Source organism: Mesobacillus subterraneus (genome assembly GCF_003937825.1).
In the GTDB taxonomy this organism is placed as follows: Bacteria; Bacillota; Bacilli; order Bacillales; family Cytobacillaceae; genus Mesobacillus; species Mesobacillus subterraneus.
This window is the reverse complement of sequence record NZ_RSFW01000009.1, coordinates 115343-173013: the sequence shown is the minus strand read 5'-3', so window position 1 is coordinate 173013 and position 57671 is coordinate 115343. Positions and strand designations below refer to the sequence as shown.

55 protein-coding genes (2 of these 55 running past the window's edge) are annotated in these 57671 nt (G+C 46.4%); 53 read left to right on the top strand and 2 right to left on the bottom strand.

The features are described from left to right. From EJA10_RS06405 to EJA10_RS06355, 11 genes are all read left to right on the top strand, one after another. On the top strand, positions 1 to 1201 hold the 3' portion of the coding sequence (locus EJA10_RS06405; RefSeq protein WP_125479179.1) for a solute carrier family 23 protein. Its footprint begins 116 nt before the window's first position; only the last 1201 of its 1317 coding nucleotides appear in the window; its start codon lies off the left edge, out of view; its stop codon occupies positions 1199 to 1201. Between the two features lie 177 nt (positions 1202 to 1378). After that, a complete protein-coding gene (locus EJA10_RS06400; RefSeq protein WP_125479178.1) occupies positions 1379 to 2323 on the top strand; it encodes an aspartate carbamoyltransferase catalytic subunit in 945 nt (314 codons plus the stop codon). Continuing rightward, complete coding sequence (locus EJA10_RS06395; protein ID WP_125479177.1) at positions 2286 to 3569, top strand: dihydroorotase; 1284 nt, start codon at positions 2286 to 2288, stop codon at positions 3567 to 3569. The genes EJA10_RS06400 and EJA10_RS06395 overlap by 38 nt, the downstream gene beginning before the upstream one ends. Then, complete coding sequence (locus EJA10_RS06390) at positions 3566 to 4663, top strand: carbamoyl phosphate synthase small subunit (protein WP_125479176.1); 1098 nt, start codon at positions 3566 to 3568, stop codon at positions 4661 to 4663. The genes EJA10_RS06395 and EJA10_RS06390 overlap by 4 nt, the downstream gene beginning before the upstream one ends. Then, positions 4650 to 7862, top strand: coding sequence for a carbamoyl-phosphate synthase large subunit (carB, locus tag EJA10_RS06385; protein WP_125479175.1), 3213 nt, complete (start codon positions 4650 to 4652; stop codon positions 7860 to 7862). Before EJA10_RS06390 ends, carB begins: the two co-directional genes overlap by 14 nt. Continuing rightward, positions 7862 to 8638, top strand: a complete 777-nt coding sequence (locus tag EJA10_RS06380) for a dihydroorotate dehydrogenase electron transfer subunit (protein ID WP_425462078.1) — start codon at positions 7862 to 7864, stop codon at positions 8636 to 8638. Before carB ends, EJA10_RS06380 begins: the two co-directional genes overlap by 1 nt. Next, complete coding sequence (locus tag EJA10_RS06375; RefSeq protein WP_125479173.1) at positions 8635 to 9576, top strand: dihydroorotate dehydrogenase; 942 nt, start codon at positions 8635 to 8637, stop codon at positions 9574 to 9576. The genes EJA10_RS06380 and EJA10_RS06375 overlap by 4 nt, the downstream gene beginning before the upstream one ends. After that, complete coding sequence (gene pyrF, locus EJA10_RS06370; protein WP_125479172.1) at positions 9548 to 10264, top strand: orotidine-5'-phosphate decarboxylase; 717 nt, start codon at positions 9548 to 9550, stop codon at positions 10262 to 10264. The genes EJA10_RS06375 and pyrF overlap by 29 nt, the downstream gene beginning before the upstream one ends. Next, the gene (gene pyrE, locus EJA10_RS06365; protein ID WP_125479171.1) at positions 10261 to 10896 is read left to right on the top strand and encodes an orotate phosphoribosyltransferase; all 636 of its coding nucleotides are present in this window, start codon (positions 10261 to 10263) and stop codon (positions 10894 to 10896) included. Before pyrF ends, pyrE begins: the two co-directional genes overlap by 4 nt. A 110-nt stretch (positions 10897 to 11006) precedes the next feature. Further along, positions 11007 to 11504, top strand: coding sequence for a hypothetical protein (locus EJA10_RS06360; RefSeq protein ID WP_125479170.1), 498 nt, complete (start codon positions 11007 to 11009; stop codon positions 11502 to 11504). Positions 11505 to 11938: 434 nt separating this feature from the next. Beyond that, positions 11939 to 12586, top strand: coding sequence for a VTT domain-containing protein (locus EJA10_RS06355; protein WP_125479169.1), 648 nt, complete (start codon positions 11939 to 11941; stop codon positions 12584 to 12586). 58 nt (positions 12587 to 12644) lie between these two features. Here EJA10_RS06355 and EJA10_RS06350 read toward each other — a convergent pair whose 3' ends face one another. Next, positions 12645 to 14357: an Rqc2 family fibronectin-binding protein gene (locus EJA10_RS06350; RefSeq protein ID WP_125479168.1), complete on the bottom strand. Its 1713-nt coding sequence runs from the start codon at positions 14355 to 14357 to the stop codon at positions 12645 to 12647. A 183-nt stretch (positions 14358 to 14540) separates the two neighbouring features. Between EJA10_RS06350 and EJA10_RS06345 the strand changes: the two genes are divergently transcribed. The 17 genes from EJA10_RS06345 to spoVM all read left to right on the top strand — a co-directional run bounded on the left by EJA10_RS06345 (position 14541) and on the right by spoVM (position 32638). Then, positions 14541 to 17231, top strand: a complete 2691-nt coding sequence (locus EJA10_RS06345) for a calcium-translocating P-type ATPase, SERCA-type (protein WP_125479167.1) — start codon at positions 14541 to 14543, stop codon at positions 17229 to 17231. 104 nt (positions 17232 to 17335) lie between these two features. After that, entirely contained in the window at positions 17336 to 18211 is an 876-nt protein-coding gene (locus EJA10_RS06340) for a YicC/YloC family endoribonuclease (protein WP_125479166.1), read from the top strand. 56 nt (positions 18212 to 18267) lie between these two features. Next, positions 18268 to 18531, top strand: a complete 264-nt coding sequence (gene remA, locus EJA10_RS06335; protein ID WP_023614949.1) for an extracellular matrix/biofilm regulator RemA — start codon at positions 18268 to 18270, stop codon at positions 18529 to 18531. A 9-nt stretch (positions 18532 to 18540) separates the two neighbouring features. Continuing rightward, on the top strand, positions 18541 to 19155 hold the full coding sequence (gene gmk, locus EJA10_RS06330; protein WP_125479165.1) for a guanylate kinase: 615 nt from the start codon (positions 18541 to 18543) through the stop codon (positions 19153 to 19155). Beyond that, on the top strand, positions 19156 to 19380 hold the full coding sequence (gene rpoZ, locus EJA10_RS06325) for a DNA-directed RNA polymerase subunit omega (protein WP_125479164.1): 225 nt from the start codon (positions 19156 to 19158) through the stop codon (positions 19378 to 19380). Between the two features lie 403 nt (positions 19381 to 19783). Beyond that, positions 19784 to 20995 carry a bifunctional phosphopantothenoylcysteine decarboxylase/phosphopantothenate--cysteine ligase CoaBC gene (coaBC, locus tag EJA10_RS06320; RefSeq protein ID WP_125479163.1) on the top strand — a complete coding sequence of 404 codons (1212 nt, stop codon included), beginning with the start codon at positions 19784 to 19786 and terminating at the stop codon, positions 20993 to 20995. Next, positions 20992 to 23406: a primosomal protein N' gene (gene priA, locus EJA10_RS06315; RefSeq protein WP_125479162.1), complete on the top strand. Its 2415-nt coding sequence runs from the start codon at positions 20992 to 20994 to the stop codon at positions 23404 to 23406. The genes coaBC and priA overlap by 4 nt, the downstream gene beginning before the upstream one ends. Before the next feature lie 172 nt (positions 23407 to 23578). Continuing rightward, positions 23579 to 24064, top strand: coding sequence for a peptide deformylase (gene def / locus EJA10_RS06310; protein ID WP_125479161.1), 486 nt, complete (start codon positions 23579 to 23581; stop codon positions 24062 to 24064). Next, complete coding sequence (gene fmt / locus EJA10_RS06305; protein ID WP_125479160.1) at positions 24061 to 25014, top strand: methionyl-tRNA formyltransferase; 954 nt, start codon at positions 24061 to 24063, stop codon at positions 25012 to 25014. The genes def and fmt overlap by 4 nt, the downstream gene beginning before the upstream one ends. Continuing rightward, complete coding sequence (gene rsmB, locus EJA10_RS06300; RefSeq protein WP_125479159.1) at positions 25007 to 26356, top strand: 16S rRNA (cytosine(967)-C(5))-methyltransferase RsmB; 1350 nt, start codon at positions 25007 to 25009, stop codon at positions 26354 to 26356. The genes fmt and rsmB overlap by 8 nt, the downstream gene beginning before the upstream one ends. A 1-nt stretch (position 26357) precedes the next feature. Next, positions 26358 to 27437: a dual-specificity RNA methyltransferase RlmN gene (rlmN, locus tag EJA10_RS06295; protein WP_125479158.1), complete on the top strand. Its 1080-nt coding sequence runs from the start codon at positions 26358 to 26360 to the stop codon at positions 27435 to 27437. A 4-nt stretch (positions 27438 to 27441) separates the two neighbouring features. Then, a complete protein-coding gene (locus EJA10_RS06290; protein ID WP_125479376.1) occupies positions 27442 to 28194 on the top strand; it encodes a Stp1/IreP family PP2C-type Ser/Thr phosphatase in 753 nt (250 codons plus the stop codon). 5 nt (positions 28195 to 28199) lie between these two features. Further along, on the top strand, positions 28200 to 30155 hold the full coding sequence (pknB, locus tag EJA10_RS06285; protein ID WP_125479157.1) for a Stk1 family PASTA domain-containing Ser/Thr kinase: 1956 nt from the start codon (positions 28200 to 28202) through the stop codon (positions 30153 to 30155). A gap of 18 nt (positions 30156 to 30173) precedes the next feature. Continuing rightward, a complete protein-coding gene (rsgA, locus tag EJA10_RS06280) occupies positions 30174 to 31055 on the top strand; it encodes a ribosome small subunit-dependent GTPase A (protein ID WP_125479156.1) in 882 nt (293 codons plus the stop codon). A 2-nt stretch (positions 31056 to 31057) separates the two neighbouring features. Continuing rightward, entirely contained in the window at positions 31058 to 31699 is a 642-nt protein-coding gene (gene rpe, locus EJA10_RS06275) for a ribulose-phosphate 3-epimerase (RefSeq protein ID WP_125479155.1), read from the top strand. A gap of 79 nt (positions 31700 to 31778) precedes the next feature. Then, positions 31779 to 32429: a thiamine diphosphokinase gene (locus EJA10_RS06270; protein WP_211340538.1), complete on the top strand. Its 651-nt coding sequence runs from the start codon at positions 31779 to 31781 to the stop codon at positions 32427 to 32429. Between the two features lie 128 nt (positions 32430 to 32557). Further along, positions 32558 to 32638 (top strand): stage V sporulation protein SpoVM, encoded by an 81-nt coding sequence (spoVM, locus tag EJA10_RS06265; protein WP_023614935.1) that lies wholly within the window; start codon positions 32558 to 32560, stop codon positions 32636 to 32638. 205 nt (positions 32639 to 32843) lie between these two features. Here the strand turns inward: spoVM and rpmB are convergent, their stop codons facing one another. Then, positions 32844 to 33032 (bottom strand): 50S ribosomal protein L28, encoded by a 189-nt coding sequence (gene rpmB / locus EJA10_RS06260; RefSeq protein ID WP_023614934.1) that lies wholly within the window; start codon positions 33030 to 33032, stop codon positions 32844 to 32846. Between the two features lie 295 nt (positions 33033 to 33327). Here rpmB and EJA10_RS06255 point away from each other — a divergent pair, with 295 nt between their 5' ends. The 25 genes from EJA10_RS06255 to EJA10_RS06135 all read left to right on the top strand — a co-directional run. Further along, a complete protein-coding gene (locus EJA10_RS06255) occupies positions 33328 to 33690 on the top strand; it encodes an Asp23/Gls24 family envelope stress response protein (protein WP_023614933.1) in 363 nt (120 codons plus the stop codon). A 15-nt stretch (positions 33691 to 33705) separates the two neighbouring features. Beyond that, positions 33706 to 35376, top strand: coding sequence for a DAK2 domain-containing protein (locus EJA10_RS06250; protein ID WP_125479154.1), 1671 nt, complete (start codon positions 33706 to 33708; stop codon positions 35374 to 35376). A gap of 216 nt (positions 35377 to 35592) precedes the next feature. Next, a complete protein-coding gene (gene sdaAB / locus EJA10_RS06245) occupies positions 35593 to 36255 on the top strand; it encodes an L-serine ammonia-lyase, iron-sulfur-dependent subunit beta (RefSeq protein WP_125479153.1) in 663 nt (220 codons plus the stop codon). A 46-nt stretch (positions 36256 to 36301) separates the two neighbouring features. After that, on the top strand, positions 36302 to 37189 hold the full coding sequence (gene sdaAA, locus EJA10_RS06240) for an L-serine ammonia-lyase, iron-sulfur-dependent, subunit alpha (RefSeq protein ID WP_125479152.1): 888 nt from the start codon (positions 36302 to 36304) through the stop codon (positions 37187 to 37189). Beyond that, entirely contained in the window at positions 37182 to 39230 is a 2049-nt protein-coding gene (recG, locus tag EJA10_RS06235) for an ATP-dependent DNA helicase RecG (RefSeq protein ID WP_125479374.1), read from the top strand. Before sdaAA ends, recG begins: the two co-directional genes overlap by 8 nt. Before the next feature lie 184 nt (positions 39231 to 39414). Continuing rightward, a complete protein-coding gene (gene fapR, locus EJA10_RS06230) occupies positions 39415 to 39984 on the top strand; it encodes a transcription factor FapR (protein ID WP_125479373.1) in 570 nt (189 codons plus the stop codon). Between the two features lie 12 nt (positions 39985 to 39996). Next, the gene (gene plsX, locus EJA10_RS06225) at positions 39997 to 40998 is read left to right on the top strand and encodes a phosphate acyltransferase PlsX (protein WP_125479151.1); all 1002 of its coding nucleotides are present in this window, start codon (positions 39997 to 39999) and stop codon (positions 40996 to 40998) included. 57 nt (positions 40999 to 41055) lie between these two features. Next, positions 41056 to 42003: an ACP S-malonyltransferase gene (fabD, locus tag EJA10_RS06220; protein WP_125479150.1), complete on the top strand. Its 948-nt coding sequence runs from the start codon at positions 41056 to 41058 to the stop codon at positions 42001 to 42003. Continuing rightward, positions 42000 to 42743 (top strand): 3-oxoacyl-[acyl-carrier-protein] reductase, encoded by a 744-nt coding sequence (fabG, locus tag EJA10_RS06215; protein WP_125479149.1) that lies wholly within the window; start codon positions 42000 to 42002, stop codon positions 42741 to 42743. Before fabD ends, fabG begins: the two co-directional genes overlap by 4 nt. 114 nt (positions 42744 to 42857) lie before the next feature. Next, a complete protein-coding gene (locus EJA10_RS06210; protein WP_125479148.1) occupies positions 42858 to 43091 on the top strand; it encodes an acyl carrier protein in 234 nt (77 codons plus the stop codon). A 265-nt stretch (positions 43092 to 43356) separates the two neighbouring features. Then, positions 43357 to 44124: a ribonuclease III gene (gene rnc / locus EJA10_RS06205; protein WP_125479147.1), complete on the top strand. Its 768-nt coding sequence runs from the start codon at positions 43357 to 43359 to the stop codon at positions 44122 to 44124. Between the two features lie 50 nt (positions 44125 to 44174). Continuing rightward, entirely contained in the window at positions 44175 to 47741 is a 3567-nt protein-coding gene (gene smc / locus EJA10_RS06200) for a chromosome segregation protein SMC (protein ID WP_125479146.1), read from the top strand. 66 nt (positions 47742 to 47807) lie between these two features. Beyond that, positions 47808 to 48812, top strand: a complete 1005-nt coding sequence (gene ftsY, locus EJA10_RS06195; protein ID WP_125479145.1) for a signal recognition particle-docking protein FtsY — start codon at positions 47808 to 47810, stop codon at positions 48810 to 48812. A 99-nt stretch (positions 48813 to 48911) separates the two neighbouring features. Further along, positions 48912 to 49241, top strand: coding sequence for a putative DNA-binding protein (locus tag EJA10_RS06190; RefSeq protein WP_125479144.1), 330 nt, complete (start codon positions 48912 to 48914; stop codon positions 49239 to 49241). Between the two features lie 13 nt (positions 49242 to 49254). After that, positions 49255 to 50607 (top strand): signal recognition particle protein, encoded by a 1353-nt coding sequence (ffh, locus tag EJA10_RS06185; protein ID WP_125479143.1) that lies wholly within the window; start codon positions 49255 to 49257, stop codon positions 50605 to 50607. A 109-nt stretch (positions 50608 to 50716) separates the two neighbouring features. Continuing rightward, positions 50717 to 50989 (top strand): 30S ribosomal protein S16, encoded by a 273-nt coding sequence (gene rpsP, locus EJA10_RS06180; RefSeq protein ID WP_125479142.1) that lies wholly within the window; start codon positions 50717 to 50719, stop codon positions 50987 to 50989. A 14-nt stretch (positions 50990 to 51003) separates the two neighbouring features. After that, a complete protein-coding gene (locus tag EJA10_RS06175; RefSeq protein WP_125479141.1) occupies positions 51004 to 51234 on the top strand; it encodes a KH domain-containing protein in 231 nt (76 codons plus the stop codon). Between the two features lie 461 nt (positions 51235 to 51695). Next, positions 51696 to 52088 (top strand): YlqD family protein, encoded by a 393-nt coding sequence (locus EJA10_RS06170; protein WP_125479140.1) that lies wholly within the window; start codon positions 51696 to 51698, stop codon positions 52086 to 52088. A gap of 7 nt (positions 52089 to 52095) precedes the next feature. Further along, on the top strand, positions 52096 to 52614 hold the full coding sequence (gene rimM / locus EJA10_RS06165; protein WP_125479139.1) for a ribosome maturation factor RimM: 519 nt from the start codon (positions 52096 to 52098) through the stop codon (positions 52612 to 52614). Beyond that, complete coding sequence (gene trmD, locus EJA10_RS06160) at positions 52611 to 53354, top strand: tRNA (guanosine(37)-N1)-methyltransferase TrmD (protein ID WP_125479138.1); 744 nt, start codon at positions 52611 to 52613, stop codon at positions 53352 to 53354. The genes rimM and trmD overlap by 4 nt, the downstream gene beginning before the upstream one ends. 130 nt (positions 53355 to 53484) lie before the next feature. Continuing rightward, positions 53485 to 53829: a 50S ribosomal protein L19 gene (rplS, locus tag EJA10_RS06155; protein WP_041964491.1), complete on the top strand. Its 345-nt coding sequence runs from the start codon at positions 53485 to 53487 to the stop codon at positions 53827 to 53829. A gap of 218 nt (positions 53830 to 54047) precedes the next feature. Continuing rightward, positions 54048 to 54602, top strand: a complete 555-nt coding sequence (gene lepB / locus EJA10_RS06150) for a signal peptidase I (RefSeq protein WP_125479137.1) — start codon at positions 54048 to 54050, stop codon at positions 54600 to 54602. Positions 54603 to 54651: 49 nt separating this feature from the next. Continuing rightward, on the top strand, positions 54652 to 55539 hold the full coding sequence (gene ylqF / locus EJA10_RS06145; protein WP_125479136.1) for a ribosome biogenesis GTPase YlqF: 888 nt from the start codon (positions 54652 to 54654) through the stop codon (positions 55537 to 55539). A 127-nt stretch (positions 55540 to 55666) separates the two neighbouring features. Further along, positions 55667 to 56449 (top strand): ribonuclease HII, encoded by a 783-nt coding sequence (locus tag EJA10_RS06140; RefSeq protein WP_125479135.1) that lies wholly within the window; start codon positions 55667 to 55669, stop codon positions 56447 to 56449. Positions 56450 to 56531: 82 nt separating this feature from the next. Continuing rightward, positions 56532 to 57671: the 5' portion of a hypothetical protein gene (locus tag EJA10_RS06135; protein WP_125479134.1), read on the top strand. It continues 702 nt past the right edge of the window; 1140 of the gene's 1842 nt are visible here — the first part of the coding sequence; its start codon is at positions 56532 to 56534; the stop codon falls past the right edge of the window.

Genomic DNA, 57671 nt, shown 5'->3' with positions numbered 1-57671 from the left:
GGGATTAAGCCCGGCAATCGCGCTGATTTCAAGCGGTCTTGGAACAATCGCCTTCCTTTTGATCACAAAATTCCAGGTTCCGGCTTATCTCGGTTCATCCTTTGCATTCATCACTCCGATCATCGCCGCCAAAGCAGGCGGGGGACCTGGCGCAGCAATGGTTGGAACCTTCCTTGCAGGGCTCGTTTATGGTGTGGTTGCGCTCGTGATCAAGAAAGCAGGTTACCGCTGGATCATGCGCCTTCTTCCTCCAGTAGTTGTCGGTCCTGTCATCATCGTCATCGGGCTTTCGCTCGCAGGAGTAGCAATGGGTATGGCGATGAACGTACCGGGCACGAGTGATTTCAGCCTGATACACTTCTCTGCTGCCCTGGTCACTCTTGCAGCAACAATCGTATTCTCGATTTATGGCAAAGGCATGCTTAGCATGGTCCCAATCCTTGGGGGCATCATTGTCGGATACCTCTACTCCATGGCAGTTGGAATCGTTGATTTGAGCGGAGTAAAAACAGCAAAGATTTTTGAAATGCCTGAGTTCATCTTTCCATTCATCCATTACGATGTGAGTATCACATGGAAGCTTGCCATGCTGATGGTGCCGGTCGCAATCGTAACCTTATCAGAACATATCGGCCACCAGCTGGTGCTGAGCAAGGTTGTCGGTCGAGACTATATAAAAGAACCAGGCCTGCACCGCTCCATCCTTGGTGACGGTATGGCAACGATGATTTCCGGCTTGATTGGCGGACCTCCGAAAACGACTTACGGCGAGAATATCGGTGTCCTCGCAATCACTAGCGTCTACAGTGTCTATGTCCTCCTCGGAGCAGCGATCATCGCGACAGTATTCGGATTCATTGGCAAAATCACAGCGCTGATCAGCTCCATCCCGACACCGGTCATGGGCGGAGTGTCCATCCTCCTGTTCGGAATCATCGCATCATCAGGATTGAGAATGCTGGTGGACAGCAAAATCGATTTTGGAAACACTCGCAACCTTGTCGTATCATCTGTCATCCTTGTAATTGGAATCGGCGGAGCCATCGAGGTAAGCGAGAACTTTGAAATCCCTGGTATTGCTTTAGCGACTTTAATAGGTGTCATCCTAAACCTTGTCCTGCCTGGCCGTCCTGAAATTCAGGAAGATATGTTTGAACTTGAAACAGAAAAAAAAACTGAGAAAAAGAGCGACGTAGCATAGTACCACCTTTTAACGAAGTCCTGAGAGGCTTGTAAGGGTGTTATGGGCGAACCGGCTTATTCATCATGCATACCTTCGCGGAAACGCGAAATCATGCCGGCAAGCTCATACTTAAGCACCCTGTTGATCAACTTGAACAGGGTGCTTTTTTTATGAAAATCAGGGGGAGGAACCAATATGAAATGGGACCTGTTGACGACATCGCAGCTTAGTACAGAAGAAATCCAGGACATCCTGAAGTCTGCTGAGGATTTTTCGAAAGGGGCAGTATGGCAGCCGAAGGAAAAAGTTTTTGTAAGCAACTTGTTTTATGAACCGAGTACAAGGACGAAGTCGAGCTTTGAGATGGCGGAACGGAAACTTGGGCTGGAAGTAATCCCGTTCGAAGTCCAGACATCAAGTGTCCTGAAAGGTGAGACACTGTACGACACAGTCAGAACTCTTGAAGCGATCGGAACGCAGGCTCTCGTGATCAGACACAGTGCCGACAGTTATTTTAAAGAATTGGATAAAGGAATCTCGATTCCGATTATCAATGCTGGGGACGGAAGAGGACATCACCCTACGCAATCGTTGCTGGACCTGATGACAATCCAGCAGGAGTTTAGGAGCTTTAAGGGACTCAAAGTGGCGATCATCGGCGATATTCTTCACAGCCGAGTTGCCAGGTCAAATGCAGATGCGCTCGTGAGACTGGGAGCAAAGGTGATCCTCTCTGGTCCTGAATCCTGGGTTGGAATCGATGAGCTTCCGAACGGCTGCATATATATGACGGTGGATGAAGCCATCGAGGAAGCGGATGTTGTGATGCTCCTGCGGGTCCAGCATGAACGCCATGATGGCAAGGTGCTGTTTGACAAAGAAGACTATCATAGAGACTTTGGTTTGACAGTCGAGAGAGCAGGACGAATGAAACACGGAAGCATCATTCTCCATCCTGCTCCAGTAAACAGGGGCGTCGAAATCGCGGATGAACTGGTGGAGAGCAGCCGCGCAAGAATCTTCAAGCAGATGGAAAACGGTGTGTATGTAAGAATGGCTGTCCTGAAAAGAGCCATCGAAAACAGGAATGGGGGAATGAACCATGTCAATGCTGATCAAAAATGGCAAATTGCTTACTGAAAATGGGTTTGAAGAGGTAAATGTTTATTTGGAAAATGGGGAAATCGCTGAAATGGGAGCTGGAATTACTGCAGATGCCGACGAAATCATCGAGGCTGAAGGAAAACTATTGGCACCAGGTTTCATTGATCTGCACGTACACTTGCGTGAGCCGGGTGGAGAAAAGAAAGAGACGATTGCAACAGGAACACTTGCTGCTGCAAGAGGAGGCTTCACGACTGTTGCTGCAATGCCAAATACAAGACCGGTTCCGGACACAAAAGCCCAGCTCCAATGGCTACAGGAGAAAATCCAGGAAACGGCTGCGGTCAGGGTTTTGCCATATGCCTCAATCACGGTGCGAGAGCTTGGCCAGGAGCTGACCAATTTTGCAGAACTGAAGAAAGCCGGGGCTTTCGCCCTGACCGATGACGGTGTAGGGGTTCAATCAGCAGGAATGATGCTAGAAGCAATGAGAAAGGCAGCCAAGCTAGACATGGCAATTGTCGCCCATTGCGAAGACAATACATTGATCAACAAGGGATCACTTCATGAAGGGAAGAAAGCGGCTGAGCTGGGAATCAACGGTATCCCGTCAGTATGCGAATCAGTACATATAGCAAGGGACATTCTGCTCGCAGAAGAAGCAGGTTGCCACTACCATGTCTGCCACATCAGCACGAAAGAATCCGTAAGGGCAGTGCGGGATGCAAAGAGGCATGGGATTAAAGTCACTGCAGAGGTGACTCCGCACCATTTACTATTAATGGAAGAGGATATACCTGGAAATGATGCGAATTTTAAAATGAACCCTCCACTAAGAAGCAAGGCGGATCAGGAGGCATTGATTGCCGGGCTGCTTGATGGAACGATTGATTTCATTGCAACGGATCACGCACCCCACACAAGCGAGGAAAAAGCAGAAGGAATCGAGCTGGCGCCATTTGGCATCGTCGGACTGGAAACAGCTTTCCCGCTGTTATACACACACTTTGTCGAAACAGGAATCATTACATTAAAGCAGCTGATCGACTTTTTGACTGTCAAGCCTGCGAATACATTCGGCCTGCCATACGGGGGAATTCGGCCGGGCGCGCCTGCAGACCTTGTCCTCATCGACCTGAATGAAGAAAGGGAAATCGATCCAAAGGAATTTTTATCAAAAGGAAAAAATACACCATTCGCTGGATGGCGCTGCAAAGGGTGGCCGGTACTAACGGTTGCTGAAGGAAAAATAGTCTGGGAAAAGGGAGCGGTGAAGGCATGAAGAAGCAATTGATCTTGGAAGACGGAACAGTATTGATTGGGGAAGGTTTTGGAAGTGAAACGGCGGTATGGGGCGAAGTTGTCTTCAATACAGGGATGACCGGCTATCAGGAAATCCTTTCAGATCCTTCGTACTGCGGCCAGATTGTGACTCTCACCTACCCGCTGATCGGAAACTATGGAATCAACCGCGATGACTTTGAGTCCATCAGTCCCGCTGTCAATGGTTTGATTGTCAAAGAAAATGCTGAGTTCCCTTCTAACTGGAGATCTGAACTGACATTGGACGATTATCTTAAAATGAAAAACATTCCTGGACTAGCAGGGGTTGATACGAGAAAACTGACAAAAATCATCCGCCAGCATGGAACCTTAAAAGGAATGATTTGCGGGATGGAAGAGAATCCTCAGGAAATCATTGCGTCCATGAAGGGTAAAGAGCTTCCAACCGATCAGGTGAAACAAGTCTCAACAAGAACACCTTACCCTAGCCCGGGACGAGGAAATAGAGTTGTGCTGGTCGACTTTGGAATGAAGCACGGAATTTTAAGAGAGCTGAATGACCGGAATTGTGATGTGATTGTCGTTCCTTACAATACGACTGCTGAAGAAATCCTCAGTCTAAGCCCGGATGGAATTATGCTTTCCAACGGGCCTGGGGATCCCAAGGATGTTCCGGAGGCGATTGAAATGATCAGGAACATAATCGGCAAGGTCCCAATGTTTGGAATATGTCTCGGCCACCAGCTGTTCGCGCTTGCTTGCGGGGCGGATACGGAAAAAATGAAATTTGGACATCGCGGTTCCAATCACCCGGTAAAGGATTTGCGCACAGGCAAGGTTGCGCTGACTTCCCAGAATCACGGATATACTGTACAGGAAAATTCGGTTGCTGGTACGGAGCTGGAAGTTACCCATATTGCCCTTAATGACGGAACGATCGAAGGACTTTCCCATAAAAATGCAGCCGCATTCACGGTCCAGTATCATCCAGAAGCATCGCCTGGACCAGAGGATGCTAATGGGCTGTTCGATCAATTCATGGAAATGGTGGAAGCAGAAAAGAAGGAGGCTGTTATCAATGCCAAAGCGTAAAGATGTGAACAGTATACTAGTAATTGGATCTGGACCGATCATCATCGGCCAGGCAGCTGAATTTGATTATGCAGGGACGCAGGCTTGCATCGCACTGAGAGAAGAGGGGTACAAAGTCATCCTCGTCAACTCGAATCCGGCGACCATTATGACAGACACTGAAATCGCCGATGTTGTTTACATAGAACCACTCACTCTGGAGTTTGTTGCCCGGATCATCCGCAAGGAGAGGCCTGATGCGATTTTGCCAACTCTGGGAGGACAGACAGGACTGAATCTCGCTGTAGAACTCGCAAAAGCTGGTGTGCTGGAAGAATGCGGCGTCGAAATCCTGGGTACGAAGCTGGAAGCGATCAATCAGGCAGAAGACCGAGAGTTATTCAGAAACTTGATGAACGAGCTTGGGCAGCCGGTACCGGAAAGCGAAATCATCCATAGCCTTGAAGAGGCCTACGCATTTGTTGAAGAAATCGGCTATCCAGTAATTGTCCGTCCGGCGTTCACGATGGGAGGAACGGGAGGCGGAATATGCAGCAACGAGAAAGAACTGATTGAAATTGTGACAAGCGGTATAAAGAACAGCCCTGTTGGCCAATGCCTGCTTGAGAAGAGCATCGCCGGCTTCAAGGAAATCGAATATGAAGTGATGCGTGACAGTAACGATAACGCCATAGTGGTCTGCAACATGGAAAACTTTGACCCGGTTGGCGTCCATACAGGTGACTCCATTGTCGTTGCACCAAGCCAGACGTTGAGTGACCGTGAATACCAGCTGCTCCGCAATGCGAGCTTGAAAATCATCAGAGCCCTGAAAATTGAAGGAGGCTGCAATGTTCAGCTTGCACTGGATCCTGACAGCTTCAATTACTATGTCATCGAAGTGAATCCGCGTGTCAGCCGTTCTTCTGCACTCGCATCAAAGGCAACAGGCTATCCGATTGCCAAGCTCGCGGCAAAAATCGCAGTCGGCTTGACGCTTGATGAAATGCTGAATCCGGTGACAGGGAAAACATATGCTTGCTTTGAGCCTGCATTGGACTATGTTGTCACAAAAATCCCGCGCTGGCCATTCGATAAGTTTGAATCAGCCAATCGCACCCTTGGTACACAAATGAAGGCTACAGGGGAAGTCATGGCGATCGGCCGGACATTTGAAGAGTCACTGCTCAAGGCAATTCGTTCGCTGGAAGCCGATGTCATTCACCTTTCGCTAAAAAATGAACAAGAAATCGATGATCGATTGCTAGAAAAGCGTATTCGCAAAGCAGGGGACGAAAGGTTGTTTTACCTTGCTGAGGCAATCAGAAGAGGTGTAACCATCCAAACTTTGCACGATTGGAGCAAAATCGATTTATTCTTCCTTTATAAGTTAGAGAGATTGATAGCTTTTGAACAGGAACTGGCTGACAAACCATTTGAATTAGAAACTGCAAGAGCGGCCAAGCAGAAAGGTTTTTCCGATAAAACCCTGGCGAACCTGTGGAGAGTGGAAGAGAAGCAAGTCTACAAATGGCGTTTGGAACAGGGATTAATCCCGGTTTTTAAAACGGTTGATACTTGCGCAGCAGAATTCGAATCCGAAACACCATATTTCTACAGCACATATGAGGAAGAGAATGAATCAGTCGTATCAGATAAGCCAAGCGTCATCGTCCTTGGATCAGGTCCGATCAGGATCGGTCAGGGCATTGAGTTCGACTATGCAACAGTCCACTCTGTCAAAGCAATCAAAGAGGCAGGCTATGAAGCAATCATCGTCAATAACAATCCTGAAACAGTCTCTACTGATTTCAGCATTTCGGATAAATTGTACTTTGAACCTTTAACGATCGAAGATGTCATGAACATTATCAATCTCGAAAAACCTATTGGCGCGGTTGTCCAATTCGGCGGCCAGACAGCAATCAATCTCGCTTCCAAACTCGTTGAACGGGGTGTGAAAATCCTTGGAACAAGCCTCGAGGATCTCGATCGGGCTGAAGACCGCGATAAGTTTGAACAGGCACTTTCCGGGCTGAAGATTCCTCTGCCAAAAGGGAACACGGCAAAATCAGTGACGGAAGCAGCTTTGATCGCAGCAGAGATTGGCTACCCTGTGCTCGTCCGTCCATCCTATGTACTTGGTGGTAGGGCGATGGAAATCGTCTATAAAGAGGAAGAGCTTCTCCACTATATGAAAAATGCTGTCAAGGTCAATCCGGAATACCCAGTATTGATCGACCGCTATCTGACCGGGAAGGAAGTCGAGGTCGATGCGATTTCCGATGGTGAAACCGTGTTGATTCCTGGAATCATGGAACATATCGAAAGAGCCGGAGTCCACTCCGGGGACTCAATCGGTGTCTACCCGCCGCAAAGCCTTAGTGAGGAAGTCAAGAAAAAACTTGTATCCTACACAGTCGAGCTTGCAAGGGGCCTAAATATTGTCGGCTTGCTGAACATTCAGTATGTCATTGCCAATGAAGAAGTATATGTACTGGAAGTGAACCCGCGTTCGAGCAGAACGGTTCCTTTCCTGAGCAAGATCACGAATGTGCCGATGGCTAAGATCGCCACGAAAGTCATCCTTGGCCAAAGCCTTAAGGCACAAGGGTACGAATCAGGCCTGGTACCGGAGCAGGATGGCGTGTTCGTCAAGGTACCAGTGTTCTCGTTTGAAAAACTGCGCCGGGTAGACATCACGCTCGGACCAGAAATGAAATCGACGGGTGAGGTCATGGGCAAGGATACAACACTGGAAAAGGCTTTATACAAAGGCATGATTGCAGCAGGAATGAAGATCAGGGAATTCGGAACGGTCCTGCTTACGGTAGCGGATAAGGATAAGGAAGAAGCAAAAGCGTTAGCCAGAAGATTCTCCAACATCGGTTACCAGCTGATGGCAACAGAAGGGACAGCAAGATATCTTGAGAGTGCGGGGATCAAGGTAAAGACGGTAGGCAAAATTGGTGCAGAAGGTCAGAACCTGATCGATGTGATCCGCAAAGGCGAAGCCCAAATGGTCATCAACACATTGACCAAAGGCAAACAGCCGGAACGGGATGGATTCAGGATTCGCCGTGAATCAGTTGAAAATGGGGTCCCTTGTTTGACGTCACTTGATACAGCAAAAGCGATCTTAAGAGTCATTGAATCGATGACATTTTCGGCAGACGCATTAAAACCGATGGAGCAAGCAAAAGAAGGTGTCCTTCTATGATCACACAGGAAGTCTGCACTGTGGTCAGCAATAGGCAAATCGCCGACAGCATATATGCAATGGTGTTAAGCGGGAACATAACGGACGCCATGGATCAACCTGGACAGTTTGTCCATGTAAAGGTGGCAGACGGACTCGACCCGCTTTTGCGGAGACCCATCAGCATTGCATCCATCAATAAAGAAGACAGGAGCTTCATGATTGTTTACCGGAAGCAGGGAAAAGGTACTTCCCTGCTTGCCGAAAAACAATCCGGCATGACGGTCGATGTCCTTGGACCCCTGGGAAATGGTTTCCCGGCTGCTGAAGTGAAGCCGGGGCAGACAGCGATCCTGATTGGGGGAGGAGTGGGTGTTCCTCCGATGTATGAGCTGGCAAAGCAGCTTGCGCGCAATGGGGTAAAAGTTATTTCTGTCATTGGTTTCCAGAGTGAAGGCGCAGTGTTTTTTGAACAGGAACTAGCGCGTTTCGGTGCAGTGTATGTAACAACGGCAGACGGTACCTACGGAAGGAAAGGCTTTGTCACTGATATTCTGGGTGACTTGGGAACAACGGCAGACTTTGTCTTTGCGTGCGGACCAACCCCGATGCTTAGGGCAATCGAGAACGGCCAGTACGGTGCCAAAACCTATCTTTCCCTGGAGGAACGGATGGGCTGCGGAATCGGTGCATGCTTCGCCTGTGTCTGCCACACGAAAGAAGATCCAAAAGGCTTTTCCTATAAAAAGGTTTGCAGTGATGGACCAGTTTTCCAAGCAGGGGAGGTTGTCATATGAGTTCATTATCAATCCGGCTGCCGGGACTTAATTTGAAAAATCCGGTCATGCCTGCATCAGGCTGCTTCGGTTTTGGAAGAGAGTTCAGCCAGTTATATGATTTAAGTCTATTGGGAGCCATCATGGTGAAAGCGACGACACCAGAGCCGCGATTCGGCAACCCAACTCCGAGGGTGGCTGAAACTCCGGGCGGGATGCTGAATGCAATCGGCCTCCAGAATCCTGGCCTTGAAAAAGTCTATCATGAAGAGCTCCCCTGGCTTGAACAGTTCGATGTTCCAATCATCGCGAACATCGCTGGTTCAACAGAGGATGACTATGTTAAGGTAGCTGAACAATTATCAAAAGCTCCCAATGTCCATGCTCTTGAATTGAACATTTCCTGTCCGAATGTAAAAACAGGCGGAATCGCATTTGGCACCGATCCAGAAATGGCCAGGACGCTCACCAAAAAGGTAAAAGAAGTGTCTGATGTTCCTGTCTATGTAAAGCTTTCACCGAATGTTTCTGACATTGTCAAGATTGCAAAAGCTGTCGAGGATGGAGGAGCAGATGGACTGACCATGATCAACACCTTGCTTGGCATGAGAATCGACTTGATGACAGGGCAGCCGATACTTGCGAATAAGACCGGAGGACTGTCTGGCCCATCCGTTAAGCCAGTCGCCATCAGGATGATCTATGAAGTGAGCCAGTACGTCTCCATTCCGATCATTGGAATGGGCGGCATTCAATCCGCTGAGGATGTCATTGAATTTTTCCTTGCCGGGGCGAGTGCTGCTGCCGTGGGAACTCAGAACTTCGTTGATCCATTTGTCTGTCCAAAGATTATCGATGAACTCCCCGAACTTGTCACGAGGCTTGGAGCAGACCATATTTCTGAATTAACAGGAAGGAGCTGGAAGAAACATGAAAGACTCGCTTATTATCGCCCTTGATTTTCCTGGGAAAAACCAGGTGATGGAGTTCCTGAAGCCTTTTGAGCAAGAGCAGCTTTTTGTGAAGGTCGGGATGGAGCTATTCTATTCAGAGGGACCGGCCATCATTGAGGAACTGAAAAAGCAAGGGCACCAAATCTTTCTCGACTTGAAGCTCCATGATATCCCGAATACAGTAAAAAGCTCGATGAAGGTGCTTGCAGGAATGGGGTGTGACCTTGTCAATGTACATGCTGCTGGCGGCTCAGACATGATGAACGCGGCACTTGAGGGACTCGAAGCAGGCACCGCTTCTGGACATAAGAGGCCCTATTGTATCGCAGTCACGCAGCTAACAAGTACGTCGGAAAATCAGGTTAAGCAGGAACAGCAAATTACTGTTGGCCTTCAGGAATCGGTGATGAACTATGCGAAACTGGCACAAAGCTCTGGACTGGATGGCGTAGTCTGTTCTCCACATGAAGCCGATATGATTCATGGCCGGTTAGGGAAGGATTTTTTCACCGTCACACCGGGAATCAGACCTGCTGAAAGTGCTTTGCAGGACCAGAAGCGGGCGGCAACGCCTAAATTTGCTAGAGAACAGGGAGTATCGGCCATCGTCGTCGGCAGACCAATTACACGTTCCGCAAATCCTCTCGAAAGCTACCTTGCGATTAAAAATGAATGGAAGGGTGTCTATCAATGAAAAAAGAAATAGCAAAAGCATTGCTTGAAATCGAAGCGGTCAGTCTTCAGCCTGATCAACCGTTCACATGGTCTTCCGGATTAAAATCCCCGATTTATTGTGACAATCGCCTGACCATGTCATACCCGGCAGTTCGGCGGAAGGTTGCCGAGGGACTGAAAAGCTTGATTCAAGAGCATTTCCCTGAAACCCAAATGATCGCTGGTACAGCAACTGCAGGAATCCCGCATGCTGCATGGGTCAGTGAACTGCTTGATCTGCCAATGAGCTATGTTCGTTCAAAAGCAAAGGGCCACGGAAAAGGCAACCAGATTGAAGGAAAGGTGACAGAAGGCCATAAGGTCGTCGTAGTCGAGGATCTGATCTCAACTGGAGGAAGCGTCATCGAGGCGGTCCAAGCATTGCGCGATGCAGGATGTGAAGTAATCGGAGTTGTCGCCGTATTTACATATGAACTAGAAAAAGGGAAGCAGCAGCTGGAAGAGGCAAATATCTCAGCTTATGCACTCACTGATTTTACCACTCTTGCAAATATTGCCGAGGAAAAAGGGATGGTCACGAAGGAAAATCTTGATAGTCTGGCAGAATGGCGTAAAGACCCATCTGATTGGGGCACAACTAAAAACATATGATGAAAAGCAGCCGTAGGGCTGTTTTTTATTTTTTAGAAAAATATGGTTATTTCCATACTGGAGTATGATAGAATTAGCTGATGGAATTTTCTGATAATAGGGGTGTCAATGTGAAGAAAGTATTCGGGATTGTCGCGATCATAGCTGGATTTAGCCTTTTAAGTGCCTTTTTTGTGCCAGGTCTAACAGACAGGCATGAATCCAAACAGGCAGCAATACATGTCTTGGAAAATCTGAAGGAACAAAACTTCGAGAGGGCATTTAATGGGGTCCATTACTATGATGCAGCATCTGACTTGGCTCCTGAGACGCCTTTTGAAGAGGCGAAAGAGATCTGGAGCAAACGGGTCCATTCTTTGAAGGAGCAAGGGACGCATCTTGTCGATTACAAAAATCTGAGTGTTGAGCTGGATGATACATATCCCGTCGGGACAGTGGACTTAGTGATGATGATCAATGGTGAGGAAAAAATCATAAAAGACGTCTCCGTCTGGTTTGGACATCATGACGGAAAATGGGGATTGGGGAATCTGCATTATTATAGAGAAAATGATCGAGAGGAAGACTGGGAAAAGGCCTTTAGCGGGAATATCGATAGACCTGAATAAGGATCAATTGAGGAGGCTGACTGACACACATAAAGAATATGGTGGTGGCTCAGTCAGTCGCCACTAGAATAAAATGGAAAAATACGAGTCTAGTTTTATAATTTTTGATTAACGTTTGGTAAGGAGTTTCTTGTTTTTATAAGCCATAAAAATAAATAAATAAATAAATCAACGGATCAATTTTACAAGCTAACCTAAAAAAGAGGGTGTACCAAAAGTTTATACTTTTGGTACACCCTCTTTTTGTATTTTTCGGAATAGACTATTCTTAGTAAATAATCTTTTTTGGGGTATCCCTATTGGCATACTCCTTTATAAATATGTTTCAATATAATTATAGAATGTGAATGTTTGCTCTGCTCCTCTATCTCATTAGCTCGAGAAAGGAAGCAAGCAGCGGAAATATAGATAGTTTATAGTAGGGGGAAGGAACGATGGAACAGGTTTTACCGTTGCTGAAAAACATTGATACTAGTCTCCACTACTATATTGATGAGTATGGTGCAGCGATCTACGTCATGTTGTTTTTGATTGTTTATTTCAAGACAGCCTTCGTGATTCTGACTTTTTTACCTGGAGATTCAATGGTGTTTGCGAGCGGCACCCTGGCGGCTACCGGCGATTTGGATTTCAAAAGCTTGGTAATGCTCTTCGCTGCTGCGACCATTCTGGGTGACAGCCAGAATTTCTTCATTGGCAAACAGCTCGGAAAGTTAAAATCAAATAACCACTTTCTGGAGCGAATCACTTCAGCTCAATCGATTGGCAAGGCAAAAACATTTTTATCTGACTATGGAAGGATAGCCATTACCGCCTCAAGGTTTGTTCCGCTCATGAGGACATCGGTACCGTTCGTCTCGGGATACACAGGGTATGTATATAAAACATTTTTAAGCTACAACATAATTGGCGGGCTGATCTGGACAGCTTTTTGGCTTACGGCTGGATTCATCCTTGGAAATATATCATGGGTAGAGGAAAATCTGTTCCTTGCTTTGTTGATGGTTTCTTCGACGGCATTCATACCAGCAATGGTCGGTTTTGTAAAACAGTATAAAAAGAAGAAGGAAGCTGTGGCCTGAGTGGGGCCGCCAGTTAAAATAAGAACCCGCCATTTCATTTGAATGGCGGGTTCTTTTGTCATTGGTTCTTAAGTTTTAAAATCAGGTCTTCATCCGGTGTGACGTATACAGTCTGCTGCTGTTCATAAATCACGAATCCCGGTTTTGCGCCAGCTGGTTTCTTTACATGGCGGACTTTTGTGAAATCAACCGGGACAGAGCTCGAATTTCTCGCTTTGCTGAAATAGGCCGCAATCTGGGCTGCTTCAAGAATCGTTTCTTCTGAAGGCTCTTTGCTGCGGATGACAACATGCGATCCTGGAATATCTTTTGTATGAAGCCATATTTCGTCCCGGGCTGCTGCTTTGTTGGTAAGATAGTCATTTTGTTTATTGTTCTTCCCGACCAGAATTTCAGTTCCATCTGAAGATTGGTATTTTTCAAGAAGGGGCTTCAGGTTTTGCTTATTTTTATTGCCTTTCTTCTGGCGGGCACGGATATATCCGCCTTCAATCAATTCTTCCCTGATTTCCTCGATATCCTTCGGGGAAGCTGCTTCTACTTGCTGGAGCAGTGAATCGAAGTAAGAAACCTCTTCGCTCGCTATTTGTATTTGTTCTTTTACAATGTTTACTGAGTTCTTCGCCTTTTGATATTTCGTAAAATAGCGCTGGGCATTTTCGGAAGGGGTTTTCCGCGGATCCAGCGGAATCAATATCGTAGCTCCGTCTTCATCATAATAATTGACAACTGTTACATCCTTCATGCCCTTTTGCACCACATAGATATTTGCGGTCAAAAGCTCTCCATATAATTGAAACTGCTCTGCTTTTTTCGCGTCTTCCAGTGTGGCATGAAGCTTTTTGATTTTCTTCTCATTCTTCTCTTTTTCATTGACAATCAGGCGCTCCAGATCATTTCCCTGCTGCTTGACACGGTCGCGTTCAGCTTTGCCAAAATAATAACGGTCGAGCAAGCTGCTGAGTGATTCATAAGATTTGATTTCACCATTCAAATGTTCTAGCGGAATAAGATAGAATGCTTCTTTATTTTTCCCATAGGTAATGGATGGAGTATAGACATGTTCCTTTAGATTGTTCATGATTGAGACAAACGCTTCTGGAAGGGTTGCCCGGTTGGCAAGTCCGGCCTTGAAGACGATTTCCTTCGCAAGGGCTGGAGAGACACCTGCAAAATTGGCGACAATCTGCTGGTCCAGCTTGCCTGCGTTAAAGTCGATCGCCATTAAAATGTCTTCTTCCTGGGCTTCAAACGGGTTCTGTTTTTCCTGCTGCGGCGGCAGGATGTACTCCTGGCCAGGCATGATGGCCCGGTGTGTATTCACCGCAAAAGAAATATGCTTGATGCTGTCGAGAATCATATTCCTGTTTTTATCGACGATGATGATGTTGCTGTGTCTTCCCATGATTTCCACAATCAGCTGCTTGTAGGAAATATCCCCGATTTCATTTCTGCCCTTCACTTCAAAAACAATCATCCGGTCAAGTCCGGACTGCTTGATGTCCTCGATGATGAAACCTTCAAGGTGTTTTCTTAAAAGCATGCAGAACATTGGCGGTTCGTTTGGGTTATCGTATTGCTCATTCGTAATCTGTACCCTGGAGTAGCTTGGGTGTGCAGACAGGAGCAATTTATGGTTCACTCCATTCGCCCTTACAGCGAGGATGATCTCGTTCTTGTAGGGCTGGTGGATTTTATTGATGCGCCCCCCTTTGAGCAGGGAGGAAAGTTCGTTCGTGATGGCTCTTGTAAACAATCCGTCAAATGACATTTGAAATACATCCTTTACTTTATATAGATACAAGCATGTTACCTGCAGCATGCTCTGTTTAAACAGGATAACGGGTTTATGTAAAGTGAAAAAGCGTTCTATAAACATATTATCATTTTTTTGGACAGGGCTGAATAAGCTTTCTTTAGAGTAGGACAAACAAGGAGGAAGTGTGATGGCCCCATGAAGTTCCATGAAATGGATGAAAACGAAATAGCCAGCGCCTTAAGAACAGATTTTACAGAAGGATTGGATGAAAAGGAAGTAAAAAGCAGACTTGAACAGCATGGGCAAAATGCTTTGGCCGAGGGGGAAAAACAATCGGCCCTGTTATTATTTGTGAGCCAGTTCAAGGACTTTATGGTTCTTGTGCTGCTGGCGGCTACTTTGATCTCCGGTCTTCTCGGGGAAATGGTCGATGCGATTGCGATCATAGCAATCGTGCTCGTCAATGGTATTTTAGGTTTCTTCCAGGAAAGAAAAGCAGAAAAATCACTTGATGCGCTAAAGGAGCTATCTGCTCCCCAGGTGAATGCTTTAAGGAATGGAGAATGGACGAAAATCCCCTCCAGGGAAGTCGTTCCAGGCGATGTTCTCAAATTCACAAGCGGAGACAGAATTGGTGCGGATATCCGCCTTATTGAGTCCCGCAGCCTGGAAATCGAGGAGTCAGCTCTTACTGGGGAATCTGTACCTGTTCAGAAAAACACCAGTCCGTTGAGGATTCCGAATCCAGGGCTTGGCGATATGGAGAATATGGCCTTCATGGGTACAATGGTCACGAGGGGAAGCGGCACCGGAGTTGTCGTGGCAACAGGGATGAAAACGGCAATGGGCCAGATTGCGGATTTGCTGCAAACGGCAGAGGCTCAGGAAACCCCGTTGCAGCGCAGATTGGAACAGCTTGGCAAGATCCTGATCACAGCGGCCCTGTTCCTCACTTTATTAGTTGTTGGAATCGGTGTTCTCCAGGGACACGATTTATACACCATGTTCCTGGCGGGGGTCAGCTTGGCCGTTGCTGCTATTCCTGAGGGGCTTCCGGCAATTGTGACCGTAGCCTTGTCACTTGGTGTCCAGAGGATGATCAGGAAAAAAGCGATTGTCAGGAAGCTTCCTGCTGTAGAGACGCTGGGCTGTGCATCAGTGATCTGCTCGGATAAAACTGGGACGATGACCCAGAACAAAATGACGGTCACCCATTTGTGGAGCGGAGGGAAAACCTGGACAGTCGATGGTGTCGGCTATTCACCGACTGGCCTGTTCTTCCATAAGGAAAAAAGCATCGACCCTCAGGATGAAAGGCCTCTGCAGCAGCTGTTGACTTTCGGGATGCTGTGCAACCATTCTGAAATCAAGGAACAAGAAGGCGAGTATACGATTGACGGCGATCCTACTGAAGGAGCTTTGCTGGTGGCAGCGATGAAGGCTGGCTACAGAAGGAATGCCTTGCTCGAGCAGTTTGAAATCATTAATGAGTTCCCGTTTGATTCACAACGGAAAATGATGAGCATGATCGTGAAGGACAAATCCGGAAGGAAATTCGCTGTCGTGAAAGGCGCTCCAGATGTGCTGATTGGCTTGAGTGAATCCATCCTTTGGGAGGAAAAGCAGCAGCGCCTGAACAGGGATTTGACCGCCAAGGTTCAAAACGCGATCGATGAACTTGCTGGAAATGCACTAAGGACGATTGCGATTGCCTTTAAGCCGATTTCCCAGAACACGGTTGTTCTTCATGAGAATGAAGCGGAAAAAGGACTGACATTCATCGGTCTGCAGGGGATGATCGATCCGCCGCGTCCGGAAGTCAAGACCGCAGTGAAAGAGTGCCGTGATGCCGGAATCAAAACGGTGATGATCACAGGAGACCATGTGATTACTGCAAAAGCAATTGCAAAACAGCTTGGAATTTTAACGAAGGACAGCAAGGTAATCGATGGAAAAGCACTCTCTGAGATGTCTGTCTCCGAACTGGAAGATATCGTGGATGATGTTTCCGTGTTTGCGAGAGTTTCACCTGAACATAAATTGAAGATTGTAAAAGCGTTGCAGAACCGGGGACATATCGTTGCCATGACCGGCGATGGAGTAAACGATGCTCCGGCAATCAAGGCGGCCGATATTGGCGTAGCGATGGGGATCACCGGAACAGATGTAGCAAAGGAAGCATCATCGCTTGTATTGCTGGATGATAACTTTGCGACCATCAAGGCTGCGATCAAGGAAGGCCGGAATATCTATGAAAATATCAGGAAGTTCATCCGATACTTGCTGGCTTCCAACGTCGGCGAAATCCTTGTCATGCTTTTTGCGATGATTCTGGGAATGCCGCTGCCTCTCGTACCGATTCAGATTCTCTGGGTAAACCTGGTGACAGATGGGCTTCCGGCGATGGCACTTGGACTTGATCAGCCCGAGGATAACGTCATGAAACGACCGCCCCGCCATCCAAAAGAAGGAGTCTTTGCCCGCGGATTGGGTTGGAAAGTCATTTCAAGAGGCTTCCTGATCGGGTTGGTCACATTGTTCGCCTTCATGATTGTTTATAACCGAAATCCGGAGGAACTTGCGTATGCACAGACAATCGCGTTCGCAACATTGGTAATGGCCCAGCTTATCCATGTATTCGACTGTCGAAGTGAAAGATCGGTCTTTGCCCGCAATCCGTTTGGCAACAAGTATTTGGTCTGGGCAGTCATTTCATCACTGTTGATGGTGCTGGTCGTCATCTACTCACCAGCTCTGCAGCCAATTTTCCACACAGTGGCAATCCAGCCATCTGACTGGCTGCTAATCCTGGGTCTGTCGGCAGTTCCGACATTTTTACTGGCCGGAACATTTTTTGCAAGAAAAACAAAGAGAAATATGATATAATCCGTTAGGTAATAGAGAAGGCTCTATTGCCTTTCTTTTTTTTACCCGTTCCATTGGGTCTGCAGGATAATTCGACTTTATAGAGAGATTGGATGTGTCCGATTATGGTCGTCAGTATGACTGGATTTGGAAGGAGCAAAGCTGAGTCTGAAAGATTCAGTGTCACAGTCGAGGTGAAAACGGTCAACCACCGTTTTTGTGAATTTCATATTCGCATGCCGCGCCAGCTTCTGAAACTAGAAGAGAAGATAAAAAAGAAACTGGGCGAACACATAAACAGAGGGAGAGTCGAAGTATTTGTAACTTTGGAGGGTGAAGGCATAGTAAGCCGAAGTGTACATATTGACTGGGAAGCCCTGGACGAATTTGTCCATCACATAACTGAGATTAAAAACAGGTACAGCCTGACAGGAGATCTTGAGATCCGGGATGTTGTCAGCAGGGAAGAAATCATCCACATCGAAGAAAAGGAAGCAGAAAACGAAGAGCTTGAACAGCTTGTTCTTTCAGCGGTTGATGAGGCTGGCGGTCAACTGGTGCATATGCGCAAGCTTGAAGGCAAAGCCCTTGAGGAAGATGTTCTTCAATACATCGAGCTGCTTAAAGGTAACATCACAAACGTTAAGCAGCTGGCTCCGGATGTGGTTGTCCAGTACCGCGAAAGACTTAGCAGGAAAATGGCTGAACTTTTGGACGCTCAGGCAGATGAAGACAGGATCCACACCGAAGCAGCTTTTTTTGCTGATAAAGCGGATATCAGTGAAGAACTTGCGAGACTTGAGAGTCATATAAGCCAATTCAAAGAAATCATGAAGGTGAATGAACCTCTGGGCAGAAAACTGGATTTTCTTCTTCAGGAAATGAACCGGGAGGTCAACACGATAGGGTCCAAAGCGAATGATTCGAGAATTGCCAGGGAAGTTGTCGACATGAAAAGCCTCCTCGAAAAGGTGAAGGAACAAGTCCAAAATATCGAATAGCGTTTAGAAAGAACCAAGAAAGGCCAAAATAAATAACTGATGATTGGGGGACCATCATGGCGATAAAGCTTATAAACATAGGCTTCGGCAATATTGTTTCAGCTAACCGGATCATTTCGATTGTAAGTCCTGAATCAGCTCCGATAAAGAGGATCATCCAGGATGCACGGGATCGAGGATCGTTAATAGATGCTACATATGGAAGAAGGACGAGGGCAGTCATAGTCATGGACAGCGACCATGTCATTCTCTCGGCGGTACAGCCGGAAACCGTCGCTCACCGTTTGAACGACCGGGATGATATTATTGATGAAGGGTAGGACTTATTCATGCAGGAAAAAGGATTGTTGATTGTTCTTTCAGGACCATCTGGCGTTGGCAAGGGAACGGTCCGTAAAGAATTGTTTTCACAGCCGGACACAGCTTTTGAATATTCAGTGTCCGCTACAACGAGGCAGCCAAGGGAAGGCGAACGCAACGGAGTCGATTATTTCTTCAAAACAAGGGAAGAATTTGAAGAGATGATCAGGGAGGATCAGCTTCTTGAGTATGCCGAATTTGTCGGCAATTACTACGGAACGCCTGTTGAATATGTCCGTGAAACGCTCGATGCTGGGAAGGATGTTTTCCTGGAGATCGAAGTTCAGGGAGCAAGCCAGGTGAGAAAGAAATTCCCGGAAGGCCTGTTCATTTTCCTGGCGCCGCCGAGCCTTTCAGAGCTTGAGAATCGGATCGTGACAAGAGGCACCGAGACCGAGGATATCATCAAGGGCAGGATGAGAGCTGCGAGGGAAGAACTTGAAATGATGGAATTATATGATTACGTTGTTGAAAACGATCAGGTTGAAAGAGCTGCAGCACGAGTGAAGTCAATCGTCGTAGCGGAACATTGCCGCAGGGAGCGGGTTCAACATCGCTATAAAAAAATGCTGGAGGTAGAATAAATGCTTTATCCTTCTATTGATTCATTAATGACAAAAATCGATTCAAAATACTCATTGGTATCTGTGGCTGCAAAGCGAGCACGCAACATGCAGGTGAGCATGGATGCAAAATTAGATAAGTATGTATCCCATAAATACGTCGGCAAGGCGCTGGAAGAAATCAACGCCGAGAAGCTTCACTTCAAGACAGCCGGAAGCCATGAAGAGTTAAATATCAACGAATAAGACCACGATAACAACCTATTTATTGGGTTGTTATTTTTTTGTGGTCCAGGAAATTACAAAATAATTTAGTTGTGGATAAATATATGAGTTTTCCAAATCCAGCTTCAGCGCCTAGCCCCTCGAGCACTTCGGTCCGCCCAATGAAGTCAAAGAACGACTTCACCGGTCGGCCCTCCAGTGCTTGTCGGGGCTGAACGAGGCGCTTGCGCTTTTGTTCTTTGAATGACTCATGGTGCACGTTTTCATAAACTCTATTGAAATTAAGGTGTTTCCAGGTCTTGTGAAACTCCTTGCCATCACGTATACATACCCATTAGCACCTGCCTATTTTCATGCTTAATCTGTGAAAAAATGTTATAGTTCAATCATAATGATAGTTTGTCTACAATGGGGGTTCTCTGACATGCTAAACGGAAAAAGAATTCTATTATGTGTAACCGGCGGAATCGCTGTATATAAAGGGGCTGCACTTACAAGCAAGCTGACCCAGGCTGGTGCCGAAGTTAAGGTGATCTTGAGTGAATCTGCAGCGAAATTCGTTACTCCACTTACCTTCCAAGCTTTGTCCCGAAACGAAGTTTATACAGATACATTCGATGAAAAAAAACCTGAAAACATTGCGCATATCCATCTGGCGGATTGGGCTGACTTGATATTGGTTGCTCCGGCAACCGCGAATATCATCGGCAAGCTGGCGAACGGGATCGCCGACAATATGATTTCTACTGCTTTGCTTGCTGCGACTGCTCCTGTATGGGTTGCACCGGCGATGAATGTCCATATGTACAGCCACCCTGCTGTGCAAAAAAACATGGATACTTTACGGGGCTTCGGCTATGAATTCGTTGAACCCGGCGAAGGCTATCTTGCCTGCGGATATACAGGCAAAGGCCGGCTTGAAGAGCCGGAGACAATTGTTGAGCGCGTTAGTGAGTTCTTTAATAAAAAATCAGGTGATCTTGAAGGGAAGACTGTGCTGATTACCGCAGGACCTACAAGGGAGAAAATCGACCCTGTCCGTTTCCTTACTAACCATTCAACAGGGAAAATGGGCTATGCGATTGCAGGGGAAGCCGTTAAAATGGGAGCCCGGGTCATCCTTGTTTCCGGTCCTGTCCAACTGGACCCTCCAAAAGGAACTGAACTTATTTCCGTCGAAAGTGCGGAAGACATGTTCCAGGCGGCGCTGGCTCATTTCGCGGAGGCTGATGTTGTGATTGGGACTGCAGCTGTTGCAGATTACCGGCCCAAATATGTATATCTAGAGAAAATGAAGAAAAAAGAAGGCGACGAGGCTCTGGAGCTTGAACGGACGAAGGACATCCTCTTAGAGCTCGGTCAAAGAAAGACGAACCAGGTAATCGTCGGATTTGCCGCAGAAACGAATAATGTAGAGGAACATGCGAAAGGCAAACTGGAACGGAAGAATGCTGACATGATCGTCGCGAACGATGTAAAGCAAGAAGGAGCTGGATTTGGCACAGATACCAATATCGTCACTTTCTTTAAAAAGGATGGAACGGACGTGCAGCTTCCATTGATGCCAAAAACAGAGGTTGCAAGAAACCTCCTCCTGGAAGTGGTCCAGCTGTTGAAAAAGGATGAAAGCCTATGAATATAGCAAGCGTTATTGTCGATGTTCCTGCCAAGCAGACAGACAAAACCTTTGACTATAAAATACCTGAAAAATATTTAGATGTGATTAAACCAGGGACGAGAGTCATCGTCCCTTTTGGTCCGCGGAAAATTCAGGGCTTTGTTACTGGTCTCAAGGACCATTCGAGCTTTTCAAAACTGCGTGCGATTATCGAGCCGCTCGATCTGACACCGGTATTGAACCAGGAGCTACTTGAGCTGGGAGAGTGGCTGACAGAGCATACCTTAAGCTATAAGATTTCCTCTTACCAGGTGATGCTTCCGGCAGCCCTAAAAGCAAAATACGAGAAGAAAATCATCCTGGCAAAAGGAACAGATATTCAAGACCTGCCAGAGTCTCTTTTGAATCATTTTAAAGAGAGTAATGAGCTAACATGGGATGACGCTGTTTCAAAGGGATTGGTACGTCAGCTGCAAAAGGAAGCAGCTGAAGGCAGGGTAGAGGTCGTTTATCAAGTGAAGGACAGGGTGCGAAAAAAACTGCTTAAGCATGTCTATCCTGCGATCGCACTGGACCAGCTGGAAGAAGCAAGGGACAGCCTTTCCTCACAGGCTTCAGGGCAGCAGGCAATCCTAGACTTTTTTCTTGAGCGCCAGGAGCCAGTGGAGCAAAGGCTTCTCCTGTCCACCCTCGGAATTTCACAGGCATCGGTTCAGTCACTTGTGAAAAAAGGGATTCTGAAGGTTGAAGAATTAGAGGTTTACAGAGATCCATATTCTGAAAGGCAATTTGACAGGAAAACAGCACTGGAGCTGACAGATGCCCAGGAAAAAGCAATAAGTCCGATTCTCTCTTTTATTGAAAGAGACGCGTATGAAGTGTTCCTTTTATATGGAGTTACAGGCAGCGGCAAGACTGAAATCTATTTACAATCGATTCAGGAAGTCCTGAGCAAAGGGAAGGAAGCGATTGTGCTGGTGCCGGAAATCTCGCTGACGCCGCAAATGGTCACTCGCTTCAAAGAACGTTTTGGCGACCTGGTTGCCGTGATGCACAGCGGCCTTTCTGCCGGGGAAAAGTATGACGAATGGCGTAAAATCCAGCGCAAGGAAGTAAAAGTGGTCGTGGGTGCCAGATCAGCCATTTTCGCGCCCTTTGAGAATATAGGGATCATCATTATTGATGAAGAACATGAAACAAGCTATAAACAGGAAGAAAACCCGCGTTATCATGCCAGGGATGTCGCCATCCAGCGTGCGAAAACCTATAATTGCCCTGTTGTCCTCGGGAGTGCGACACCATCACTGGAGTCATTTGCCAGGGCGCAAAAAGGCAGGTATAGTTTGCTGTCACTGCCAAAGCGGATGAACAACCAGGCGCTGCCAACCGTTGAAATCGTCGATATGCGTGAAGAGTTGCGGACCGGAAATCGCTCGATGTTTTCTGTAAAGCTTTTTGAAAAAATAAAGGACAGGCTTGAGAAGAAAGAGCAGACTGTTCTGTTCTTGAATAAACGAGGCCACTCTTCATTTGTGATGTGCCGGGACTGCGGGTATGTAATGAACTGTCCGCATTGTGATATTACACTCACTTATCACCGGTACAATGAACAAATGAAGTGCCATTATTGTGGATATGAGGACAGGGTACCGACAATCTGCCCCGAATGCAATAGTGAGCATATCCGCTACTTTGGGACAGGAACCCAAAAGGTCGAGGAAGAACTGCATAAGCTGCTGCCAGAAGCAAGAGTCATCCGGATGGATGTGGATACCACTGGCAGGAAGGGTGCTCACGAAAAACTTCTGACCGCTTTCCAGGAGGGACATGCCGATATCCTGCTTGGAACCCAAATGATCGCCAAAGGCCTGGATTTTCCAAACATCACGCTGGTTGGAGTTTTATCGGCAGATACGATGCTGAACCTCCCTGACTTCCGTTCGTCTGAAAAGACCTTCCAGCTGCTGACTCAGGTAAGCGGGAGGGCAGGCCGCCATCTGCTGCCCGGGGAGGTCGTCATCCAAACATATACGCCGGAACATTACAGCGTCGAGCTGGCAGGAACTCAGGATTTTGACCGGTTTTATCAGCATGAGATGCTGGTGCGGAAGGTACATCAATATCCGCCTTTTTACTTCCTCTCACTTGTCACAGTAAGCCACGAGGAATTGATGAAAGTCGTCTCAGTCACTGAAAAAATTGCGAAGTACATCTCATCCAAGCTGTCAAAGGATGCTGTGGTGCTGGGACCGGTTGCATCGCCAATCCCCCGCATCAACGATAGATATCGCTATCAATGTCTGATAAAATACAAAAAGGAACCAGAACTGAACAATGCTTTGAAAGCAATCCTGGACCATTACCAGCAGGAAACAGGAACAGGCGGACTGCAAATCTCGATTGACCTGAATCCTTATATCATGATGTAATCATCATTTTGCATAACATGAAAGTTTATGGAGATAGCCATTTGAACAAGCTAAGAATACCTGGCTTTTGCAAAGTGTCAGCTTGCTCTTTCTTGTTATTCATATAAGTGGTCAACATGGGAAACAGCCATGCTAAACAGTGAAATTAAATGGATTTAATGGAGGATTTATTTTGGCAGTAAGAAAAATAGTTAACTACCCGGCAGATATTCTGGAGCAGGAGTGTGACACGGTCACCGTTTTTGATAAAAAACTAGCCAAGCTGCTGGATGATATGTATGATACAATGATTGAATTTGATGGAGTAGGTCTTGCGGCTCCGCAGATTGATATAAAGAAACAGATTGCCATTGTGGATATCGATGACGAACATGGAACGATTGAACTGATCAATCCTGTCATTCTTGAGACAAGCGGTGAGCAAACTGGACCTGAAGGTTGCTTGAGCTTCCCAGGCTTATATGGGGAAGTAACCCGACCGAATTACGTGAGGATCAAGGCTCAGAATCGAAGAGGGAAAAGCTTTGAGCTGGAAGCCGAGGAGTTCCTTGCAAGGGCGATTCTCCATGAAATCGACCACCTGCACGGGGTGCTGTTCACCAGCAAAGTGTCGACATATTTGGAAGAAGCTGAGTTAGAGGAGTTGAACCAGGAATGACAAGAATCGTATTTATGGGAACTCCGGATTTTTCTGTTCCGGTCTTAAGGAGATTGATTGAAGATGGCTATGATGTCATTGCCGTTGTTACCCAGCCGGACCGTCCGGTTGGAAGGAAGCGGGTCCTCACTCCGCCTCCGGTCAAAGCGGAAGCGGTAAAGCACGGAATCCCGGTGTATCAGCCTGAGAAAATACGTCAGCAGGAAGAGCTGGATCAAATCCTCGCTCTTGAACCGGATTTGATTGTCACTGCAGCTTTCGGGCAGATTTTACCGAAGCAGCTGCTTGATGCGCCAAAGTATGGCTGCATTAATGTGCACGCTTCATTGTTGCCGGAACTCCGTGGCGGTGCCCCGATCCACTACGCAATCATCGAGGGCAAAGAGAAAACAGGAATCACGATCATGTACATGGTTGAGAAACTGGATGCTGGTGACATCCTTACACAGGTTGAAGTGCCAATCACTGAGACGGATACAGTAGGCTCTTTGCATGACAAAATGAGTACTGCAGGAGCAGACTTGCTTTCTGAAACAGTTCCAAAGCTGTTAAAAGGTGAGATCAATCCTGTTCCGCAAAATGATGAAGAAGCAACATTCGCCTGGAACATCAAGCGTGAAGAGGAGAAAATCGATTGGTCGAAACCGGGGTCAAAGATTTATAACCATATTCGCGGCATGAACCCATGGCCGGTTGCGTATACGACGATGGATGGAGCTGTTTGGAAAGTTTGGGGAGCAGTGAAGGAAGCTTATACAGGCAATGAATCCCCGGGGACCATCGTGAAAATCGAAGAAGACGGCCTGGTGATTGCGAGCGGTGACCAAACCGCGATAAAAATCACCGAACTCCAGCCTGCCGGAAAGAAAAAGATGGACGCAGGACAATTCTTGCGTGGAGCGGGATCCAACCTCCAGCCAGGAGTCAAGTTAGGAGACGAACATGAGTAAGAAAAAGAATGTCAGGGACGCAGCGCTGCAGCTCCTGGAAACGATCGAAAAGAATCAGGCTTACAGCAATCTGCTCCTGAACAGCACGATTGAAAAAAATGAAATTAGCCCCATTGATGTTGGCTTGCTGACAGAGCTTGTCTATGGCACTCTTCAGCGTAAAATGACACTTGATTTTTATCTTAAGCCATTTATCGAGAAGAACAAAAAACTGCAAAGCTGGGTTGTCAACCTTTTGCGTATGACGGTCTACCAGATGGTCTATCTGGATAAGGTACCAGACAGGGCTGCCATTTATGAAGCGGTTGAAATTGCGAAACGCCGAGGGCACAAAGGAATAGCAAGTCTTGTGAATGGAGTACTCCGCAGCATCCAAAGAAATGGGCTTCCTTCACTTGACTCAATTTCCGACCCAGCTGAGCGAGTTGCAATTGAGACAAGCCATCCAATATGGCTGGTTAAAAGGTGGGTAAGTCAGTTTGGACTCGAAAAAACACGAGAAATGTGTGAAGTCAATTTGATGGCTCCTCTTCAAACCGGCAGGGTCAACCTTACAAGAATTTCACGTGAGGATTGCCTTGGATTGCTGGAAGAGGAGGGCTTCGATGTGGAAGCAAGTCCTATTCTGCCTGAAGCAATTAAATGCCTGCGCGGTAATCTTGCCTCTTCAAAGGCATTCAAGTATGGCTTGCTGACGATCCAGGATGAGAGCTCCATGCTGGTTGCCCATGCGCTGGGTATAAAAGAAGAGGAAGTAATCCTCGACGCCTGTGCAGCACCTGGAGGAAAATCATCCCATATTGCCGAAAAGCTTGGCAACAGCGGGAAGGTCATCTCCCTTGACTTGCATGAGCACAAGGTGAAGCTAATTTCGCAAAACGCGGAGCGGCTGGGGCTGGAAAATATCGAAGCAAGGAAAATGGACAGCCGCCAGGCAGCCGAGCATTTTGAAAAGAATAGTGTTGATCGTGTTTTGCTGGATGCTCCATGTTCAGGGCTCGGTGTGATGAGACGAAAGCCAGATATGAAGTATACTAAGAAGGAACAAGATTTATCCCAGCTTCAATCCATTCAGCTTAGTTTGCTGGATTCAGTTGCTTTAATATTGAAGCCTGGCGGAACACTGGTTTATAGTACATGTACTGTTGACCGTGAAGAAAATCAGGAAGTCGTGGAGAAATTTTTGCATGAGCATCAGGATTTCGAACGAGATCTAACTCTGGCAGAAAGAATGCCAGAGGCAATCAGACCGTTGATCACTGGCCATGATGTCCAGATTCTTCCGCAGGATTTTGGCTCTGATGGGTTTTACATTGCTTGTTTAAGAAAGAAGGTGGAATAACATGGAACAAAAAAATACAACTAACGAAGAAAATGCCAAGAAGTCCATTTATTCACTTCAGCTTGATGAACTGAAGGAATGGCTGAAGGAACAAGGAGAAAAACCATTTAGGGCAGAGCAGGTTTTTGACTGGCTTTACAAAAAAAGAGTTGCAACATTCGAAGACATGTCAAACCTTTCCAAGTCGTTGAGGGACAAGCTTGAGGAGCATTTTGTTTTGACAACCTTGAGTACGATTATCCAGCAGACTTCATCTGATGGAACAATCAAATTCTTGTTTGAACTCCATGATGGTGTTTCAATCGAAACCGTGTTAATGAGACATGAATATGGGAATTCCGTCTGCGTCACAACGCAGGTTGGCTGCCGGATTGGCTGCACGTTCTGTGCTTCTACACTTGGAGGGCTAAAAAGGAACCTGGAAGCAGGAGAAATCGTTGCCCAAGTCGTAAAAGTACAACAAGCCCTTGATGAAACAGACGAAAGAGTCAGCTCGATCGTTATCATGGGAATTGGTGAACCATTTGATAATTATGACAATATGCTTTCCTTCCTGAAAACTGTCAACCATGAAAAAGGCTTGAATATCGGGGCACGGCATATTACCGTTTCAACCAGCGGAATCATTCCGAAGATTTATCAATTTGCTGATGAAAACATGCAAATCAACTTCGCGATCTCACTGCACGCACCAAATTCCGAATTGCGCAGCAGGCTAATGCCGATCAACCGGGCGTACAAGCTGCCTGATTTAATGGATGCGGTCCGCTATTACGTCAATAAGACTGGGCGCAGAATAAGCTTTGAATACGGATTGTTCGGGGGAGTCAATGATCAGGTCGAACATGCCGAGGAACTCGCACAGCTCGTAAAAGGATTGAAGTGCCACATTAATTTGATTCCGGTCAACTATGTACCTGAACGGGATTACGTAAGGACGCCCAAGAACCAGATCTTCAAATTCGAACGCACACTGCGTGACCGCGGTGTAAATGTTACAATCAGAAGAGAACAAGGGCATGATATTGAAGCAGCTTGCGGACAACTTCGGGCAAAAGAAAGAAAAGAAGAGACGAGGTGAAAAGATGAAGGCTGTTTTCATGACAGACAGGGGAAAAGTGCGCCTGCATAATGAAGACAATGGCGGCATCTTTACAAACTCTGACGGCCAGCGCCTTGCCATCGTAGCAGATGGCATGGGCGGCCATCGTGCAGGGGATGTTGCCAGTGAAATGACAATCAAGCATCTGAAAGCTCTTTGGGAGAGCACAACAAAGATACATACAGCCGAAGAAGCGGAAAAATGGCTTGAAGAAGCGGTTTTACAAGTGAATAAAGAAATCTTCCAGCATTCGCACCAGCATACTGAATGTGAAGGCATGGGCACCACCATCGTTGCCGCCATCAGCACCAATTTATTCGCGACAGTTGTGAACATTGGTGACAGCCGTTGCTATTTATTGAATGAAACCGGCTTCAAGCAATTGACAGAGGATCACTCTCTCGTAAACGAGCTTGTACGCTCAGGACAGATATCCAGGGAGGATGCTGAGCATCATCCGCGGAAGAATGTCCTTTTGAGGGCGCTGGGAACGGAAGAGTCGGTTGAAATGGACTTGAAGACGATCACCTTCGAGGAAGAAGATGCATTGCTGTTATGCTCAGACGGACTTTCAAATAAAGTGAGCCTGGAAGAAATGGAGAGTATCATCAGGGATGGGGAAATGTCCCTGAATGATAAAGCTGAAGAGCTGATCAAAAGGGCCAATCAATACGGCGGCGAAGATAATATTACTCTTGCAATCGTCGAATACCAGGAATTCAACGAGGGCAGGTGAAGAATATGATTATCGGAAAAAGAATCAGCGGACGCTATAAAATCAAGGATATGATTGGCGGAGGCGGAATGGCGAATGTCTACCTGGCCCATGATATGATCCTTGACAGGGATGTAGCGGTGAAGATGCTTCGGCTTGATTTTGCCAACGATGATGAATTCATCCGCAGATTCCACAGGGAAGCCCAGTCTGCAACGAGCCTTGCCCATCCGAATATCGTCAGTATATATGATGTCGGAGAAGAGGACGGGCTATACTATATTGTGATGGAATATGTGGACGGACAGACGCTGAAACAGTACATACAGCAGCACGCGCCTGTTCCGGTTGAAAAAGCTCTTGAAATCATGCAGCAGCTGACTTCAGCAATCTCGCATGCCCATCATAATCACATTGTCCACCGCGATATCAAGCCGCATAATATCCTGATTGATAACAGCGGCACGGTGAAGATTACCGACTTCGGGATCGCGATGGCTTTGAGTGCGACCAGCATAACTCAGACAAACTCTGTCCTTGGTTCAGTTCATTACCTTTCTCCAGAACAGGCAAGGGGCGGGATGGCAAACAAGAAATCGGACATATATTCAATTGGGATCGTCATGTTTGAATTGCTGACCGGCAGGCTGCCGTTTTCCGGGGAATCAGCTGTTTCGATTGCTTTGAAGCATTTGCAGTCGGAGACCCCATCCTTAAAAAGATGGAATCCTCAGATTCCGCAGAGCGTAGAAAATATCGTTCTGAAAGCGACTGCGAAGGATCCTTTTCACCGTTATGACAATGTAGATGATATGGAAGAGGATCTCCGCACAGCACTGGATGCCAATCGCCTGAACGAAGGGAAATTTGTCATACCAGAGGATGACGAAGCAACGAAAGCAATTCCCATCATAACAAATGACAGGCCTTATCATAATCTTGATGAAACAATTATTCGAAAAGAAACGCAAGATTCCCAGAAACCTGCTGAGAAACAAAAGCCCGAAAAAAAGAAGAAAAAGAAATGGCCTTTGATACTTACCCTTCTATTTTTGCTGATCCTGACAGCAGGAATCGTGACTGTCACGATGGGACCCGATTTATTTGGTCCAAAGGAGAAAGAAGTCCCAGATGTAAGCGGCATGGAAGTTGAAGAAGCTGTGGCGGAACTCATGTCTTCTGGATTTGTCATTGGCGACAAGAACGAAATCAGCGATGAAGAAGTGGAAGCAGGCAATGTCATCCGCACAAACCCAAGAGCCGGAAAAATGATCAAGGAAGGCAATGAAATTGATCTTTACATCAGTACAGGGAAAGCCGAGATGGAGTTATCCGACTATACCGGACGGATATTCGATGACGTCAAGAGGCTTTTGGAAGGCAAGAATTTCAAGGAAATCAAGAAAATTGAAGAACATAGTGATGATGAGCCGGGGACCATCCTGAAACAATATCCTCCAGGTGGCGAGTCGGTCATTCCTGATGAAACCGTACTTGAATTCACAGTCAGTCTCGGTCCAGAAATGGTGACGCTAGGTGATTTTACCGGATACAACAAAATAGCCCTCGATGTTTATGCTGAACCTCGCGGATTGGTGATCGAGACCAGTGAAGCATTCCATGATACCGTGGAAAAAGGATTGGTCATCTCTCAGGATCCGAAGCCTGGTACTGAACTGAGAAAGGGAAGCACGGTTAAGGTTGTATTATCGATGGGCAAGGAAGAAGTTCCTAAACGGACATCCAGAGAATTTACCATCCCATACGAACCTGAGGTGGAAGGGGAGCCTCAGGAGATCCAGATTTTCATAAGTGATCTGGATCATCAGGACGAAACTGTACCAGCAGAGACTTTCGAAATCACGGAAAACATAAAGCATACTCTGAATTTCCATATCGAGCCTGATGGGGAAGCATATTACAGAATAGTTAGGGATGGAAAGGTAATCCTTGATGGTCCCGTTGAATATCCAAAAGACTAAAAGACAGGGAGTGTTGCTATGCCTGAGGGCAAAATTATCAAGGCACTGAGCGGTTTTTATTATGTTGCGAACGAGGATGGAGTGTACCAATGCCGGGGGCGCGGCGTTTTCCGCAAAAACAAGGTGACGCCGCTTGTTGGCGACGAGGTTGTTTTCCAGGTTGAAAATGAAACCGACGGCTATATTCTTGAGGTGAAGAAGCGGAAGAATGAGCTTGTACGGCCTCCGATCGCAAATGTAGATCAGGCGATTCTTGTCTTTTCTGCGGTAGAACCCGACTTCAGCACAGCACTTCTCGACAGATTCCTGGTCCTGGTTGAATATAATCGCATCCAGCCGATCATCTGCATCACGAAAATGGATTTAACAACGGAAGAGCAAAAAACCCGGCTGGAGGGTTATGCCATTGATTACCGTAATGCAGGCTATGAAGTCATTTTTACCTCTTCTGAAACTTCGGCAGGGCTGGAGGAACTGAGTCCGCATATCGAGGGGAAAATCTCTGTTTTTGCCGGACAGTCAGGTGTAGGAAAGTCTTCTTTGCTTAATGCGATCCGCCCGGATTTGGAACTCAAGACTGACGATATTTCCTCGCACCTGGGCCGCGGCAAACATACGACAAGGCATGTGGAGTTGATTTCAATCAACAATGGACTTGTTGCTGATACGCCTGGTTTCAGTTCACTGGAGTTCACCGAAATAGAGGCTGAAGAGTTGAATTCATGTTTCCCTGATATCTCGGAAATCAGTGAGAACTGCAAGTTCCGAGGCTGCCTCCATATGGCTGAACCGAAGTGTGCCGTAAAAGCAGCGGTGGAAGCAGAGACATTGCCTGAATACAGGTATTCGCATTATAAGGACTTTTTGTTGGAAATAAAAGATAGAAAGCCGAGGTACTGAATATGGTTAAAATAGCACCATCCATCCTTTCTGCCGATTTTGCCCGTCTGGGCGAGGAAATCAAGGATGTTGAACGAGGCGGAGCTGATTATATTCATGTCGATGTCATGGACGGACATTTTGTGCCGAATATTACGATAGGGCCATTGATTGTTGAAGCGATCCGGCCAGTTACAACATTGCCGCTTGATGTCCATTTGATGATTGAGAACCCGGACCAGTACATCGAAGCCTTCGCAAAAGCGGGAGCAGATTATATTACCGTACATGTGGAAGCATGCAGACACCTTCACAGGACCATTCAGATGATTAAATCTACCGGCGTAAAAGCAGGGGTGGTCATCAACCCTGCAACACCGGTGGAAAGCTTAAGACATGTTATCGAGGATGTAGATCTGGTGCTGCTGATGTCCGTGAACCCTGGCTTTGGCGGCCAAAAATTCATTCCATCGGTACTGCCAAAAATCAGGCAGGTAAAAGAACTTGCTGATTCATTGAACCCTGAGCTTGAAATCGAGATTGATGGCGGTGTGAATGAAGAAACCGCGAAGCTATGCATTGAAGCAGGAGCAAATGTGCTGGTGGCTGGATCCGCAGTCTTCAACAAAGAAGACAGGGCAGCTGCGATTGCGAGTTTAAGGTAAGTTAAAAGCCAGCCGGCTAAATGAACGGCTGGCTTTTCTGCAGTTCAGAATCATGAGACCAGCGTTATAGGGGGAGACAATGTTGAAAATTCATTTAGTTGCAGGCGGTCCGTTGAATCTGATACCGGAATTTGCCCCATTTGATGAAAAAGAGGCTGTATGGATTGGCATAGACAGAGGGGTGTATTACTTGCTGAATGCAGGAATACGGCCTGAAGCAGCGTTTGGCGACTTCGATTCAGTTACAGAAGAAGAATTGGCAGAGATTGAGCGTAAGGTAAAAGAACTAAAGAAGTTCAAACCAGAAAAAGATGAGACGGACATGGAGCTTGCTTTAAACTGGGCTCTTGAACAGGAGCCTGAAGGGATCACCATCTTTGGGGCGACAGGAGGCCGTCTTGATCACCTGATGGCCAACATCCAGCTTCTCCTCAAACCATTGCAGAAAAAAAACGACATCCATATTGAAATAATCGATCTCACAAATATTTTATATATAAAGGGACCGGGCACCTATACCGTTGAAAAAATGGAGGATTTTAAGTATATTTCCTTCCTTCCGGTCACTCCCGCAGTTTCAGGGTTGACGCTGGAAAATTTCAAATACCCTTTAAATGACTGTCATATTCCAATGGGCTCGACACTATGTATTAGTAATGAACTTATTAGAGGTCATGGTACTTTTTCTTTTTCCGAAGGCATATTATTAGTTGTAAGGAGCAAGGATTGATTCGTCTTCGGCAAGCGCTCTTTTCATAAAAAGGATTCTCGGAAAGGAGCAAATTTTGTATACCCGGGAATATACTATAGGGATACAGAAAGAAGACAGGTTTGCGAGAGATGGTGAGGAGGGACGGTATGAGATTCTATACAATCAAACTGCCTAAATTTTTGGGTGGCCTCGTACGGGCAATGTTAGGTGCATTTAAAAAGGATTAAAAACCATTGAGTGTGAAAAATAATCAAAAAATGAAAACCGATATGCAAGCATTTGGCACCCTGGAGGCGGGGTGCTATTATTTTTCGCTCAATTGGGCAGAATGAGCAGGAGGATCAGTTTGGGGGAATAAAAAAAGGCACCCTTTATGGATGCCGTGCAGCTCCCTCACGGCATGGAGCCATTCGGAAATCTGCGTTTTTTTAATTAAACGCGCTCAACTTTACCTGATCTTAGAGCTCTTGCAGATACCCAAACACGCTTAGGCTTACCGTCTACAAGAATACGTACTTTTTGAAGGTTAGCACCCCATGTACGCTTGTTAGCGTTCATTGCGTGGGAGCGTGCGTTACCAGAACGAGTTGATTTACCAGTTACTACACATTTACGTGGCATATGATTTCCCTCCTAACTGACAAAAGCTGATACTATTTTTTTCTGCAATTATTTGCATATCGTCAGAACTGCGAATTAAACAGGATAACCTTATTTCTGACATACTTTAATAATTTATCATAGAAATTTGCCATTTGCAATAGTTCTGGTGAAAGCTATAAAGAAAAAAACCTTGACATATACTTGAGATTCTTGCTGAATAATAAAGGGTAGCGCAGAATAACTTTAAAAATTGACTGGTTTATAGTAAAATAACTGTAGCATAATGCTATTTTTTCCAAAGGGGGAACGAGTCATGTCCATCGAGCTAAAAACGAAGTACGGACAAATTGATATATCAAATGATGTCATCGCCACGATTGCAGGCGGTGCAGCTGTCGATTGCTATGGGATTGTCGGAATGGCTTCAAAGAATCAGATCAAGGACGGCTTAACAGATATCCTGCGCAGGGAGAACTTTACCCGCGGAGTCATCGTTCGCCAGGAAAACGAAGAAGTACATATTGATATGTATATTATTGTGAGCTATGGAACGAAAATTTCCGAGGTTGCCCACAATGTCCAGTCAAAGGTAAAGTATACCCTCGACAAAACGGTCGGGCTGGCTGCTGACTCGGTCAATATTTACGTTCAGGGAGTTCGTGTAACGAACCCGTAAGAGGAGGAAAGATTTGTGTCTATTAAAGTTCTAGACGGAAAACGTTTTGCGGAGATGGTCATTCAGGGTGCCAATCATCTGGCTGCGAATGCCAAATATGTCGATGCATTGAACGTGTTCCCTGTTCCTGATGGTGATACAGGAACAAATATGAATTTATCCATGACTTCCGGTGCCAAGGAAGTGAAGAACAATGTGCAGGCCCATATCGGGAAGGTTGGTTCTGCTCTTGCCAAAGGTTTGCTGATGGGAGCGAGGGGGAACTCAGGAGTCATCCTTTCCCAATTGTTCCGCGGATTTGCGAAAGCAATCGAAACTAAGCCGACTGTAACGTCTGTTGAATTTGCAGCTGCATTGAACGCGGGTGTGGAGACAGCTTATAAGGCAGTTATGAAGCCGGTTGAAGGAACAATTTTAACAGTGGCCAAGGATGCTGCCAGGCATGCCGTTGCAGTTGCTCCAAACCATGACAGCATTGACGGCCTTATGGAAGAGGTTCTCAAAGAAGCAAAGGCTTCATTGAACCGCACTCCTGATTTGCTGCCAGTGCTGAAGGAAGTAGGAGTAGTCGACAGCGGCGGCCAGGGACTTGTATTTGTATATGAGGGTTTCCTTGCTGAATTGAAAGGTGAAAAGCTTCCGGATTCACCAGCTTCAATGCCGAACATGAATGATCTAGTGAGCGCTGAGCACCACAAAAGCGTCCAAAGCCATATGAATACCGAGGATATCGAATTCGGCTATTGTACGGAATTCATGGTCAGGCTTGAAGGGGAAACTTCATTCTCTGAAGAAAACTTCCGTCAGGACTTGAGCAAGTACGGTGATTCATTGCTGGTCATTTCCGATGACGAGGTCGTTAAAGTACATATTCACTCCGAGCAGCCTGGAGAGGTCCTGACTTATGGACAGAAATATGGCAGCCTCATCAATATGAAAATCGAAAATATGCGCCAGCAGCACACAGATATTGTTGGGGAGCCAACAACCCCTCTTCGTACTGAGGCTGCTCCGGTTAAGAAAGAAAAGCAGGAATATGGCATTGTTGCCGTATCCATGGGATCCGGGATCGCTGAGCTGTTCCGCAGTATCGGTGCCAACGCAGTGATTGAAGGCGGCCAGACGATGAATCCGAGTACGGAAGATATCGTTAAGGCGATCAAGGAAGTCAATGCGCGTAAGGTCATCATCCTGCCGAACAATAAAAACATCATCATGGCGGCTGAACAGGCTGCAGAGGTTGCGGAGGAAGAAGTAGTCGTGATCCCTTCAAAAACTGTACCTCAGGGAATGACGGCACTGCTATCATTCAACCCATCTGCAGACGCTTCCGAAAACAAAGATGTGATGACAGAAGCAATGCAGCATGTTAAGACAGGCCAGCTTACTTTTGCTGTCCGCGATACAAGCATCGATGGCCTTGAAATCTCCACTGGCGATTTCATGGGCATTTCCGATGGTAAAATCGTGCTCAAGGACAAGGATAAAGTGAAGGCAGCCAAGGATCTGCTTGGCCAAATGCTGGATGAAGACTCAGAAATCCTGACAATCCTTAAAGGTGAAGACGCAACTGATGATGATGTAGAGTCAATCGTTGAGTACGTGGAAAGCCAGTTCAAGGATGTCGAAGTTGAAGTCCATAATGGCGAACAGCCTTTATACGCTTTCATCTTTGCGATTGAGTAATGAAAAAGTTTTTCCAGCAGTGCTGATTCTCCCGCTGGACAAATAAAATTAGAATATGATACTAAGGAATAGAAGGGGATCCCCCTTCTATTTCGTTTTGTATATGGAGCAAAATTGGAAGATGGAACCGAAAATCTAAAAGAGTCTTAAGGATTTTACAGAAAGACATTGCACAGCCAGAAATGTTACCCATTTATTTGTAAAGGGGTGTATGGCATGAAGTACAAAAGTGTTTTCGATATAATAGGACCTGTGATGATTGGCCCGTCGAGCTCCCATACTGCAGGCGCAGCAAGGATAGGCCGGGTGGCGAGGAGTCTGTTTGGGCGGGAACCGAAGTGGGCAAGTGTTTCCTTTTACGGATCCTTTGCCAAAACATATAAAGGGCATGGCACGGATGTGGCGCTCGTTGGCGGACTTCTTGATTTTGATACCTTCGATGAGCGGATTATTGATTCGATTGCCATGGCCAAAAAAGCGGGCATGAAAATTAAATTCATTGAAGAGGAAGCGATCACTGACCACCCCAATACCGCCAGGGTTTTAATTGGGGACGATAAGGGAGAACTTGAGCTGGTCGGCATCTCCATCGGCGGCGGGAAAATTGAGATTATTGAACTTAATGGTTTTCAGCTTAAATTGTCCGGGCACCATCCGGCAATCCTCGTTGTCCATAATGACAGGCATGGAGCGATTGCCGCTGTATCCAACATCCTTGCAGACGAAGAGATCAACATAGGACATATGGAGGTTTCCCGTAAGGAAAAAGGAAAAATGGCTTTGATGACCATCGAGGTTGACCATAATATTGATGAACATATATTGAAAAAAATTGAGCAGCTGCCCAATGTATTGCAGGTCACGAAAATAGTGGATTAAGATACCCCATCCACCAAGAAAAAATTGCCAAAAGGAGGGACTCCCGATGTTTCGCAACGTGGCAGAACTGGTTGAACTTGCGACAAGTAAAAATAAGAAGATTTCCGAACTGATGATTGAGCAGGAGATCGAGGTAACCGGCCGCACCAGGGAAGAGATTATCACCATGATGGACCGGAATCTTGCGGTGATGGAACAGGCGGTCGAGAGAGGGTTAAAAGGTGTGAAATCCCATTCCGGTTTAACGGGTGGTGATGCGGTTCTCCTGCAAAACTATATCCATAAAGGGAACTTCCTTTCCGGTAAGACCATTCTCGACGCTGTCAGCAAGGCAGTAGCAACGAATGAAGTGAATGCCGCAATGGGGACCATTTGCGCAACCCCGACAGCCGGGTCTGCTGGAGTTGTGCCTGGGACTTTATTTGCTGTCAAAAGGAAGTTGAATCCGACAAGGGAACAAATGATTCTGTTTCTGTTCACGGCCGGTGCTTTTGGCTTTGTTGTCGCAAATAATGCATCCATTTCTGGAGCGGCAGGCGGGTGCCAGGCGGAAGTAGGCTCTGCCGCCGGAATGGCAGCTGCTGCGATAGTCGAAATGGCGGGAGGAACTCCGGAGCAATGTGCCGAAGCGATGGCCATCACTTTGAAGAATATGCTCGGATTAGTATGCGATCCAGTTGCAGGTCTTGTAGAGGTTCCTTGTGTCAAAAGGAATGCCATGGGAGCTGCCAATGCGATGGTCGCAGCTGATATGGCGCTGGCGGGAATAACAAGCAGGATTCCTTGTGATGAGGTAATTGATGCTATGTACAAGATCGGGCAATCCATGCCATCGGCACTTAGAGAAACAGCGCAGGGAGGGTTAGCGGCCACACCGACCGGACGTGAGCTTGAGGCAAAGATCTTCGGTATACCGCTTGATAAACGTGAATGAGATGCTGAAACAATCTGTAACCGCTGTTAAAGGAATCGGCGATGAAATGGCAATAACTCTTGCAGACATGAACATCAGGTCTGTGGGCGATTTACTGGAATATTTCCCCTATCGTTATGAAGATTATCGCCTGAAGGATCTGGCAGAAGTCAAGCATGACGAAAAAGTGACGGTCGAGGGGAAGGTCCACAGCGAGCCTTCCCTTGTCTATTATGGACGCAAAAAGAATCGGCTTACCGTCAGGCTGCTTGTGGGCAGATACCTAATCATCGTGACTTTCTTTAACCAGCCGTATTTAAAACAAAAAATCCATGTGGGTGAAACGATCACGGTCACCGGAAAATGGGACCAGCACAGGCAGACGATCACCGCCAGTGAAATGTCGCAGGGAGAACATACGAAAAGCCAGGACTTTGAGCCAGTATACGCGGTGAAGGGGAAAATGACCGTGAAAACGATCAGAAGGCTAATAAAGCTTGCCTTTACCCATTACGGCCATGAAATTGAAGAAATTTTACCTGGAGAGCTTTTGCAAAAATATAAACTTTTAAGCAGAAGAGATGCACTCAGAATCATGCATTTCCCTTCAGGTGCAGAAGAAATGAAGCAGGCAAGAAGACGGTTTGTTTACGAAGAATTTCTGTTGTTCCAGCTCAAGATGCAATCTTTGAGAAAAATTGAGAGGGAGCAGAGTCCAGGTATTACTGTTTCCTACCAGTTGGACAAGCTAAAAGAATTCATCGGCGGACTGCCATTCCCTTTGACTGGGGCGCAAAAAAGGGTCGTAAACGAGATCCTGGGCGACATGAGATCGCCCTACCGCATGAACCGTCTCCTCCAGGGAGATGTGGGATCCGGAAAAACAGTGGTCGCTGCAATTGCCCTTTATGTAGCAAAGACTGCCGGCTATCAGGGTGCCCTGATGGTTCCGACAGAAATCCTTGCGGAGCAGCATTCCCAGTCGTTGACGCAGCTGCTTGAGCCATTTGGACTCAAGGCTGCTTTGCTTACAAGCTCCGTCAAAGGGAAGCGCCGGCGGGAATTGCTTGAGCAGTTAAAACAAGGGGAGATTGATGTCCTGATTGGGACCCATGCCCTGATCCAGGATGAAGTCGACTTCAAAAGGCTGGGCTTAGTCATAACGGATGAGCAGCATCGTTTTGGCGTCGAACAAAGGCGCGTGCTCAGGGAAAAAGGAGAAAATCCGGATGTTCTGTTCATGACGGCTACTCCGATTCCAAGGACGCTGGCAATTACCGTCTTCGGAGAAATGGATGTCTCGATCATAGATGAAATGCCGGCAGGAAGAAAAACGATTGAAACATATTGGGCAAAGCATGAGATGCTTGAACGAGTCCTTTCTTTCATGGAGAAAGAATTGGCCAAAGGTCGGCAGGCATATGTAATTTGTCCGCTGATTGAGGAATCAGATAAACTGGATGTCCAGAATGCGATTGATGTCCACAGTACATTAAGCTTTTATTTTCAGAACCGTTTTAAGGTGGGTCTTATGCATGGCCGTCTTCACTCTGATGAGAAAGACCAGGTGATGAAGTCCTTTAGTGAAAATGAGGTTCAAGTGCTTGTCTCGACTACTGTCGTAGAGGTTGGTGTGAACGTGCCTAATGCGACTGTCATGCTCATTTATGACGCTGAAAGATTCGGGCTGGCCCAGCTTCATCAGCTCAGGGGCCGGGTCGGCAGAGGAAGCGACCAGTCCTACTGCATTTTGCTAGCCGATCCGAAAAGCGAAGTAGGGAAAGAACGAATGAAGATCATGTCAGAAACCAATGATGGATTTGTCCTGAGTGAAAAAGACCTCGAGCTTCGCGGGCCTGGAGATTTCTTTGGCAAGAAGCAAAGCGGGCTGCCTGAATTCAAGGTGGCCGATATGGTACACGATTACCGTGCACTGGAAACGGCAAGGAACGATGCAACCCTGCTGGTTCAATCAGCTGCTTTCTGGCAAAGTGAAAAGTACAAAGCTCTCAGAGATTACTTGCGTGAAACAGGGGCGCTTGCCAGCGAGAAACTGGATTAAGCATAGATGGATCAGCTGATATTGGTAGAATCATAGATTTTCGGAAGGCAGATTCAATTTGAATCTGCTTTCTTCTTCTACTTTTGGAGGCAGAAAAGCTGGCATTTTTCTTCTTGCATATTTTTTTTATTATATATATACTACTATTAGTACCTAGTCTTAATAGCTCGGGCGGTGTTGAATGATGAAACGCAATAAAAAAGAACGGCAGTCCCTGTTGACTGATACGATAAAAGAAAATCCTTTCATTACAGATGAGGAGCTGGCAGAGAAATTCACGGTCAGCATCCAGACGATCAGGCTGGACAGGCTCGAATTATCAATTCCCGAGTTGAGGGAAAGAATCAAGACTGTTGCGGAAAAACGCTTTGAAGATGAAGTCCGTTCACTCCCGCTTGAAGAAGTAATCGGCGAAATCATTGATATAGAACTCGATAAGAGTGCTATTTCCATTCTTGATATAAAAAGGGAACATGTTTTCAAACGAAATAAAATTGCCAGGGGACATCATTTATTTGCGCAGGCAAACTCCCTGGCAGTAGCGGTCATAAATGATGAACTGGCGCTGACAGCAAAATCGAACCTTCAGTTTACGAGGTCGGTAAAAGAGGGTGAACGGGTTATCGCTAAAGCGAGAGTCACGAAAATTGACCGTGACAATGGGCGGACACTGGTTGAAGTCATGAGCTATGTGAACAGTGAACTGGTTTTTAAAGGCGAGTTCGAAATGTACCGTTCAAATAATGAAAAGTAAGGGATGAAACCAATGAGGCTAGCAATAGATGCGATGGGCGGAGACAAGGCGCCAAAGGAAATTGTGCTCGGGGCGGTAAAAGCCGCAGAGAAATATCCAGACATACATATCCTCCTTGTCGGGGACGAGAAAAAAATCAGAGAGCATTTGACGAGCGAGGAAAGAATCGAAATCCTCCATACCGAGGAGGTCATCCTCGGAACGGATGAACCTGTCAGGGCCGTGCGCCGCAAAAAGACCGCTTCGATGGTCCTTGCTGCACAGCAGGTTGCGGACGGACAAGCAGATGCGTGTATTTCTGCTGGCAACACAGGTGCTCTGATGGCTGCCGGGCTTTTTGTAGTTGGCAGGATTGAAGGAATCGAGAGGCCTGCGCTGGCACCAACTCTTCCAACGATTGGGGGAGAAGGTTTTCTGCTATTGGATGTAGGCGCGAATGCAGATGCCAAGCCTGAACACCTTGTCCAATATGCCATCATGGGATCAATTTACAGTGAAAAGGCCAGAGGCATTTCTCGGCCGCGTGTAGGCTTATTGAATATTGGAACAGAAGAAAAAAAGGGCAATGAATTAGTCAGAAGCACTTATGAATTGCTAAAAGAAGCAGATGGCATCAACTTCATCGGAAACGTAGAGTCACGGGATCTCCTTGATGGAGTCGCGGATGTCGTAGTCGCCGACGGTTTCACAGGCAATATGGTCCTAAAGACCATCGAGGGTACAGCAATGTCTGTATTTAAAATGCTGAAATCGGCACTGACTTCCAGCTTCAAAAGCAAAATGGCAGCAGCAGTCCTCAAGCCGGACCTGACCGTGCTCAAGAATAAAATGGATTACACGGAATATGGCGGTGCAGGATTGTTTGGACTTAAAGCTCCAGTCATCAAGGCACATGGTTCCTCCGATGCAAATGCTGTGTTCAATTCAATCCGTCAGGCAAGAGAAATGGTTGAGAAAGACGTATCCGGTACAATCCGGTCAGCAGTTGAAAAGAGAGAAAGTGTGAAGAAATAAATAGTTATTTCTGTACATTGGTATGAAATAAAAAAACGAGTTAAAGGGGAATCTTTCATGGGGAAAATTGCGTTTTTGTTTCCAGGACAGGGTTCGCAGACAGTGGGTATGGGCCAAGCATTGGCTCAATCGGAAGAATCAGTCTCCGAAACTTTTAAAAAAGCCGATGAGGTTCTTGGCGAAAGTCTTAGCAGCCTGATTTTTGAGGGACCGCAGGATCAGTTGACACTGACGACAAATGCACAGCCTGCCCTATTGACGACAAGTATAGCCATCCTGAACTATTTGAGGCAATTTGGATTCACTCCTGATTATACAGCCGGCCACAGCCTTGGTGAATATTCAGCCTTGGTTGCTTCTGGTGCCATTTCGTTTGAAGATGCTGTTTACGCAGTACGCAAACGAGGCGAATATATGGAGGAAGCCGTGCCGAATGGAGAAGGAACGATGGCAGCTATTCTCGGCATGGACCGTGACAAGCTGACGGATGTGACTGAAACGGTATCTGCAGGTGGAAATCCAGTTCAGCTGGCTAACCTGAATTGTCCTGGTCAAATCGTGATTTCCGGGTCGAAAGCAGGTGTGGAAGAAGCCTCAGTGAAAGCTAAGGAGGCAGGCGCAAAACGGGCTATACCGCTGGATGTAAGCGGGCCGTTCCACTCCTCGCTCATGAAACCGGCAGCGGAAAGATTTGAAGCTGTACTGAATGAGATTCAGCTTCAGGATGCTGTGATCCCGGTTATCGGCAATGTTACCGCCAGCCCGATGACGGGTGCAGGAGAGATAAAGAAGAGACTGGTAGAACAATTGTATTCCCCTGTATTATGGGAGGATTCTGTTGCAAAAATGCTTGAATTGGGTGTTGATACCTTCATCGAAATTGGCCCTGGAAAGGTCCTTTCGGGTCTTGTCAAGAAAGTGGATCGCTCAGCCAGGACGTTCGCAATCTACGATGCAGACACATGCGCTGCAGCAGTGGCAGCATTAAAGGAGGAAAAGGAATGAGACTAGAAGGAAAAGCAGCACTCGTAACCGGAGCATCGCGAGGCATTGGACGGGAAATCGCTCTAGAACTGGCGAAGGAAGGCGCAGCAGTAGCTGTCAACTATGCCGGGAGTGAAGCAAAAGCGCTTGAAGTAGTGGATGAAATTAAAGCGATGGGAAGAGATGCTTTTGCCATCCAGGCGGATGTTTCCAATTCCGACTCAGTCAGCGATATGGTAAAAGAAACGATCGAACGCTTTGGCAAGCTTGACATACTTGTCAACAATGCGGGTATAACAAAGGATAACCTGCTGATGCGAATGAAGGAATCAGAATGGGATGATGTCATCAACATCAATTTGAAGGGTGTATTCCTTTGCACCAAGGCTGTGACAAGGCAGATGATGAAACAGCGCAGCGGGCGGATCGTCAATATCTCATCGATTGTGGGTGTCAGCGGCAATCCAGGACAGGCGAATTATGTGGCCGCTAAGTCCGGTGTGATTGGCCTGACCAAGACTACAGCTAAGGAACTCTCGTCAAGAGGGATCACTGTCAACGCCATTGCTCCTGGCTTCATCACAACGGACATGACGGATAAGCTGAATGAAGAAGTCAAAACGGAAATGCTGAAACAAATCCCGCTGGCACGTTTTGGAGAACCGAAGGATATCGCACGTACTGTGGTTTTCCTTGCATCAGAAGACGGTGGTTACATGACAGGGCAAACCCTTCATGTAGACGGCGGAATGGTGATGTAAAACTGATAATTATGGTGGCATCAGGTTTTACGCATTGTTTGGCTAAAAAGTTGGTCCAGCCATTTATTATTTAGATAAAATCATCTATAATGGCTTGAGGGGAGGTGAACGAGCATGGCAGATGTTTTAGAACGTGTAACTAAAATCATTGTTGACCGTTTGGGAGTAGAAGAATCTCAAGTAACCTTGGAAGCATCTTTTAAAGATGACCTTGGTGCTGATTCCCTTGATGTTGTTGAATTGGTAATGGAATTGGAAGACGAATTCGACATGGAAATTTCTGATGATGATGCTGAAAAGATCGCTACAGTTGGTGACGCTGTGAACTACATAAATAGCCAAATGTAATGGATTGATTTGCTGAGAAGCTCCGTTTTTATAAACGGGGCTTTCTTCTGTACATGCTGCCTTTTCATAAAAGGCAACCTCGGCAAAAAAACGGCATAGTCTGCCAGTTTCAAGTAATCTGCTGGAAGAACGCGAAGTTTTTTTGCTTTATATACGTTATTTTTTGTAAACTGATAGTAGTCTGTATGAAAATGCATCGTATCTGTTTCGATAACAGAAGGTCTTTCAAAAGCAGCTTTAAATTTTGAGCAAGGTGGAATTAATCATGCGCAACAATGGAAGAGAAAGAGAAAAAAAGAATATCCGCGCAAAGGACAATAAATTCAAAGAATTCCAGGATAAAATCGGTATTCATTTTGATAGTGAAAAGCTCTTAAAACAGGCATTCACGCATTCATCCTATGTGAATGAGCATCGCAGGAAGCCTCATGAAGACAATGAGAGGCTGGAATTTCTAGGAGACGCTGTATTGGAATTGACTGTTTCCCAGTTCTTGTTCAAAAAATACCCGATGATGAGCGAAGGAGAGCTGACAAAACTCCGTGCTGCAGTTGTTTGTGAACCATCTCTGGTCGCATTCGCGAATGAACTTTCCTTTGGTGGGCTTGTTCTGCTTGGCAAGGGAGAAGAGATGACCGGCGGCAGGACAAGGCCTGCGTTACTTGCAGATGTTTTCGAAGCATTCATCGGTGCTTTGTATTTGGACAAGGGGATCGAGACAGTCACGAATTTTCTTGAAGAAATTGTGTTTCCGAAAATCAATGCCGGTGCTTTTTCTCATGTGATGGATTTCAAAAGCCAGCTTCAGGAACTCGTCCAGCGGGATGGAGCAGGTTCACTCGAATATCGGATCTTGAAAGAAATTGGTCCGGCGCACAGCCGTGAATTTGAATCATGTGTGTATCTGAATGGGGAAGAACTGGGTACAGGTACGGGCCGCTCCAAGAAGGAAGCGGAGCAGCACGCTGCCCAGATGGCCCTTGAAAAACTGAAATCCCATATTGAAGCAAATCCAGAGCAAGAGAAGAAATAGATACGATTATGACATCTCAGAATTAGTTTAACTGGAAAGGGAGAGCCAATTTGTTTTTAAAACGATTAGATGTGGTCGGCTTTAAATCCTTCGCGGAGAGGATTTCAGTGGAATTTGTTCCTGGCGTGACCGCGGTCGTAGGACCCAATGGAAGCGGGAAGAGCAATATCACTGATTCCATCCGCTGGGTACTGGGAGAGCAGTCCGCAAAGTCGCTGAGGGGAGCAAAAATGGAGGATATCATTTTTGCCGGAAGTGATTCTCGAAAGGCGCTCAATTTTGCGGAAGTCACACTGACCCTTGATAATGAGGACCAATCATTGCCGCTCGATTACAATGAAGTGAGCGTTACGCGCCGTGTCTACCGATCAGGGGACAGCGAATATTTGATCAATAAACAGAATTGCAGGCTGAAGGATATTGTCGACCTGTTCATGGACTCAGGCCTTGGCCGTGAAGCCTTTTCCATCATAAGTCAGGGCAGGGTCGAAGAAATCCTGAACAGTAAGCCTGAAGACCGGAGGACGATTTTTGAAGAAGCCGCCGGGGTGCTGAAATATAAATCCAGGAAGAAAAAGGCGGAAAATAAGCTTTTTGAAACCCAGGAAAACCTGAATCGGGTCACAGACATTATCCATGAACTCGAAGGCCAGGTCGAACCGTTGAAAATCCAGGCATCGATTGCGAAAGATTATCTGCAGCAGAAGGAAGAACTCGAACAGATTGAAGTAGCTTTGACAGCATATGAAATTGAAGAGCTGCATGGGCGTTGGGAGCAGCTGTCAAAACAGCTGGAGCAGCATAAAGAGGACGAAATCAGGCAATCAGCTGTTTTGCAGAAAAAAGAGGCTGAGATTGAAAAAATGCGTGACCATCTGGCCGCACTTGATGAGTCTGTCAGCGACCTTCAAAATGTCCTTCTGCATGCGAGTGAAGAGCTCGAGAAGCTGGAAGGCAGAAGAGAGGTTCTGAAAGAACGCAAGAAAAACGCATCCCAGAATAAGGGGCAGCTTGAAAAAAATATTGAAGAGCTGACGGCATCGATCAAGCAATTGGAGAAACAAAAAGCGGAATATGAAGAAGCCGTCTCCATATTGGGAAAAGAAGCCACCGCATCGCAGAAGGAGCTCCAGGAAAAACAGGAGCAATTGAAGCTTTACAGTGAAGACGTCGAGCTCAAGATTGATTCGATTAAAAGTGATTATATTGAGGTGCTTAACCAGCAAGCTGGTGCCAAAAATGAAAAGATCTATATTGAGCAGCAGCTGCAGCAGCAAGCTTCAAAAGGATCACGTCTTGACAATGACAATGACCGGTTTGTCTCGATTCGCGACGAGATTAATGAGAAGAGGTCGGTCATCGAGGAGAAGGTTGCTGCTTCACAGCAGGAACTTGAAGAGCAGGCAAGGCTGTATTTTGATGAGCAGAAGAAACTCGAGTCGTTAAAGAATACGTATCAAAAGCAGGAGAAGACGCTTTATCAAGCCTATCAATTTCTGCAGCAGGCGAAGTCGAAGAAAGAGATGCTGGAGGAAATGGAAGAGGATTATTCTGGCTTCTTCCAGGGAGTAAAAGAAGTGTTGAAAGCAAGGGATGGGCACCTGGAGGGGATTGAAGGGGCAATTGCTGAGCTCATCACTGTTCCAAAACAATACGAAACAGCGATTGAAACTGCACTGGGTGGAGCGATGCAGCATATTGTCGTCCAAAATGAGGCGAATGCGAGAATGGCTATCCAGTACCTAAAGCAAAAGTCATTCGGCAGGGCTACCTTCCTTCCGCTAAGCATCATCAGAGGGAAATATTTGGCTTCATCTCAGCTTTCACTCTTAACAGGGCATGATTCTTATATTGGCACAGCTGCAGATTTGATTCAATTTGAGCAAAAGTATGCTGAGGTCATTAAAAGCCTGCTTGGGAACGTAGTGATTGCAAAGGATTTGAAAGGTGCAAATGACATCGCGAAAATTCTGCAATACCGCAGCAGGATCGTCACTCTGGATGGGGATGTGGTCAATCCGGGCGGATCGATGACCGGTGGAGCCGTCAAGCAAAAATCTTCCTCCCTGCTTAGCCGAAAAGGCGAGCTGGAGGAATTGACAAACAAGCTTGCTGATATGGAAGAGAAGACGAATCAGCTTGAATCCCGCGTCAAAACACTGAAGGCAGAAACCCAGGCCAGCGAAACAAGGCTTGAGGAGCTGCGCAAAAAAGGAGAAGACCTCCGTTTGAAGCAGCAATCCTTGAAGGGCGACTTGAGGGAAGTGGAGCTGGAGCAGAAAAACATCAATGAACGTTTATCTGTATACGATTCAGAAAAGAGCCAGCTTGACACTGACAGGGAAAGACTTGAAACGAGACTGACCGAGCTTACAGGCCTGCTTGCGCAATACCAGCAAAGCCTTGTCCAGTTTGATAAAGAAATAGAGCGCCTGACTGAACTGAAAAACTCGAATTCTACTTCTAAGGATACACTTCTATCCGAAATCAGTGATTTAAAAATCAGCCTCGCTTCAAAAAAGGAACAGCATTCCCATGCAAAGGAAAAGCTGGAGGCCGTTTTATCGCAAGCTGATGAACAATCCGGAAAGCTTGAAATCCTGAAGGAAGACTTGTCATTGCTATCATCAGAAATGACAGATAGTTCATCTGGTGAAGCTCAGCTCGAAGAAGCCGCAAAAAGAAAGTTCCAGGATAAAAATGAAACGCTGAAGCTGATTGCCTCTAGGAGAAATGAACGCCTCGAGCTTCAGAATAAGCTGGAGGACCAGGAGCTAGAATCAAAAGAATTAAGAAGGTTGTTAAAGGGCATCAATGAAGTGCTGAAGGACGAAGAAGTTAAGTTGAACAGGCTCGATGTAGAGCTGGACAACAAGCTTGCCCACCTTCGCGAAGAATACCTGCTCTCTTATGAAGCAGCAAAAGAACAATACCCACTGACGATTCCTGCCGATGAGGCAAGAAGAAAAGTGAAGCTGATCAAAATGGCAATCGAAGAGCTTGGTACGGTCAATATTGGCGCAATCGAAGAATATGATCGTGTGTCAGAGCGCTATGAGTTCCTGCTTGAGCAAAAAAATGACCTGCAGGAAGCGAAGGATACTTTATTCCTGGTCATCGGGGAAATGGACCATGAAATGAAGAAACGCTTTGAACACACTTTCACTGCGATCCGTTCACACTTTGAATCTGTCTTCCAGGCCTTGTTTGGCGGCGGCAGGGCAGACCTTAGGCTGACACAGCCTGACGATCTGCTCAATACTGGTGTCGAAATCGTTGCCCAGCCTCCAGGGAAGAAACTGCAGAACCTTGGTCTTCTTTCTGGCGGCGAGAGGGCGTTGACTGCGATCGCGCTGCTCTTCTCGATCCTTAAGGTGCGTCCTGTTCCGTTCTGTATCCTTGATGAGGTGGAAGCAGCCCTTGATGAGGCCAATGTGTACAGATTTGCCCAATACCTGAAAAAATACAGCAATGAAACACAATTTATCGTCATCACCCACCGCAAGGGGACAATGGAGGAAGCGGACGTGCTCTATGGGGTGACCATGCAGGAGTCCGGTGTCTCCAAGCTTGTTTCCGTCCGGCTGGAGGATTCAAAAGAGCTTGTGAAATCTTAAAAAGGTTTTACGAAAGGCTATGAAGTATACCAATATTCTAGTTTTATGGAGAAAGGCGATGGAACCGTGAGTTTTTTCAAGAAATTAAAAGAAAAGTTTACGACACAGACGGAGAGTGTAACAGAAAAATTCAGGGAAGGTTTAACGAAGACCAGGGATAACTTTTCCAACAAGGTAAATGATCTTGTTTCCCGTTACCGAAAAGTGGATGAGGAATTCTTCGAAGAACTGGAAGAGATCCTCATCCAGGCGGATGTCGGCTTCGAGACGGTCATGGAGTTGGTCGAAGAACTGAAAAAAGAGGTAAAGCGCCGGAACATCCAGGACACGAGAGAAGTGCAGGCGGTCATCTCCGAAAAGCTTGTTGATATTTATCAAAGCGGAGCAGATGATGAGTCATTCAGGCTGAACATACAGGAAGATGGCCTCACTGTTATTTTATTCGTTGGTGTCAACGGAGTAGGCAAAACGACGACGATTGGGAAGCTGGCACACAAATTCAAAAGTGAAGGCAAGAGCGTCCTGCTTGCTGCCGGGGATACGTTCCGTGCCGGTGCGATCGAGCAGCTTGAAGTTTGGGGCCAGCGAGTCGGTGTTGATGTCATCAAACAGGCAGAAGGGTCTGATCCAGCGGCGGTGATGTATGATGCGGTCCAGTCTGCAAAATCCAGAAAGGCTGATATCCTGATCTGTGATACGGCAGGACGCCTGCAAAACAAGGTCAACTTGATGAAAGAGCTCGAAAAGGTCAAGCGTGTAATCGAACGTGAAGTTCCTGGTGCACCACATGAAGTTTTGCTTGTGCTGGATGCGACGACAGGCCAGAATGCCCTGATCCAGGCAAAAACCTTCAAGGAGGCAACGGATGTCAGCGGCATCGTCCTCACCAAGCTTGATGGAACCGCAAAGGGTGGGATCGTCCTCGCCATCCGCAATGAACTGGACATTCCAGTTAAATTTGTCGGGCTCGGTGAAAAGATGGATGACCTACAGGAATTCGATGCAGAAAGATATGTATATGGCTTGTTCGCAGACCTGCTAGAAGAAGAGGTTGAGGCGGAAGAATCCTGATTTACCGCATCTAGCTGTAAAGAACATATCTTGACAGGAATCCCGAACGTGTGTACACTCTTAATGTAAAGGTATTTCACTTAACATGGGGGAATTGAAATGCTTGAGAAAACGAACCGTATGAATTATTTGTATGATTTTTATCAGGCATTGCTGACTCCTAAACAAAGCAGTTATATGGCTCTATACTACCTTGATGACTACTCTCTTGGTGAGATTGCGGAAGAGTACGATGTCAGCCGGCAGGCTGTATATGATAACATCAGGCGTACAGAAGCGATGCTCGAGGAGTATGAGGAGAAGCTTTTATTGTTCGGGAAATTCCAGAAGCGCAAGACGCTGATTTCAAAGTTGAAAGAGCAGATTGCAGCTGGAGTGGACAACCAGGCTTTGATTGAAATGGTTGCCGAGCTTGAGAAATTAGACTAGGGAGGCACATGATATGGCATTTGAAGGATTGGCCGACCGACTGCAAAATACAATGCAAAAAATCCGCGGAAAAGGCAAGGTATCAGAAGCGGATGTAAAAGAAATGATGCGAGAGGTCCGTCTGGCACTTCTCGAGGCCGACGTAAATTTTAAAGTAGTAAAAGACTTTGTTAAAAAGGTCACTGAAAGAGCAATTGGGCAAGAGGTTGTAAAGAGCCTGACACCAGGCCAGCAGGTTATTAAGGTTGTTAAAGAAGAACTCACCGAGCTGATGGGCGGGGAGCAAAGCAAGATTGCTGCCTCCAATCGTCCGCCGACCGTCATTATGATGGTCGGACTTCAAGGTGCAGGTAAAACGACGACAACCGGTAAGCTTGCCAACCTTTTGCGCAAAAAGTATAACCGCAAGCCGTTGCTAGTCGCTGCGGACATCTACCGCCCTGCTGCAATCAAGCAGCTGGAAACGCTCGGAAAGCAGCTGAGCATGCCGGTATTTTCATTGGGCGACCAGGTCAGCCCGGTTGAAATCGCCAAACAGGCCATCGCCAAGGCGAAGGAAGACCATAATGACTATGTGCTGATTGATACCGCAGGCCGTCTCCATGTTGATGAAAATCTAATGGACGAGCTTAAGCAGATCAAAGAGCTTTCAAAGCCGGATGAGATCTTCCTTGTGGTCGATGCAATGACTGGGCAGGATGCTGTCAATGTGGCCCAGAGTTTCAATGAACAGCTTGGGCTGACAGGAGTCGTCCTGACGAAGCTCGATGGCGATACGCGAGGCGGTGCGGCACTTTCTATCCGCGCCGTGACCAACACGCCAATCAAATTCGTCGGTCTTGGTGAAAAGCTTGATGCGCTGGAACCGTTCCACCCTGAAAGGATGGCATCGCGAATCCTGGGGATGGGTGACGTGCTAACGCTGATTGAAAAAGCCCAGGCGAATGTCGATGAAGAAAAAGCGAAAGAGCTTGAGAAAAAAATGCGTACAGCATCCTTTACTCTCGATGACTTCCTTGACCAGCTTGGCCAGGTGAAGAAAATGGGGCCTTTGGATGAAATCCTGAAAATGATGCCTGGCGCAAACAAAATCAAGGGCATGAACAATCTGCAAATCGACGAAAAACAAATCTCGCATGTTGAGGCGATCATCCAGTCGATGACACCGGCAGAAAAGACCCAGCCGGAAATCATCAATGCCAACAGGCGTAAACGGATTGCGAAAGGCAGCGGGACTTCCATCCAGGAAGTAAACCGATTGCTGAAGCAATTTGAGGACATGAAAAAGATGATGAAGCAAATGACCAACATGCAGCAAAAAGGGAAGAAGAAAGGCGGTTTCAAACTGCCGTTCAACCCATTTTAATTTGTAAATTAAGGTATTTTCAGTCTGTAAAGAAAAAACCCTTTACAAGCTGTTTTCAATTTGGTATTATTCTATCTTGTGTGAAACTATTCGGAGGTGCTTATTTAAAATGGCAGTAAAAATTCGTTTAAAGCGTATGGGAGCTAAAAAATCTCCTTTCTATCGTATTGTAGTAGCTGATTCCCGTTCACCACGTGACGGCCGTTTCATCGAGTCTGTAGGAACTTACAACCCAGTTGCTCAACCAGCAGTGGTTGAAATCAACGAAGAGTTGGTTCTTAAGTGGCTAAGCAACGGTGCTAAACCATCTGATACAGTGCGTAACTTGTTCTCTAAGCAAGGTATCATGGAAAAATTCCACAACGCTAAGCAAAGCAAGTAATTGTGGACACGCCCATGAAAGAATTAATTGAGACGATCGTGAAGCCCTTAGTTGATTTTCCTGAAGATGTCCATGTAAATGTACACGAAGAGGATCAGCGCGTAACCTATAAACTTTCCGTCAACAAAAGTGATATGGGCAAAGTAATCGGAAAGCAGGGACGCGTTGCAAAGGCGATTAGAACAGTAGTCTATGCAGCAGGCTCATCACAGCAAAAGAAGATTTTCTTGGAAATCGTCGAATAACAATCAAATAGGATTGTTTTTAAAAGGGAGGGGCAACCCTCCTTTTTTCTATTTCAGCGAAATCATGTATAATGTATAACTGGAAGATTCATATAGTGGGAATCCAACTCTTAACAAATTTTTAAGCTGCCGCTCTGTAAAATTGGACTGTGATTTTCGTTCCAGGCGCTTCGCTTTCCGCGGATGGCCCGGGGAGCCTCCTCGGCGCTTTTAGCGCCTGTGGGGTCTCCCCTGACCCATGCTTCCGCAGGACATTGATTTGACTTCCTGTAACCCGCCCATGCACGATGGAAATGCGGTAGCATTTTCTGAGGAGTCTACGCGCCTTCAACTACAATCAACAGAGTACTAATTACTACATTTGTCTATAACGGAGTCGCCTCTAAAGAATGCTTAACAGGGTTGAATTTTGTCGTTTTCCAAACATTAATTATGTGTAGTTGGCTTAAGGAGGAATTGCTTTGAAGGTACTGCAAACGATCATCGTCAAACAGGTACTGACAGAAGAAAGCAAGGAAAGAATCCACCTGAAGTATCACTCCAGAAAGCTGCAGCTCCAGAAGGAATGTGACCAGCTGAAATTCGAGCTGAAGAAGCTTGAGAAATCCAAAAAGTTCCCGCCGGAAACACTGAGGAAACATTTTGAAAAAGAAATCAAAGTCCATAAGGAAAAGATCAAACTTTTGGATTTTCAGATTGACCAATTACATATACTCCCGCTTGGAAGTGAGATCAAGGAGACAGAATTGCAGGGAATCGTCGAAATAAATGAAGGCGACCAATGGGATGAGTTCCTTTCGGGAAAGACTATAATTGTGAAGGATGGCATCGTGTCCGAAATACGCGAGAGGTGATAAAGCAATGGAGAAATTTTTCAATGTCGGAAAAATCGTTAATACCCATGGTATCCGTGGAGAAGTAAGGGTCATATCACGGACTGATTTTCCAGAAGAACGCTATAAAATTGGCAACTCCCTGTTTTTGTTCATGCCAGGTTCAAAGGATCCTGAAGAGCTGATTGTAAAAAGCCACCGCACCCATAAAAACTTCAACCTGCTTACATTCGAAGGGTTCGACAATGTCAATCAGGTCGAAAGGATGAAGGGCGGAATTCTTAAAGTTCCGGAGACCCAGCGCGGCGAACTGGACGAAGGGGAGTTTTACTTCCAGGACATCATCGGCTGCCTGATGTTCACCACCAAAGGGGAAGAAATCGGCAAGGTGGTTGAAATACTGACCCCTGGCGCAAATGATGTTTGGGTTGTCAAGGGACAAAACGGGAAAGAAGTGCTGATTCCGTATATCGAAGACATCGTCAAAAAAGTCGATGTCAAAGAGAAGGTCATCCTGATCGAACCGATGGAAGGTCTCTTGTCATGATGCATATCGATGTTTTATCCATTTTTCCGGAAATGTTCGAGGGAGTGTTCGGCCATTCCATTTTAAAAAAAGCAGCGGAAAAAGAAGCTGTACGCTACAATGTTGTCAATTTCCGTGACTTTGCTGATAACAAGCATCAAACCGTGGATGACTATCCTTACGGCGGAGGTGCGGGTATGGTCCTTAAACCCCAGCCTATTTTTGATGCAGTAGCCGATTTGAAGGAACGCGCACAAAGTTCCTCCCCGCGTGTCATCCTAATGTGTCCGCAGGGGGAACGATACACGCAGAGGAAAGCTGAAGAACTTGCCAAAGAAGAGCACCTGATTTTCATCTGCGGGCATTATGAGGGCTATGATGAGCGAATCCGTGAGCACGTCATCACCGATGAGATTTCAATCGGTGATTACGTCCTGACGGGAGGGGAGCTGGGAGCGATGGTTATCGTTGACAGTGTTGTCCGTCTGCTTCCTGGCGTACTTGGAAGCGAGGAATCCCATATCCAGGATTCTTTCAGTACCGGGCTGCTCGAGCATCCACATTACACAAGGCCTGCAGACTTCAGGGGGTTAAAGGTTCCGGATGTATTGGTTTCAGGAAACCATAAGCTCATCGAAGAGTGGAGAATGAAAGAAAGCCTGAAAAGAACACTGAAGCGCCGGCCGGATTTGCTGGATGATGCAGATCTGTCTGATCAGCAAAAAAAATGGCTGGCTGAGCTGACAAAACCTGCAGAATGATGTTGCAGTGAGCCTGGCTTTATGGTAAGATACTTCTTGTGGCTAAAAGCGATCATGCTATGCCGCTTATAACGATGTTCCGCTGCAATGAAAGGTTTTGCAAGAGCATTTGTGGGAGGAGATGAAAACGATGCAACAATTAATCGAAGAAATCACAAAAGCACAACTTCGCACTGATCTTCCATCTTTCCGTCCTGGTGACACAGTACGTGTACACGTTAAGGTTGTCGAAGGAACTCGTGAACGTATCCAGTTGTTTGAAGGTGTAGTGATTAAGCGTCGTGGTGGTGGAATCAGCGAAACTTTTACAGTTCGTAAGATTTCTTACGGAGTAGGCGTTGAGCGTACTTTCCCTGTTAACACACCAAAAATTGCGAAGCTTGAAGTGATCCGCCGCGGTAAAGTCCGCCGTGCGAAACTTTACTACCTGCGTAACCTGCGTGGTAAGAAAGCTCGTATCAAGGAAATTCGATAAGAATGAATGTCAAAAAGGAGCTTGCCTAGCCAAGCTCCTTTTTCATTAACCCTTTGAGCAAACGGGTCATGTGACTCCTCGAATAGGCTAAAGGTAAACAATGTTAACAGTATTATTAAATTTATTTAAAAAAATCATCGCCCATCGTGTTTATCGTGCCTGACTTATGTAAAATAAAGTTATGTATTCAACAACATAATTGGAATGGTGGGAAAAGAATGGCCGAGAAAAAGAAAAATGAATTATGGGAATGGACGAAGGCGCTCCTGATCGCTGTTGTGCTTGCTGCGGTTATCCGATACTTTTTATTTGCACCGATTGTCGTGGACGGCCTGTCGATGATGCCGACACTGCATGACCAGGATCGTATGATTGTGAACAAACTGAGCTATAAAGTCGGAGAGCCGGAAAGATTCGATATTATCGTTTTCCATGCCCCTGAAAACAAGGACTACATAAAAAGAGTGATCGGCCTGCCAGGCGACACAGTCGAATATAAAAATGACACACTTTATGTCAACGGGAAAGCATACGAAGAACCATACTTGGAAGAATATAAAAAACAGGTGATAGATGGACCGCTGACCGACCCGTTCACACTGGAAGAGAAAATTGGCAGGAAGACAGTTCCTGAAAGCCATCTTTTTGTTATGGGTGATAATCGCCGTTTCAGTAAAGACAGCCGTCATATCGGCACTGTTCCATTCGATGAGGTCCTGGGAAAGACCAGCATCATCTATTGGCCAATCAATGATATCCGAACAATAGAATAAGAAGTCATGATTTATTTCGTGGCTTGTAAATAGACAGGAGGTGACTGCTTTGACGATCCAATGGTTTCCTGGGCATATGGCCAAGGCTCGCAGAGAGGTCACGGAAAAATTAAAGCTGGTTGATGTCATCTTTGAATTGGTGGACGCGAGGATTCCGTACTCGTCGAGAAACCCGATGATTGATGAAATCATCCAGCACAAACCGAGAATTGTTTTATTGAATAAGGCTGATATGGCAGATAAGGCAGTTACAGAAGAATGGCTGCGCTTTTATCGTGGAAAGGGCATAACTGCTCTTGCGATCAACTCTCAGGCGGGCACAGGGCTGAAGCAAATAGTTTCTGAGTCCAAGGTGCTCTTGAAGGACAAATTTGATCGCCTGAAATCAAAGGGTGTCAAGCCAAGGGCCATCCGTGCCATGATAGTCGGCATCCCGAATGCGGGGAAATCTACCCTGATTAACCGCCTCGCCGGTAAAAATATTGCACAGACAGGAAACAGGCCAGGGGTGACCAAATCACAGCAGTGGATCAAGGTCGGCAAGGAACTTGAGCTGCTGGATACTCCGGGCATACTTTGGCCTAAGTTTGAGGACCAGGAAGTTGGGACCAAGCTGGCGGTTACCGGAGCAATCAAGGACACAATCCTGAATCTTCAGGATCTGGCTGTCTATGCATTAAGGTTTCTGGAGAAGCATTACCCTGAGCGTCTGCAGGATAGATATCAGCTTTCTCAATTGTCAGAGGATATCGTCGAGCTTTTCGATCAGATCGGTGATTTCCGCGGCTGCAGGATGGCTGGAGGGTACGTTGACTATGATAAAGTCGCTGAACTGGTGATCAGGGAAATACGTACGGAAAAACTGGGTCCTTTGTCTTTTGAACGGCCGGAAGATATAAATTCTGCCGACGAAACAGAAAACGAAAATCAAAAATAAAGGTCCTGATTCCAGGGCCTTTATTTTTGGTTTTACCTGCCGATACATACTAGTGACAGCCTTATTAAGAAAGATTATGTTTGGGTAATCTGGCAACTTTAAAAGCAAGTTTAGGAGAATGTTTTTTATGGGGAAATTGACAATAGGAGAAATCGAGAATCAACTCTTTGGAAATGACAAAGTAGATGCAGAAGCATTGAATTCGTTTAGGGATGATGAGCGAAAGGGTGTCCAGAAGCTGTTCCTGAAATGGGAAAGGCAGGAGGAGCAAAAAAGGAAGCTTAGAGAGCAATTTTTCGAGATGACAGAGTTTGAAAGAAAATACCGGGCAGAAGGTTATCGCTTAATTGCGGGAATCGACGAAGCCGGGCGCGGTCCGCTTGCAGGGCCGGTCGTCGCTGGAGCTGTAATCCTGCCTGAGGACTTTTATCTGCCTGGGCTGAATGATTCGAAAAAATTGACAGAGCCGAAAAGGGAAGAATACTTCGAAATCATCAAAAGAGAAGCTGCAGCAATTGGAATAGGGATTGTCAGCGCTGGTGAAATCGACGACATCAATATTCTTCAGGCGAGCAAAAAGGCAATGGTATCAGCAGTGGACCGGTTAGGGACCACTCCTGACTTCCTTCTGGTCGATGCCGTGAAGCTTGAAACACCATACCCGTTTGAAGCGTTAATCAAAGGAGATGCGAGGAGTATTTCCATCGCTGCAGCTTCCATCATCGCAAAGGTCACCAGGGACAGGCTGATGAAGGAAATTGCCAAGGAGTATCCTCAGTATGGATTCCAGGCAAATATGGGGTATGGGACCGCGGAACACTTGAAAGCGATAAGGGAATACGGAGCCACTCCACACCACAGGAAGACCTTTGCACCTGTGAGAGAATGGGTTAGAAGTGAATGTGAATAAAAGATATTTTCATAATAAGTGTTCCTTTTTGAAAAAAACAAAAAAGTTCTCAAGAAGATTCTAAAATAAAAGCAGGTGTAGCATGGATACGGTAGCACTGCAAAATTTATTCAGCCTTAAAGCAGCCCAGCAGGCAAAAACAGCAGAATTAAGACCAGGCCAAATTCTAAACGGTAAGATCATGAAGCTTTTTCCCAATCAAATTGCTGAAGTACAAATCGGCAGCCAAAAAGTGATCGCCAAATTGGAGGCCCCGCTATCGGCCCTTCAACGCTACTGGTTTCAGGTTCAGCCTGGGGAGGGACAGCTTCAATTAAAGGTGATCGGGAATGGAACGGAAGAGGGGAAGCTGCCTGAGAGTCTTGCCAAAGTACTTGGGGAATTTTCTTTGCCTCCTACTAAAGAAAATCTCGAGCTGATCCGTTTTTTTGTAAAGGAACATCTGCCTGTCACTCGTGACATGCTGCTGCAGGCTTCCGATTGGCTGAAATCGGTTGATTCTCGAACTGCAGGCCTGGAAGCGTTAAAGACTCTCGTAACGAGGGGCCTTCCGGTCACTCAGGCGGCTTTCTCCGGGGTATATGCTGCCAGTGATGGCCAATCACTTCTCCAGTTGATTGAGCAGCTCTCCAGGGAACTAGAAGGCAATTCGCAGGCAGAATCGGCAGCGGCTGTAAAAAAGGTGCTGAACGATATCTTGCCAGCCAATAAAATGGCGCAAACAGGTCCAGCCTTGAACTATATAGCCTCCAACTGGCTTTCAGGGGACAAGGAAAATAGCCAGGCAGCTTTCGGGCTTTTGAAGCATTTAGGTGCAGTTCGACCCAATAGCAGTGAACCTATGGTGCTGCAGCAGCTGCTAAAGAACATACAGAGTTCAACCCCGGTCTCTCTCCCAGATGGAGCGAGAATGGTCAAAAACATCCTGGAACTTGCAGAAAGAGGGGCGCATGAGCCGGCGAGGCAATTGCTTTCTTACCTGAGTGGTGGAAAGGCAAGCAGTGTCAATCAAATCCTACCTTCTCTGCATTCAGCCATTTCAGGATCGGGCCCGACTGACCTGCAGGGTTTCAAACAAGTATTGTCCCTGGCCATAAATGGAGATTCACCTGGAATAGAACTCCCGGTCCTGCTGGATGGCAAGAGCAACTGGAAGAAAGCGGGTTTGGCATTGCTGGAAACTTTCGGACAGCAAAAAGCAGATAAGCTTACAAGCCAGCAA

Coding starts and splice junctions, on each gene's coding strand:
- EJA10_RS06400 (WP_125479178.1), top strand. CDS start 1,379: ATGAAATGGGACCTGTTGACGACATCGCAGCTTAGTACAGAAGAAATC.
- EJA10_RS06395 (WP_125479177.1), top strand. CDS start 2,286: ATGTCAATGCTGATCAAAAATGGCAAATTGCTTACTGAAAATGGGTTT.
- EJA10_RS06390 (WP_125479176.1), top strand. CDS start 3,566: ATGAAGAAGCAATTGATCTTGGAAGACGGAACAGTATTGATTGGGGAA.
- carB (WP_125479175.1), top strand. CDS start 4,650: ATGCCAAAGCGTAAAGATGTGAACAGTATACTAGTAATTGGATCTGGA.
- EJA10_RS06375 (WP_125479173.1), top strand. CDS start 8,635: ATGAGTTCATTATCAATCCGGCTGCCGGGACTTAATTTGAAAAATCCG.
- pyrF (WP_125479172.1), top strand. CDS start 9,548: ATGAAAGACTCGCTTATTATCGCCCTTGATTTTCCTGGGAAAAACCAG.
- pyrE (WP_125479171.1), top strand. CDS start 10,261: ATGAAAAAAGAAATAGCAAAAGCATTGCTTGAAATCGAAGCGGTCAGT.
- EJA10_RS06355 (WP_125479169.1), top strand. CDS start 11,939: ATGGAACAGGTTTTACCGTTGCTGAAAAACATTGATACTAGTCTCCAC.
- EJA10_RS06350 (WP_125479168.1), bottom strand. CDS start 14,357: ATGTCATTTGACGGATTGTTTACAAGAGCCATCACGAACGAACTTTCC.
- EJA10_RS06345 (WP_125479167.1), top strand. CDS start 14,541: ATGAAGTTCCATGAAATGGATGAAAACGAAATAGCCAGCGCCTTAAGA.
- EJA10_RS06340 (WP_125479166.1), top strand. CDS start 17,336: ATGGTCGTCAGTATGACTGGATTTGGAAGGAGCAAAGCTGAGTCTGAA.
- remA (WP_023614949.1), top strand. CDS start 18,268: ATGGCGATAAAGCTTATAAACATAGGCTTCGGCAATATTGTTTCAGCT.
- gmk (WP_125479165.1), top strand. CDS start 18,541: ATGCAGGAAAAAGGATTGTTGATTGTTCTTTCAGGACCATCTGGCGTT.
- rpoZ (WP_125479164.1), top strand. CDS start 19,156: ATGCTTTATCCTTCTATTGATTCATTAATGACAAAAATCGATTCAAAA.
- coaBC (WP_125479163.1), top strand. CDS start 19,784: ATGCTAAACGGAAAAAGAATTCTATTATGTGTAACCGGCGGAATCGCT.
- priA (WP_125479162.1), top strand. CDS start 20,992: ATGAATATAGCAAGCGTTATTGTCGATGTTCCTGCCAAGCAGACAGAC.
- fmt (WP_125479160.1), top strand. CDS start 24,061: ATGACAAGAATCGTATTTATGGGAACTCCGGATTTTTCTGTTCCGGTC.
- rsmB (WP_125479159.1), top strand. CDS start 25,007: ATGAGTAAGAAAAAGAATGTCAGGGACGCAGCGCTGCAGCTCCTGGAA.
- rlmN (WP_125479158.1), top strand. CDS start 26,358: ATGGAACAAAAAAATACAACTAACGAAGAAAATGCCAAGAAGTCCATT.
- EJA10_RS06290 (WP_125479376.1), top strand. CDS start 27,442: ATGAAGGCTGTTTTCATGACAGACAGGGGAAAAGTGCGCCTGCATAAT.
- pknB (WP_125479157.1), top strand. CDS start 28,200: ATGATTATCGGAAAAAGAATCAGCGGACGCTATAAAATCAAGGATATG.
- rsgA (WP_125479156.1), top strand. CDS start 30,174: ATGCCTGAGGGCAAAATTATCAAGGCACTGAGCGGTTTTTATTATGTT.
- rpe (WP_125479155.1), top strand. CDS start 31,058: ATGGTTAAAATAGCACCATCCATCCTTTCTGCCGATTTTGCCCGTCTG.
- EJA10_RS06270 (WP_211340538.1), top strand. CDS start 31,779: ATGTTGAAAATTCATTTAGTTGCAGGCGGTCCGTTGAATCTGATACCG.
- spoVM (WP_023614935.1), top strand. CDS start 32,558: ATGAGATTCTATACAATCAAACTGCCTAAATTTTTGGGTGGCCTCGTA.
- rpmB (WP_023614934.1), bottom strand. CDS start 33,032: ATGCCACGTAAATGTGTAGTAACTGGTAAATCAACTCGTTCTGGTAAC.
- EJA10_RS06255 (WP_023614933.1), top strand. CDS start 33,328: ATGTCCATCGAGCTAAAAACGAAGTACGGACAAATTGATATATCAAAT.
- sdaAB (WP_125479153.1), top strand. CDS start 35,593: ATGAAGTACAAAAGTGTTTTCGATATAATAGGACCTGTGATGATTGGC.
- sdaAA (WP_125479152.1), top strand. CDS start 36,302: ATGTTTCGCAACGTGGCAGAACTGGTTGAACTTGCGACAAGTAAAAAT.
- fapR (WP_125479373.1), top strand. CDS start 39,415: ATGAAACGCAATAAAAAAGAACGGCAGTCCCTGTTGACTGATACGATA.
- plsX (WP_125479151.1), top strand. CDS start 39,997: ATGAGGCTAGCAATAGATGCGATGGGCGGAGACAAGGCGCCAAAGGAA.
- fabD (WP_125479150.1), top strand. CDS start 41,056: ATGGGGAAAATTGCGTTTTTGTTTCCAGGACAGGGTTCGCAGACAGTG.
- fabG (WP_125479149.1), top strand. CDS start 42,000: ATGAGACTAGAAGGAAAAGCAGCACTCGTAACCGGAGCATCGCGAGGC.
- EJA10_RS06210 (WP_125479148.1), top strand. CDS start 42,858: ATGGCAGATGTTTTAGAACGTGTAACTAAAATCATTGTTGACCGTTTG.
- rnc (WP_125479147.1), top strand. CDS start 43,357: ATGCGCAACAATGGAAGAGAAAGAGAAAAAAAGAATATCCGCGCAAAG.
- EJA10_RS06190 (WP_125479144.1), top strand. CDS start 48,912: ATGCTTGAGAAAACGAACCGTATGAATTATTTGTATGATTTTTATCAG.
- ffh (WP_125479143.1), top strand. CDS start 49,255: ATGGCATTTGAAGGATTGGCCGACCGACTGCAAAATACAATGCAAAAA.
- rpsP (WP_125479142.1), top strand. CDS start 50,717: ATGGCAGTAAAAATTCGTTTAAAGCGTATGGGAGCTAAAAAATCTCCT.
- EJA10_RS06175 (WP_125479141.1), top strand. CDS start 51,004: ATGAAAGAATTAATTGAGACGATCGTGAAGCCCTTAGTTGATTTTCCT.
- rimM (WP_125479139.1), top strand. CDS start 52,096: ATGGAGAAATTTTTCAATGTCGGAAAAATCGTTAATACCCATGGTATC.
- trmD (WP_125479138.1), top strand. CDS start 52,611: ATGATGCATATCGATGTTTTATCCATTTTTCCGGAAATGTTCGAGGGA.
- rplS (WP_041964491.1), top strand. CDS start 53,485: ATGCAACAATTAATCGAAGAAATCACAAAAGCACAACTTCGCACTGAT.
- lepB (WP_125479137.1), top strand. CDS start 54,048: ATGGCCGAGAAAAAGAAAAATGAATTATGGGAATGGACGAAGGCGCTC.
- EJA10_RS06140 (WP_125479135.1), top strand. CDS start 55,667: ATGGGGAAATTGACAATAGGAGAAATCGAGAATCAACTCTTTGGAAAT.